52 protein-coding genes and 1 pseudogene are annotated in these 56,999 nt (G+C 72.2%); 33 read left to right on the top strand and 20 right to left on the bottom strand.

The genetic code is table 11. From position 1 onward, the window contains the following. Positions 1-95: 95 nt before the first annotated feature. Complete coding sequence (locus SM450_RS23975) at positions 96-1,148, bottom strand: iron-siderophore ABC transporter substrate-binding protein (RefSeq protein ID WP_474622021.1); 1,053 nt, start codon at positions 1,146-1,148, stop codon at positions 96-98. Positions 1,149-1,232: 84 nt separating this feature from the next. On the opposite strand from SM450_RS23975, the gene SM450_RS23980 reads away from it, so the two are divergent. From SM450_RS23980 to SM450_RS24005, 6 genes are all read left to right on the top strand, one after another. Beyond that, a complete protein-coding gene (locus SM450_RS23980) occupies positions 1,233-2,927 on the top strand; it encodes an ABC transporter ATP-binding protein (protein WP_474622022.1) in 1,695 nt (564 codons plus the stop codon). After that, a complete protein-coding gene (locus SM450_RS23985; RefSeq protein WP_474622023.1) occupies positions 2,924-4,711 on the top strand; it encodes an ABC transporter ATP-binding protein in 1,788 nt (595 codons plus the stop codon). The genes SM450_RS23980 and SM450_RS23985 overlap by 4 nt, the downstream gene beginning before the upstream one ends. A 45-nt stretch (positions 4,712-4,756) precedes the next feature. Further along, entirely contained in the window at positions 4,757-5,488 is a 732-nt protein-coding gene (locus SM450_RS23990) for a DUF2470 domain-containing protein (protein WP_474622024.1), read from the top strand. An 817-nt stretch (positions 5,489-6,305) separates the two neighbouring features. Further along, on the top strand, positions 6,306-7,664 hold the full coding sequence (locus tag SM450_RS23995; RefSeq protein ID WP_474622071.1) for a sensor histidine kinase: 1,359 nt from the start codon (positions 6,306-6,308) through the stop codon (positions 7,662-7,664). After that, complete coding sequence (locus SM450_RS24000; RefSeq protein WP_474622025.1) at positions 7,631-8,299, top strand: response regulator transcription factor; 669 nt, start codon at positions 7,631-7,633, stop codon at positions 8,297-8,299. Before SM450_RS23995 ends, SM450_RS24000 begins: the two co-directional genes overlap by 34 nt. 138 nt (positions 8,300-8,437) lie before the next feature. Next, the gene (locus SM450_RS24005; protein WP_474622026.1) at positions 8,438-9,109 is read left to right on the top strand and encodes a helix-turn-helix transcriptional regulator; all 672 of its coding nucleotides are present in this window, start codon (positions 8,438-8,440) and stop codon (positions 9,107-9,109) included. Positions 9,110-9,192: 83 nt separating this feature from the next. Here SM450_RS24005 and SM450_RS24010 read toward each other — a convergent pair whose 3' ends face one another. The 4 genes from SM450_RS24010 to SM450_RS24025 all read right to left on the bottom strand — a co-directional run bounded on the left by SM450_RS24010 (position 9,193) and on the right by SM450_RS24025 (position 12,283). Continuing rightward, positions 9,193-9,873: a LuxR C-terminal-related transcriptional regulator gene (locus SM450_RS24010; RefSeq protein WP_474622027.1), complete on the bottom strand. Its 681-nt coding sequence runs from the start codon at positions 9,871-9,873 to the stop codon at positions 9,193-9,195. A gap of 99 nt (positions 9,874-9,972) precedes the next feature. Continuing rightward, positions 9,973-10,728, bottom strand: a complete 756-nt coding sequence (locus SM450_RS24015) for a hypothetical protein (RefSeq protein ID WP_474622028.1) — start codon at positions 10,726-10,728, stop codon at positions 9,973-9,975. Further along, entirely contained in the window at positions 10,728-11,462 is a 735-nt protein-coding gene (locus SM450_RS24020) for a sulfotransferase family protein (RefSeq protein ID WP_474622029.1), read from the bottom strand. Before SM450_RS24020 ends, SM450_RS24015 begins: the two co-directional genes overlap by 1 nt. Further along, positions 11,459-12,283, bottom strand: coding sequence for an inositol monophosphatase family protein (locus SM450_RS24025; RefSeq protein ID WP_474622030.1), 825 nt, complete (start codon positions 12,281-12,283; stop codon positions 11,459-11,461). Before SM450_RS24025 ends, SM450_RS24020 begins: the two co-directional genes overlap by 4 nt. A 267-nt stretch (positions 12,284-12,550) precedes the next feature. Here SM450_RS24025 and SM450_RS24030 point away from each other — a divergent pair, with 267 nt between their 5' ends. From SM450_RS24030 to SM450_RS24100, 15 genes are all read left to right on the top strand, one after another. Further along, positions 12,551-13,828 carry an aspartate aminotransferase family protein gene (locus SM450_RS24030; RefSeq protein WP_474622031.1) on the top strand — a complete coding sequence of 426 codons (1,278 nt, stop codon included), beginning with the start codon at positions 12,551-12,553 and terminating at the stop codon, positions 13,826-13,828. Beyond that, positions 13,825-14,859, top strand: a complete 1,035-nt coding sequence (locus SM450_RS24035; protein WP_474622032.1) for a Gfo/Idh/MocA family protein — start codon at positions 13,825-13,827, stop codon at positions 14,857-14,859. Before SM450_RS24030 ends, SM450_RS24035 begins: the two co-directional genes overlap by 4 nt. Beyond that, a complete protein-coding gene (locus SM450_RS24040; protein WP_474622033.1) occupies positions 14,856-16,010 on the top strand; it encodes a hypothetical protein in 1,155 nt (384 codons plus the stop codon). The genes SM450_RS24035 and SM450_RS24040 overlap by 4 nt, the downstream gene beginning before the upstream one ends. A 115-nt stretch (positions 16,011-16,125) precedes the next feature. Beyond that, complete coding sequence (locus SM450_RS24045) at positions 16,126-17,898, top strand: fatty acyl-AMP ligase (protein ID WP_474622034.1); 1,773 nt, start codon at positions 16,126-16,128, stop codon at positions 17,896-17,898. A 1-nt stretch (position 17,899) separates the two neighbouring features. Further along, the gene (locus SM450_RS24050; RefSeq protein ID WP_474622035.1) at positions 17,900-19,621 is read left to right on the top strand and encodes an acyl-CoA dehydrogenase family protein; all 1,722 of its coding nucleotides are present in this window, start codon (positions 17,900-17,902) and stop codon (positions 19,619-19,621) included. Beyond that, entirely contained in the window at positions 19,621-21,327 is a 1,707-nt protein-coding gene (locus SM450_RS24055) for an acyl-CoA dehydrogenase family protein (protein WP_474622036.1), read from the top strand. Before SM450_RS24050 ends, SM450_RS24055 begins: the two co-directional genes overlap by 1 nt. Continuing rightward, a complete protein-coding gene (locus SM450_RS24060) occupies positions 21,324-21,596 on the top strand; it encodes an acyl carrier protein (RefSeq protein ID WP_282285400.1) in 273 nt (90 codons plus the stop codon). The genes SM450_RS24055 and SM450_RS24060 overlap by 4 nt, the downstream gene beginning before the upstream one ends. Beyond that, the gene (locus SM450_RS24065) at positions 21,593-22,522 is read left to right on the top strand and encodes a ketoacyl-ACP synthase III family protein (protein ID WP_474622037.1); all 930 of its coding nucleotides are present in this window, start codon (positions 21,593-21,595) and stop codon (positions 22,520-22,522) included. Before SM450_RS24060 ends, SM450_RS24065 begins: the two co-directional genes overlap by 4 nt. Positions 22,523-22,531: 9 nt before the next feature. Continuing rightward, positions 22,532-23,911 carry a preATP grasp domain-containing protein gene (locus SM450_RS24070; protein ID WP_474622038.1) on the top strand — a complete coding sequence of 460 codons (1,380 nt, stop codon included), beginning with the start codon at positions 22,532-22,534 and terminating at the stop codon, positions 23,909-23,911. Beyond that, complete coding sequence (gene lysA / locus SM450_RS24075; protein ID WP_474622039.1) at positions 23,908-25,164, top strand: diaminopimelate decarboxylase; 1,257 nt, start codon at positions 23,908-23,910, stop codon at positions 25,162-25,164. Before SM450_RS24070 ends, lysA begins: the two co-directional genes overlap by 4 nt. Before the next feature lie 34 nt (positions 25,165-25,198). Beyond that, positions 25,199-25,474, top strand: a complete 276-nt coding sequence (locus SM450_RS24080; protein WP_474622040.1) for an acyl carrier protein — start codon at positions 25,199-25,201, stop codon at positions 25,472-25,474. A gap of 5 nt (positions 25,475-25,479) precedes the next feature. Beyond that, positions 25,480-26,319: a hypothetical protein gene (locus SM450_RS24085; RefSeq protein WP_474622041.1), complete on the top strand. Its 840-nt coding sequence runs from the start codon at positions 25,480-25,482 to the stop codon at positions 26,317-26,319. Beyond that, entirely contained in the window at positions 26,316-26,969 is a 654-nt protein-coding gene (locus tag SM450_RS24090; protein WP_474622042.1) for an acyl-CoA dehydrogenase family protein, read from the top strand. The genes SM450_RS24085 and SM450_RS24090 overlap by 4 nt, the downstream gene beginning before the upstream one ends. Then, positions 26,966-28,123, top strand: a complete 1,158-nt coding sequence (locus tag SM450_RS24095) for an acyl-CoA dehydrogenase family protein (RefSeq protein ID WP_474622043.1) — start codon at positions 26,966-26,968, stop codon at positions 28,121-28,123. The genes SM450_RS24090 and SM450_RS24095 overlap by 4 nt, the downstream gene beginning before the upstream one ends. Further along, on the top strand, positions 28,116-28,799 hold the full coding sequence (locus tag SM450_RS24100; RefSeq protein ID WP_474622044.1) for a 4'-phosphopantetheinyl transferase family protein: 684 nt from the start codon (positions 28,116-28,118) through the stop codon (positions 28,797-28,799). Before SM450_RS24095 ends, SM450_RS24100 begins: the two co-directional genes overlap by 8 nt. A gap of 48 nt (positions 28,800-28,847) precedes the next feature. Here SM450_RS24100 and SM450_RS24105 read toward each other — a convergent pair whose 3' ends face one another. Beyond that, positions 28,848-29,927 (bottom strand): inositol-3-phosphate synthase, encoded by a 1,080-nt coding sequence (locus SM450_RS24105; RefSeq protein ID WP_474622045.1) that lies wholly within the window; start codon positions 29,925-29,927, stop codon positions 28,848-28,850. Between the two features lie 168 nt (positions 29,928-30,095). Here SM450_RS24105 and SM450_RS24110 point away from each other — a divergent pair, with 168 nt between their 5' ends. From SM450_RS24110 to SM450_RS24120, 3 genes are all read left to right on the top strand, one after another. Continuing rightward, complete coding sequence (locus SM450_RS24110) at positions 30,096-31,247, top strand: sensor histidine kinase (RefSeq protein ID WP_474622046.1); 1,152 nt, start codon at positions 30,096-30,098, stop codon at positions 31,245-31,247. Positions 31,248-31,275: 28 nt separating this feature from the next. Next, positions 31,276-31,941 carry a response regulator gene (locus SM450_RS24115; RefSeq protein ID WP_474622047.1) on the top strand — a complete coding sequence of 222 codons (666 nt, stop codon included), beginning with the start codon at positions 31,276-31,278 and terminating at the stop codon, positions 31,939-31,941. Positions 31,942-32,099: 158 nt separating this feature from the next. Next, a complete protein-coding gene (locus SM450_RS24120) occupies positions 32,100-34,160 on the top strand; it encodes an MMPL family transporter (protein WP_474622048.1) in 2,061 nt (686 codons plus the stop codon). Positions 34,161-34,211: 51 nt separating this feature from the next. On the opposite strand, the gene SM450_RS24125 is transcribed toward SM450_RS24120, so the two are convergent. The 5 genes from SM450_RS24125 to SM450_RS24145 all read right to left on the bottom strand — a co-directional run bounded on the left by SM450_RS24125 (position 34,212) and on the right by SM450_RS24145 (position 39,671). Beyond that, on the bottom strand, positions 34,212-35,648 hold the full coding sequence (locus tag SM450_RS24125; protein ID WP_474622049.1) for a condensation domain-containing protein: 1,437 nt from the start codon (positions 35,646-35,648) through the stop codon (positions 34,212-34,214). Continuing rightward, positions 35,636-36,325: a hypothetical protein gene (locus tag SM450_RS24130; RefSeq protein WP_474622050.1), complete on the bottom strand. Its 690-nt coding sequence runs from the start codon at positions 36,323-36,325 to the stop codon at positions 35,636-35,638. The genes SM450_RS24125 and SM450_RS24130 overlap by 13 nt, the downstream gene beginning before the upstream one ends. Continuing rightward, positions 36,300-37,526 (bottom strand): hypothetical protein, encoded by a 1,227-nt coding sequence (locus SM450_RS24135; RefSeq protein ID WP_474622051.1) that lies wholly within the window; start codon positions 37,524-37,526, stop codon positions 36,300-36,302. Before SM450_RS24135 ends, SM450_RS24130 begins: the two co-directional genes overlap by 26 nt. Next, positions 37,523-38,863, bottom strand: a complete 1,341-nt coding sequence (locus SM450_RS24140) for an MATE family efflux transporter (protein WP_474622052.1) — start codon at positions 38,861-38,863, stop codon at positions 37,523-37,525. The genes SM450_RS24135 and SM450_RS24140 overlap by 4 nt, the downstream gene beginning before the upstream one ends. 151 nt (positions 38,864-39,014) lie before the next feature. After that, the gene (locus SM450_RS24145) at positions 39,015-39,671 is read right to left on the bottom strand and encodes a TetR/AcrR family transcriptional regulator (protein WP_474622053.1); all 657 of its coding nucleotides are present in this window, start codon (positions 39,669-39,671) and stop codon (positions 39,015-39,017) included. A 22-nt stretch (positions 39,672-39,693) separates the two neighbouring features. Between SM450_RS24145 and SM450_RS24150 the strand changes: the two genes are divergently transcribed. Next, the gene (locus tag SM450_RS24150; RefSeq protein ID WP_474622054.1) at positions 39,694-41,046 is read left to right on the top strand and encodes an MFS transporter; all 1,353 of its coding nucleotides are present in this window, start codon (positions 39,694-39,696) and stop codon (positions 41,044-41,046) included. Next, positions 41,043-41,468: a hemerythrin domain-containing protein gene (locus SM450_RS24155; RefSeq protein ID WP_474622055.1), complete on the top strand. Its 426-nt coding sequence runs from the start codon at positions 41,043-41,045 to the stop codon at positions 41,466-41,468. Before SM450_RS24150 ends, SM450_RS24155 begins: the two co-directional genes overlap by 4 nt. 17 nt (positions 41,469-41,485) lie before the next feature. Here SM450_RS24155 and SM450_RS24160 read toward each other — a convergent pair whose 3' ends face one another. Then, a complete protein-coding gene (locus SM450_RS24160) occupies positions 41,486-42,085 on the bottom strand; it encodes a DedA family protein (protein WP_474622056.1) in 600 nt (199 codons plus the stop codon). Positions 42,086-42,184: 99 nt separating this feature from the next. Here SM450_RS24160 and SM450_RS24165 point away from each other — a divergent pair, with 99 nt between their 5' ends. Then, a complete protein-coding gene (locus tag SM450_RS24165) occupies positions 42,185-44,272 on the top strand; it encodes a heavy metal translocating P-type ATPase (RefSeq protein ID WP_474622057.1) in 2,088 nt (695 codons plus the stop codon). 38 nt (positions 44,273-44,310) lie between these two features. On the opposite strand, the gene SM450_RS24170 is transcribed toward SM450_RS24165, so the two are convergent. Next, on the bottom strand, positions 44,311-44,547 hold the full coding sequence (locus SM450_RS24170; RefSeq protein WP_357089236.1) for a GntR family transcriptional regulator: 237 nt from the start codon (positions 44,545-44,547) through the stop codon (positions 44,311-44,313). A gap of 324 nt (positions 44,548-44,871) precedes the next feature. On the opposite strand from SM450_RS24170, the gene SM450_RS24175 reads away from it, so the two are divergent. Continuing rightward, positions 44,872-45,072, top strand: a complete 201-nt coding sequence (locus SM450_RS24175; protein WP_474622058.1) for a hypothetical protein — start codon at positions 44,872-44,874, stop codon at positions 45,070-45,072. A 116-nt stretch (positions 45,073-45,188) separates the two neighbouring features. Here the strand turns inward: SM450_RS24175 and SM450_RS24180 are convergent, their stop codons facing one another. The 4 genes and pseudogenes from SM450_RS24180 to SM450_RS24195 form a co-directional block, all read right to left on the bottom strand. Further along, positions 45,189-45,776, bottom strand: a complete 588-nt coding sequence (locus SM450_RS24180) for a D-alanyl-D-alanine carboxypeptidase family protein (RefSeq protein ID WP_474622059.1) — start codon at positions 45,774-45,776, stop codon at positions 45,189-45,191. A gap of 114 nt (positions 45,777-45,890) precedes the next feature. Next, positions 45,891-47,330: an FAD-dependent monooxygenase gene (locus SM450_RS24185; RefSeq protein ID WP_474622060.1), complete on the bottom strand. Its 1,440-nt coding sequence runs from the start codon at positions 47,328-47,330 to the stop codon at positions 45,891-45,893. A 203-nt stretch (positions 47,331-47,533) separates the two neighbouring features. Then, entirely contained in the window at positions 47,534-48,640 is a 1,107-nt protein-coding gene (locus SM450_RS24190) for a sensor histidine kinase (protein WP_474622061.1), read from the bottom strand. After that, positions 48,633-48,968 (bottom strand): annotated as a pseudogene (locus SM450_RS24195) (winged helix-turn-helix domain-containing protein); the annotation flags it as partial. The pseudogene SM450_RS24195 and the gene SM450_RS24190, both read right to left, overlap by 8 nt. Positions 48,969-48,983: 15 nt before the next feature. On the opposite strand from SM450_RS24195, the gene SM450_RS24200 reads away from it, so the two are divergent. Then, positions 48,984-49,160, top strand: a complete 177-nt coding sequence (locus SM450_RS24200) for a hypothetical protein (protein WP_474622062.1) — start codon at positions 48,984-48,986, stop codon at positions 49,158-49,160. A gap of 307 nt (positions 49,161-49,467) precedes the next feature. Here the strand turns inward: SM450_RS24200 and SM450_RS24205 are convergent, their stop codons facing one another. Together SM450_RS24205 and SM450_RS24210 are read right to left on the bottom strand one after the other, a co-directional pair. Next, entirely contained in the window at positions 49,468-51,255 is a 1,788-nt protein-coding gene (locus tag SM450_RS24205; protein ID WP_474622063.1) for a sensor histidine kinase, read from the bottom strand. Continuing rightward, the gene (locus tag SM450_RS24210; RefSeq protein WP_474622064.1) at positions 51,252-51,941 is read right to left on the bottom strand and encodes a response regulator transcription factor; all 690 of its coding nucleotides are present in this window, start codon (positions 51,939-51,941) and stop codon (positions 51,252-51,254) included. The genes SM450_RS24205 and SM450_RS24210 overlap by 4 nt, the downstream gene beginning before the upstream one ends. A gap of 99 nt (positions 51,942-52,040) precedes the next feature. Here SM450_RS24210 and SM450_RS24215 point away from each other — a divergent pair, with 99 nt between their 5' ends. Genes SM450_RS24215 through SM450_RS24225 form a run of 3 tightly spaced genes read left to right on the top strand, consistent with a single transcriptional unit; the run spans position 52,041 to position 55,113 of the window. Beyond that, positions 52,041-53,240: an efflux RND transporter periplasmic adaptor subunit gene (locus SM450_RS24215; protein ID WP_474622065.1), complete on the top strand. Its 1,200-nt coding sequence runs from the start codon at positions 52,041-52,043 to the stop codon at positions 53,238-53,240. Between the two features lie 29 nt (positions 53,241-53,269). Beyond that, positions 53,270-53,917 (top strand): ABC transporter ATP-binding protein, encoded by a 648-nt coding sequence (locus SM450_RS24220; protein ID WP_474622072.1) that lies wholly within the window; start codon positions 53,270-53,272, stop codon positions 53,915-53,917. Then, complete coding sequence (locus tag SM450_RS24225) at positions 53,914-55,113, top strand: ABC transporter permease (protein WP_474622066.1); 1,200 nt, start codon at positions 53,914-53,916, stop codon at positions 55,111-55,113. Before SM450_RS24220 ends, SM450_RS24225 begins: the two co-directional genes overlap by 4 nt. Before the next feature lie 61 nt (positions 55,114-55,174). Here the strand turns inward: SM450_RS24225 and SM450_RS24230 are convergent, their stop codons facing one another. Further along, positions 55,175-55,720, bottom strand: a complete 546-nt coding sequence (locus tag SM450_RS24230) for a hypothetical protein (RefSeq protein WP_474622067.1) — start codon at positions 55,718-55,720, stop codon at positions 55,175-55,177. A 413-nt stretch (positions 55,721-56,133) separates the two neighbouring features. On the opposite strand from SM450_RS24230, the gene SM450_RS24235 reads away from it, so the two are divergent. After that, positions 56,134-56,999: non-reducing end alpha-L-arabinofuranosidase family hydrolase (locus SM450_RS24235; RefSeq protein ID WP_474622068.1), on the top strand; the 866-nt coding region annotated here is incomplete at its 3' end.

Here is a 56,999-nt window from a genome sequence, read left to right on the forward strand (position 1 = left end):
CCCCCCGCGCGCCCCCCCCGGCCCCGGGGCCCGGCCCCCGGGGGCGGGCCGCCCCCCCGGCCCCCCCCCCGGCCCGGATGTCGGTTCGCGGGTCATCAGAGCTTGTCGGCGGCTTTGCCGAGCAGGTCGACGTAGTCCTTGAGGACGAACGAGACCGCGAGGGGCGTCGGGTTGGCGGCGGTGGCCACCGGGGTGCTGCCGGGCAGGGACACGAAGGAGCCGCGGCTGATCGCCGGGATCTTGGAGAGCAGCGGGTCCTTCTGCAGGGTGGCCAGGGTGGTGCCCTCGGCGTCACCGTAGGTCACGATGATGTCCACGTCGCTGAGGTTCTGCACCTGCTCCGCGCTCTGCGTGAGGCTGAACTCCTTGGTCGCCGCGGATGCCTTCGCGATGCTCTGCGGATGCGTCATACCGAGGTCGGTGAAGAACTGGGCCCGGGTGTCGTGCGTGGTATAGAAGCTGATCTTGCTGAGGTCCGTCGGATCCAGGTGGGTCAGGAACATCACCGACTTGCCCGCCAGCTTCGGATAGCGTGCGGCCTCGTCCTTCATCTGCTTCTCGATCTTCGCGATCAGCGCGTCGCCCTCGGCGGCCAGGCCGAGGGCCTGGCTCTCCAGCTTGATGCTGTCGCGCCACGACGTGGCCCAGGGCGCCTGCGGGTACGCGACGACCGGCGCGATCTTCGTCAGGGTGTCGTAGTCCTGCCGGGTCAGGCCGGAGTAGGCGGCGAGGATGACGTCCGGCTTGGTGTTCGCCACCGCCTCGAAGTCGATGCCGTCGGTCTCGTCGAAGAGCACAGGTGTCGACGCGCCGAGTTCCTTGAGCTTGGCGGCGTCCCAGGGCAGCAGGCCGTCGCCGTCCTCGTCGCCGAAGTTGGCCTTGGCGTAGCCGACCGGGACGACCCCCAGGGCGAGGGGCACCTCGTGGTTGGCCCAGTTGACGGTGGCGACCCGCTCGGGCTTCTTCTCGATCGTGGTGGTGCCCAGGGCGTGGGTGATCGTCAGGGGGAACGTCGTCGTCGCGTTTCCGGACGTGGCGGGCGTCTCGTCGGTGTCGGACGATCCGCCGCACGCGGCGAGCGCGAGCATGGCGGTGACCGTGACGAGTCCGGTGAGCAACCGGGAGAGGCGCATGGTGGGGTACTCCAACTCGCGTCGTAAGGTAAGGCTTCCCTAACCAGATGCGTAAAGTACTTCACGTTTCTGGTGCCTGTCGCAAGGGGGTACGAGTAAGTGAGCAGGTCAAGTCCCGGAACCGCCGTCCTGCGCAGGGCGGTCGCCCGCAACGGGCGACGTCTCTGGAGCGGCACGGCGTTGGCCGGCGTGTACCAGCTCTGCGCGGCGCTGGTGCCGGTTCTCATCGGTGTCGTCGTGGACCGGGCCGTCGCCACCGGCGACGTGAACGCGCTGCTCGTCTGGATCACGGCGCTGGCGCTCGTCTATCTCGTCCTGGTGGTGACGTACCGCTTCGGCGCGCGGCACCTGCAACGGGCCATCGCCGAGGAAGGACACCGGCTACGGGTGGAGGTGGCGGCGAGGATCCTGGACCCGCGTGTGCTCCGGACCGACCGGCACACCGGCGACCTGCTCGCGATCTCCACCACGGACGCCGAGTACACCTCCTACCTGCTCGACCACATCCCGCGGATCACAAGCGCGCTCGTCGCGGTCACGGTCAGCGCGGTCACGCTGCTGCTGATCTCGGCGCCGCTCGGGCTGACCGTGCTTGTCGCGATCCCGCTCGTGCTGGCGGTCCTCAACCTCACCGCGCCGGTGATCGCCAGGCGCGTCAAGGACCAGCAGGACCAGGCCGGTAGGGCCACCGCGCTCGCCACGGACCTGGTGACCGGGCTGCGTCCGCTGCGTGGCATCGGCGCCCAGGACGCCGGCGCCGAGCGCTACCGCCAGGTGAGCCGCCGCTCCCTGGCGGCCACCCTGCGCGCCTCCCGGACCCAGAACGCGTACCTGAGCGCCTCCACGACACTCAGCGCCCTGCTGTCCGGCGGCATCGCGATCATGGCGGGCTGGTTCGCGCTCACCGGTCGCATCACGGTCGGCCAGTTCATCACCGTGATCGGCTCGGCGCAGTTCCTCATCGAGCCGTTCGGCGTCCTCGCGGTCGTGCCCAGCTGGACCGCCGCGGCACGGGCGGCGGCGGACCGGGTGGCCGCCGTCACCCAGGCCGGGGTGACGCTTCCGCCGGGCGCCGCCGCGCCCGGCGGCACCGGGTGCGAGCTGCGCCTGACCGATGTGACGTACGGCCCGCTTGTCGGTCTCGACCTGCACGTCCGCGCCGGCGAGTTCGTCGGCGTCGTGGCTGACCGGCCGGCGGACGCCGAGGCGCTGGCGCGCGTGCTCGCGGTACCCGACTCCTACCAGGGCGACATCCTGCTCGGCGGAGCACGGCTGGAGACCGTGGACCGTGGCCTGGCGCGCCGCCTGCTGCACAGCGAACCGCACCGCACCGATCTGTTCACCGGCACCCTCGCCTCGAACGTCGCAGTCCACGACGACCACGGCGGACGGCTCGCCGAAGCCCTCCGCGCCGCTGCCGCGGACGAGGTGGCCCACCTGCATCCGGAGGGCCCGCACATGCCTGTCACCGAACGCGGCGCGAACCTGTCCGGCGGCCAGCGCCAGCGCGTCGCCCTCGCCCGCGCCCTGCTCGCCAGGCCGCCGCTGCTGGTCCTGCACGACCCGACCACCGCCGTCGACGCGGTCACCGAGCAGGCCATGGCCGACGGCATCCGTACGCTGCGGCACGGACCGGACGCCTGCTACGGCACCGTCGTCATCACCGGCAGCCCGACGTTGCTCGCCGCCGCCGACCGGGTCGTGTTCATCGAGGGCGGCACCGTCACCGCCGAGGGTCCACACGCCGACCTCCTCACCCACGACGACAGATACCGTCGCGCGGTGCTGCGATGACGAACCCGATCCTGCCCGTGGCCAGCCCGCGCGAGAGCAGAGCGTGGCTCGGCGCGGAACTGCGGGCCCGCAAGCGGTCCACCGGCGTCACGCTTGTCGTCGGGCTGCTCGCCGCCGGCGCCTCGGTCGTTCCCGCGTACGCCCTCGGCCTGCTTGTCGACCGGGTCCGGGCCGGCGGCGGCACCGCGGCGCTCGTTCCGGTCGCCGTGGTCATCGTGCTCGCCGCCGTCGTCGGCGGCCTGGCGACCGGCGCCGGCGCCCACCTGATCCGCCGGTTGGGCGCACGGATTCTCGCCAACCTGCGCGAACCCACCGTGGACGCCGCGTTGCGCCTGCCCGTGGCGGTGCTCGACCGGGCGGGCCGGGGCGACCTGGTCTCGCGGGTCAGCGCGGACATCAGCGCTATCGACAGGGCCGTCTCCGAGGTGCTTCCCACCATGATCTCGGCACTTCTCCTGGCCGCGATCAGCCTCGCCGCGATCATCGGCATCGACTGGCGGCTCGGGCTGGCCGGCGCGGTCGCCGTCCCGCTCTACGTGCTGGGGGCACGGTGGTACCTCCCGCGGGCCGCTCCGGCCTACGCGGCGGAGCGGGTCGCCATCGCGCACCGGTCGCAGCGGTTCGTCGAGAGTGTGCAGGGCATCCGCACGGTGCACGCCTACCGGTTGGAGGATCGACACCTCGCCGGCATCGCGGGTGCCTCCGCACGCGCCCGCGACATCTCGGTGAGCGTGTTCGCCCTCTACACGCGCTTCGTGGGACGCGTCAACGGGGCGGAGCTGGCCGGGCTCGGCTCGGTGCTGGTGGTGGGATTCCTGCTCGTACGCCAGGACGCCGTCACCCTCGGCGAGGTCTCGGCGGCGGCGCTGCTTCTGCACCGTCTGTTCGGTCCGATCCTCCTGCTGATGGTCACCTTCGACAAGGCCCAGGACGCCGGGGCCAGCCTCGCCCGTCTCGTCGGCGTGCTCCGGATGGACTCCGAACGCCGCGACGGCGTCACCACCGCGCCGGCGCACGACCTCGTCCTGAGCGGCGTCAGTTTCAGCTACGACGGGGTCACGCCTGTCCTGCGCGACGTCTCCCTGCGGGTCGAGCCGGGTCGCCAGGTCGCGCTTGTCGGCTCCACCGGCGCCGGGAAGACCACTGTCGCGTCGCTCGCCGCCGGGGTCCTGCGGCCCGGTGCGGGCAGCGTCACTCTCGGCGGTGTTCCCATCACCGAGCTGCCCGCCCGCACGATTGCCATGGTCACCCAGGAGACCCATGTGTTCGCCGGTCCGCTCGGCGAGGATCTGCTGCTGGCCCGCCCTCAGGCCGCGCCTGACGAACTCACCGCGGCGCTGGCCCGCGTCGGCGCCCTGGGGTGGGCGCTCGACCTGCCCGATGGTCTGGACACCGTGGTCGGCGACGGCGGCCACCCCCTGACCGCGGCGCAGGCGCAGCAGTTGGCGCTGGCCCGGGTGGTGCTGCTCGACCCGGCGGTCGTGGTGCTGGACGAGGCGACCGCCGAGGCCGGCAGCGCGGGCGCGCGCGACCTCGAACAGGCGGCTGCCTCGGCACTGAAGGGGCGAACCGCGCTTGTCGTCGCCCACCGCCTCACCCAGGCCGTGTCCGCGGACCACGTCATCGTGATGGAACAGGGCGAGATCGTGGAGAGCGGTCCGCACGTCGACCTGATCGAGGCGGGCGGAAGCTATGCGCGCCTGTGGGCGGCGTGGACGGCCCGAGCCACGGACGGCGGGAAGCCGGCGCTGGTTTCCGTCGACGACCGCGGTCCAATGGTCTAGCCTGCCAGTTAGGTAAGGCTAACCTTTCTTGAGGAGGTCGGGACCATGCGCCCCAGCCCGGCGGAAATCGTGCGTACCCTCGTCGCGGGCCGGCTGCCCGCCCTTGTCCACCTGGCCCGACACGCCGGGCCGCACCAGGTCCGGCACGCCACCGACCCGGACGGCCGGGCGCTGCTGCTGGTGCCGGTCGTCAGTGATCTCGCCGCGGCGCTGTCGCCGCCGGACGGGGGCGCCGACGTCGCCACGGTCCTCGACGTGCTCGACCTGCCGCCCGCCGCCGGCGCCCCCTCCCTCGGCCGGGCCTGGATCTCCGGCTGGGCGAAGCGGCTGGACGGGGACGAGGAGCGCCGGGCCGCGGTGGACTTCGCCACCACCCAGCCGACCGGGGACCTGCTCGACGTGGGCCGCCGGTTCCGCCTGCACCGGTTCGAGGTGGCCGAGGTCCGTTGGGAACGCGCCGGCGTCGTTCGCCGGATCGACCCGGCGGCGTACGCGGAGGCGGAGCCCGACCCGCTGCACGCGGTCGAGTCGGAGTTGCTTGCCGACCTCGCCGACCACCACGCCGAGCAGGTCGCCGGCCACCTGCGCCAGCGGCTGAAGCTGCCCGGCGCCGAATCGCCCCGGGTGGTCCGCATCGACAGGTACGGGCTGCTCGTCGCGTACGGCCGGCCCGGCGCGACCCGGCGGATCCGGGTCGGCTTCGAGCGGCCCGTCGCCGGCGTCGCCGAACTGTCCCGGCTGTTGCACCCGATGGTCTGCGCGCGGGCCGTCGCGTGACCCCACCGGCCAGGGGCGAAGGAGGGCGATGTCACTCACCGATCAAGGGTGGGGACGGAGGCCGGCGCCGCGCACAAGCCCATTTCGGTCGTACCGTCTCTGGGTCGGCGCCGATGACTCCATGCGGAGATCACGTCAGTCGTACCTCTATTGTTCGGGACCCTTGGCGAGTAGCTGCCGGCGGTATGGGCGAACCGGTTTCCTGGGCATGGTCAACGATTATCCTGATTGCCGGAATGCGGGGGCTCGCCCTCTCCTGGGCGGCTTTATCGGGCCGGCTGCCCGATTGATTGGCCAGCGGCCTGGCCGGCGGTCGGCTCGACCGGGCCGGGGCTAGAAGACGCCCACGTGCAGGAGGAATTCGATGGCGTATGGATGGAGTGGAGCGGATTAGGCGGTATGCCGCACCGCTGGTCCGAATGGGAGGCCATATTCCACCAGACTAGTAGGTGATATCGGTTAGCGGCCCAGCGGGCTGTCCGGTTCGAGCGCTTGGGGCCGCTACGGCGGCTGTGGGTGAGTAATGCCCGCTTTTGCGGAAACTCTTATGCAATTTACGGGCCCCCGATTAATCGACGATGCGATAGTATTGACGTCGATCGCGGAGACCCGATCCAAGCGGATTGATCATCTTCAGGGATCGCGTCGCGACCGCCGAGCGAACGCTCGTCGGTTTCGCCACCCTCCAGTGGTCGGCTCCCATCGGCTACCGACCGCGGAGGGACGATTGGTCCGGCTTCCGATGCCCGCCAGGGTCAGCCGAGTCGACGCGGGGCCAGCGTTGCGGGGCGCGGCCGTCGCAATGCTTGTCTGTGTGATGCTGGGCGGGAGCCTGGTCGCCACGGTCCGGGCGATCCAGTCCGGCGACCCGGAGACCACGCTCTTCGTCGCGACCGCTCTGGCGCTCGTCTGTTCCTACGGCACCGCCGGGATGATCCTGATCGGGTCGACCGCCAACCCGTTGACCGGCATGCTGTTCTTCGCCGTCGCGATGGTCTGGTTGGCCCGTAGCACCGGGCCGCTGCAAGGCGTGTCGGGCACCGGCATGGCCGCCGTCGCGCACTCGCTGGTCTGGACCCTCCTGGTGGCCATCCTGGTCACCCAGCCACGCAGCCGTACGCTCACCCGGCCCGACCGCATCCTGCTGGTGGCCGCGCTCGGCGGGCTGCCGCTGCTGATCGTCGACAGCCGTGCCGCGCCGGCCAGCCCGATCGACCCGTGCCTGGCCTGCCTGCCCGCGCCGGGCTGGGCCGCCGAGCCGTACCAGCCGGTGGCCGCGCGGCTGGTGATCTCGGTGGTGGCGATCTGGCTCGCCGTCCACCTGATCCGGCGGTGGCAGGGCGCGCAGCGGATCGTCGTGCTTCCGGGCGTGCTCATCTGCCTGCAGGTGAGCGCCGCGGCGGTGGTGCCCGTGTTGACCACTCCGTCGCACGTGGCCTGGCTGGTGGGGAATGCGGCAGGTGTGGTGCTGCAGATCCTGATACCGCCGTTGGTCCTGCTCGCCAACGCTCGCGGTTGGCAGGCCGACGCCGTGCACTGGGAACGCCGGTACGAGCAGGAGGCGCGGAACGGCCGGCACCGGGCGCGCAGCGAGATCGAACGAGACCTGCACGACGGCGCGCAACTGCGGCTGGTCAACGCGACACTGCTGTTGCAGATGGCGCGCAGGACCATCCGGGACACCGCCGAGGCGGACGCCCACCTGGATACGGCGGTCACGGAGCTGACCATGGCGCTCACCGAGTTGCGGCTGCTGAGCCGGGGGCTGCGCCCGCCCGCCCTGGACCGGCGTGAGTTGCACGAGGCGCTTGCCGCGTTGACCGTCAACACCCCGGTCACGGTGCGGATCGAAGGGCGGCCCCGCCTGGTGCCACGTGAGGTGGCGGAGACCGCCTACTTCGTCGCGGCGGAGGCGTTGACAAACGCGGTGCGGCACGGAGGCGCCTCGACGGTGGTGATCCGGATGCACATGGAGGAGAACTGCCTGCACCTGGAGGTGTGCGACGACGGCTCCGGCTCGACCCGGACCCTTGACGACGAAGACTGCCTGAGGCACCTCAGCCGCCGCGCCGAAGCGCTCGGTGGCCGGCTGGAGATGGAGAGCCGACCCGGGGTCGGCACGACGCTGCGGACGGTGATCCCGTGCGTATCGTCATCGCAGACGACGCGGTGCTGATCCGGGAGGGCTTGTCAGCCCTCCTCCGGCAGGCCGGGATGACCGTGCTCGCGGCGGTGAAGGACGCGCACGAACTGCTGGACGTGGTGGCCGCGCAGCGTCCGGACGCGGCGATCGTCGACATTCGGATGCCACCGACCTACACGACCGAGGGCCTGGCCGTCGCCGAGCGGATCCGGCGGGACTACCCCGGCATCGCGGTGCTCGTCCTCTCCATGCACATCGAGACGGAGTACGCGCTGGCGATCGTCAACTCGGGCGAGGGGGGCGTCGGATACCTGCTCAAGGAGCGCATCCTCGACGTCGAGCAGGTGGTCACCGCGTTGCGTGAGCTGACGAACGGCGGCGCGGTCATCGATCCGGCCCTGGTCGAGGAGTTGATGGCCCGGCACCGCACGGGTGGCCGGATCGACCGCCTGACCGTCCGGGAGCAGGAGGTGCTCGCGCTGATGGCGCAGGGGCTCACCAACCGGGCGATCGCCGACCGCCTGCGTCTGAGCAGCAAGACCATCGAGTCGTACGTGACGAGCATCCTGGAGCGGCTGCAGATCGACGCGGCGGAGGGTGTGCACCGGCGGGTGCGGGCGGTGCTGATGTACCTCCGGTCCAACAGTTCCGCCGGTTGGGGACCGTAGGGCGGGTGAGCCGGTGGAAATCCGACTCGCGGGGCAGGGATTTCCCGGTACCCGCGACGTTCGCCGATCGCTACGTTTCAATCACTGTCCGCTTGGCGCATGCAGGGGTGCGTGCGACGGCAACTCGGGGGAGAGATGATGCAGAACGTAGCCACGGAACCGGAGCCGAAGGCCATCGAGGCCGAGGGGGCGGGCTGGCGCCTGGCGACGCGGGTGATCAGGGCCGCGCGCGACGAGGTGCTGGCGCTGATTCCGGCCAACTGTGCGCTGTTGTCCGATCAGGAGCCGAGCCGGGGCTGGCCGACCCGGGTCGGATGGTCAGGTGCCGCCCGGGTGCGGGCGGTGGTGGCAGGGGAGACCCTGCTGGACCGGGGCGCCCGGCTCAAGGCCCTGCTGGGCGTCCGGGCCGACGTGCGGAGCGGTAAGCACTCGCCGACCCTGATGGTCGTGCTGGACCGCAACCTGGCGATCGTGTCGCGGGGTGGGGCCGCGTCACCGCTCGCCGTTCGCTCGCCCACCGCGGTGCAGGCGTTGGTGACGATCTTCCAGCACCACTGGTCCGACGCTCGGGCGGACGAGCACGACCTGCACGGCAGGCTCAACCCGCTGCAGCGTGACGTGCTGCGGCGGTTGGCCGGCGGGGCCACCGACGACGTGGTCGCGCGGGCGCTCGCGGTGTCCACCCGTACCGTCCAGCGGCAGGTCACGCAGATCATGCAGATGGTAGGTGCCCGGAGCCGACTCGAACTCGGCATCAAGCTGGCCGCGCACGGCCTCTACGAGCGGCCCCCGCTACCACAGGCGGTCTGAGGGAATCGCGAAAGGTGGCGGCGCCGGGGGGCGTCGCCACCTTTGTGGTTTCCGGGCGCCGGCACGGTGGCCCGGCGCCCGCCCTACGCGCACTCCACCAGGCCGGAGCGGATGGCGGTGACCACCGCCGACGTTCGATTGGTGCAGCCCAGCTTGAGCAGCACCCCGGCTACCAGCCGCTTCGCGCCGTGGTCGGAGATCTTGAGGCGTCGCGCGATCTGCTTGTTGCTCAACCCCTCGACCAGCAGCAGCAGCGTCTCGTGCTCGCGCGGCGTCAGCTTGATGGGCGCCATCGACGAGGGCGTACGGCGAATGCCCGCCCGGGCCAGCAGTTGCTGCGCCAGGACCGCGGGCATCGGCACCTCACCGGTCATGATTGCGCGTAGCGCGTTCTCCAGGGTGCGACCGGACAGGTCCTGCTGGAGCAGGAAGCCGTCCACCACCACGCCGTCGGCAAGCACCGCCTCGGCGGCACGGGCGTCGTGGATGAGCATGACGATCTTGCTGTCCGGGGCGATGAGCGCGGCGGCGGCGATGCCCGCGACGCCGTCGGCCGCGTTGACGACGAGGACTTCCGGTCGTTTGTCGACGGCCTCGGTCAGCAGCTCGGGCATCGAGCGGTAGGTGCGGACGGAAGTGGTCATGGCAAGACCGCGGAGTGCCACGCTGAGGCCGTCCCGCAGGATGTCGTTGATCATTACCAGCCCGATGCGCAGGCTTGCCGACTCGCGGTGCGGATGGTGCTCGACGATCGTCGCGGTCATGACCGCGCTCCTCTCACTCGGAGTCACACGAATCATCGAAACCGACGACGGCACGCCCCATCCAGGACCGTGTCTCGTTCCGGACATGCTCCGGAGGGGTCATCCGCCGTGACAGGTCTCCAGCAGACTGCCGAGCACCTTGCCGAACTCCGGTGAGGCCAGATAGTTGCGCGCGCCGCGCAGCCGGGGGTCGCAGTCGAGTGACACCCGTCCGGTGACGCCGGCCGGACCGGTCCCGGCCGCCAGGATCAGCGTGTCCTGCACGTCGGTGAGGTCCACCCAGGTGGCCGGTCCGGGCGTCTGCGGTCCCGCGGCCGGGGGATGCGGCGCGCCGAGGGTGATCAACGCCGGAGCGGCGGCACCGGCACCGGCGTCGGCCAGGGCCAGCGCCGCCGCCACCCCGCCCAGGCAGTGGCCGATCACGATCTCGGTGTCCGGGGCGAGCGCCGCGCGTACGTCGTCGATCGCCTGCCCGGCCGCCGGGCCGGTGGCGAATGCCCGCACCTGACGCAGGGTTGCGGTCAACTCCTCGGCGGTCAGGCCGCAGAAGTATCGGGACCAGGCCAGGCGGGCGGCCAACGCGTCCTCGCCGACGGGCTCCGCACCGGCTTCGGTGTCGAAGGTGGCGGCCCGCCAGCAGCGCCGCAGCAGCGCACCCTCGGCGGCCGGGTCACTGTCGCCGAGGGCCGGCACGCGGTCCGGGGCATCGAGGTTGACCAGTGCGGCATCCGGCGCCACCGGCGGATAGCCGGCAAGCGCGAGACCGTCCTCGATGGAGCTGATCCACTCCCGGCGGACCGATTCGTCGGAGCGCCGTGGTCCGCCGGTGCCGTGCACGATGAGCAACCGGGACATCAGTTCTCTCCTCTCAGCCGGTAGCCGTGCTGTTCGACCCGTTCGGCGAGGTCGACGAGGTCGTCGTCGGCCCCCGGGCCCTGCCGCCAGGCATCCAGGTACCTGGTGTTCGCGCCCCGGTCCAGGTCGCCGACGTCGAAGGTGGGCGGGATGCCGGCGAAGGCCGCGATTGCCGCGAGCGTCCGGTCCGGGTCGTCCATCAGGTCCTCGTAGCGGACGGTGAGCATCGCGTCGAGGTGCGGGGCGTCGGCCCGGACCAGCTCATGGGCGTGCAGCCAGTGTTCGACGAGCTGCCGTACGGTGAGCGCCGGCGTCCACTTCCTGGTGCTCATCGCCACCCCCACCGGATGCCTGGTGACGAGCACGAACCGGGAGTCCGGGAAGAGCCGCTGGAAGAACCGGAACCGCAACAAGTTGGGCGGCGACTTCTCCAGCAGGACCGGGCGGACCGGATCGAGATAACGGCCCCACTGCTCACGCAGCAGGCGGGCGGTGGCCGGGGTGGCCAACTCGTGGTGCTCGGTCATGTGCGCCCCGGGCGCGTACGCGAACCGCCCCGGACCGCCGTGCTGCTCGTCGTAGGGGCAGACGGTCTGCAGGTACTGACCCTCGTCCATCGGCGCGCCGGTCTGCCGGAACCCGGCCACCTGCGGATTGGTGCCGACAAGCGCGGCAAGCAGGGTGGTGCCGCTGCGGTGCATGCCGCCCATGAACAGAAAGCGCCTGTGTGTCACACGGTCTCCGCGAGGCTGTCGGTGTGCAGGGCCTCGCCGACCGCGCGCCCGAGGGTCTCGTACGCCGGGGCCCACGCGACGAAGCTGCCCCGCCGCCGGGTCGGCAGCGGATCGGGGTGGCTCAGGTAACCGCCACCGGTCGCCGTGACGAGCGCCCGCCCGGCCGCGGTGTCCCAGTCGTAGACGTCCGCGTTGGCGGCCAGGTCGGCGCGGCCGGCCGCGACGTACGCCAGCGCCAGCGCGGACGAACCGAGGCGCCGCACGTCCGCGGCGGCGGTGAGCAGCGCGGCCAGCAGGTCGGTCTCGGTGGTGGCCGGCGGCCCGCCGGCGTTCGGAATGTCGCACAGCACAAGCGGTGGCGCCGACGGCGTGGACGTACGCACGGGCAGCCGCGCGCCGTTCAGCCACGCGCTGCCGTCCGCCGCGGTGAACAACTCCTCGCGCATCGGGTCGTAGACGCAACCGCCCACGGTACGACCCGCGATCCGCAGGCCGATCGACACGCAGAAGAACGGGATGCCCCGGACGAAGTTGTAGGTGCCGTCGATCGGGTCGACGAGCCACACCGGGTCATCCGCCCCGTTCGTGGCGCCGTACTGCCGGCCGCCTTCCTCGCCCACCACGGTCGAGCGTGCGGCGGCACCGCGTAACGCGGCGCGGATCAACTCCTCGGCGGCCAGGTCGACCTCGGTCACGACGTCGTGCGCCGCCTCCTTCGTGGACGCTTCCATCGGGGCGCCGAACCGCTGCCGGATCAGGCGGCCGGCGTCGACGGCGGACTGCGCCGCCGCGCCGATGAGGTCCTGCACGGTGCTGGTCACGGCGCCACGCTAACCGCGGCACCCGCGGTGCCGTGCTGCCCGGACGTGTCAGCCGTCCGGGCATGCCCATTCGTCGTGGCCGATCGAGGCTCCCGGGCTCGCCGCCGGATCCCGAGCATGGGCGGAAGCGGCCCGCGGTCGGCGTGACCGGTGCATCGGCCGCACCCGAGAGGCGGAGCGATGGCAGAAAGTTCAGGCGACGGCCGACGTTTCGGGCGTTCTCCCGACCGGCCGCGTGGTGCTCAGCACTGGGCCGCTGAGCAGGAGGTGATCGGACCCGGCCTCCAGGCCGTCATGCTCTGGGCACAGTTGTGCGTCGAGTCCGCCGCCGGCGCGGTCCTGGTCGACACGGACGGCAACGAGATCATCGACTTTCAGGGTGCCGGCGGGGTCAACTCCATCGGCCACGCCAACCCGCGCCTGATCGCCGCCCTCACCGCCGAGCTGGCCACCGCGCCGGCCGGGGCGTTCGGGTCGGCCGGCCGCCGGGCGATGGCCGAGTCGTTGCGCGAGTTCCTGCCGGCGCCGCTGGACCGGATCCAGCTCTACAGCGGCGGCACCGAGGCGGTGGAAGCGGCGCTGCGGCTGGCCAAGTCGGTCACCGGCAAGCACGAGTTCCTGTCGTTCTGGGGTGGCTTCCACGGCAAGACACTCGGCAGCCTGGCGCTCACCGCCGGGGCGCGGGCCGGTCTCGGCCCGCTGCCCTCCGGCTATTTCAGCGCGCCGTACGCCAACTGCTACCACTGCCCGCTCAAGATGACGTTCCCGAGCTGTGGGTTCGCCTGCGTGGAGACCGTGCGGGACACCATCAAGGAGAACTCCACGGGCGCGCTTGCCGCCCTCGTCGTCGAGCCGGTGCAGGGCCGGTCGGGAAACGTGGTGCCGCCGCCGGGCTACCTGAACGCGCTGGCCTCGGTCGCCGACGAGTTCGACGCGCTGCTGATCGTCGACGAGATGATGACCGGTTTCGGCCGTACCGGTGAGTCGTTCGCCTTCCTGCGTGACGAGGTGGCGCCGGACATCGTCACGGTCGGCAAGGGGATGGGCGCCGGATACCCGGTCACCGGGGTGATCTCCACCGCGGAGCTGATGGCCGCCAGCCCGTTCTCCGACCCGAGCGCGAGCTCGTCCAGCTTCGGCGCGTTCCCGCTGGCCTGCCGGGCGGTCGCCACCACCACCGACGTGCTTGTCGACGAGGACCTGCCGAGCCGGGTGGGCAAGCTCGGCGCCGAGATGCTCGCCGCGCTCGAACCGCTCGTCGACGAGTCCCCGCTCGTCGGCGACGTCCGGGGCGCCGGGTTCGCGATCGGCATCGAGCTGGTCGCCGACAAACGGTCCCGCCGGCCGCTGGACAAGGGCACCTTCCGGGAGACGTTCCTGGCGTTGCTCGACGCCGGGGTGCTGGTGATGACCGGGGGCACCACCCTGCGGCTCTACCCACCGCTGAACGTGGACGCGGAACTGGCCGAGCAGGCCGTCGAGATCATTCGCCGCGTGCTGATCGACGGCGCGGCGCCCCAGCACCTCGAGGAGGGACCGGCATGAGGATCGCCGTCATCGGCTTCGGCACCGCGGGGGAAGGACGACTGCACGCATACCGTACGGTCACCGCCGGCCGGGTCGTCGCGGTGCTCGACCCGTCGCCGGAGCGGCGGGCCCGGGCCCTGCGAATCGAGCCTGGCCTGGCCACCTACGCGACGCTTGCCGAGTTGCTCGCCGCCCAGCCGGTGGACGCGGTCGACATCTGCACCCCACCGAACCACCACGTCGAGCTGGAACGCGAAGCGCTCGCCGCCGGTCTGCACGTGATCTGCGAGAAGCCTGTCGCGGTGCGCACCGAAGAGGCACTGGACCTGGTCGACCTGGCCCGGGACCGGGGCCGGCTGCTCTACCCCGCGCACAACTACGGGTTCTCGCCGATGATGCGGGTGCTCACCGGCGCGGTCGCCGGTGGGCGGCTCGGCGGTCCGTTGCGGGCCCGGTTCCGGATCGCCCGTGACTCGCACGCCCGTGGGGTGCCCGGATGGCAGCCGGACTGGCGTCGGGACATCTCGGTGGCCCGGGGTGGGATCATGCTCGACCACGGGACGCACTGCGCGTACATGGCCACCCAGATCTTCGGCGAGGCCCCGCGTACGGTCTCCTGCGTCGCGCAGTGGGCGGACGGCGACGCCGCCGGCGGGATGGACGTGGCCGCCCGGCTGGACCTGGAGTTCGGCGACGGCGGGACCTGCGAGATCGACCTGAGCTGGGTCAGTGACACCAGGTCGAACCGCTACCTGGTCAGCGGCCCGGACGGCACGGCCGACGTGCACGACGGGGTGGCCGAGGTACGTACGGCGGGCGGGGTGGAGCGCACCGATCTGGCGCCGCCGAACCGGGACCAGACCCACCAGGAGTGGTTCGGCGGCATGTTCGCCGACTTCGCCGGCCTGGTCGCCACGGGCACCGGCTGGGACCGGCCGATGCGGGAGGTCGTCACCACGACGGCGCTTATCGAGGCTGCCTACCAGTCGGCCGGCCGCGGTGGGGAGCCGGTCGTCCCGGCCGGCCTCTCGGCCGCGGAAGCACGGTGACGGCCACCGAGATCCGGCTCAGCGTGGCGATCATGCACCACCCGCGCCGACGGGAGCGCATCCCACCGCTGGTGCGCGACTGCGCCCCGCTGACCGCCCGGGTGGTGACCGATCCGGAACCGGACGGGGTGCCGAGCCCGTTGCGTACCGCGAAGGTGGCCTGGCGTTCCGTCGCCGACGGCGCCACCCACCACCTGGTGTTGCAGGACGACATCCGGCTGATCCGGGGCTTCGCCACCCAGGTGCACCGGGCGATCTCGGCCCGTCCGGAGCACGGGATCTCGCTCTACTCGCACTGGGACAGCCCGCAGAACTCGTACCTGGTCCGCCGCGCGGTGATCGCGGGCTGGCCGTTCGCGCCGCTGTCACGGTTCGAGTGGACCCCCACCCAGGGGTTCGTCCTGCCGGTGACGTTGGCCCGGGAGCTGGCCGACTACCTGGCCGGCATTCCGGACGACGTCAAGGACGACGACGAGATGGTGGTGATGTTCTGCCGGGAGGCCGGCATCCCTGTGGTCGGGACCGTGCCGCACCTGGTCGACCACCGGTTCGATCCGACGATCGTCGGGCATCCGGGCCGGTTCCACGCCACCGTGTTCCTGCCGGCCCCGGCGCTGTCGCCGGCCTACTGGCAGTTCAGCGCGAGCGCCGAGGACGCCCTGGGCCGGCGGTGCCGCTCCGACGAGAAGTTGCCCTACACCGTGCAGCTTCATCGCAACCGCTGCCTGCTGCGACCGCTGCGGCCGGGCACCGGGGAACCTGTCGAACACGGTTTCGGCTGGTACTGGGCTGATCACTGCGGCCTGGTCGGGGTGACCGTCAGCCAGGTGGTGGACGGGTTCGACCGCCTGCTCGAGGTCACCGGCCTGCCGTCGGGCCTGCACTGGCGACTCGCCCTGGAGGTGTGGGCGGCCGGTTACCTGCTCGGCGCCGACGCGGTGACGGTCCGCCGCAAGGAGGCGGACGGGGTATGGCCCCCGGCGGCCGTCGGGGCCGGGCTCGCCCAGGCCGCGATGACCAGTTGGATCACCTCCGGCCTGGCGGAGCCGGACGCCACAGGTCTGACCGACGAACAACGGACGGCTCTGGTCGCGGTCGGCCTGGCCGGGGTGTCGCAGGGCTGGCTCGGCGGCTGGCAGGAGACGCCGTGACCGCCTGGCATACCTGTTCGGCTACCCCATCCGCCCGCTCGATCGAGCCTTCTGCACATGCCGGATCCGGCGGGACGCTGGTCCGGCACGTCACCGACCCGCGGGGGAGCGCCTGATGCCCGACCACGAAACCTTCGTCGACCTGCTGCAGGAGCGTGCCGCCGCCCACCCGGAGCGACAGGCGTTGATCTTCGACGCCGACCCCGGACCGGGCGACGCCGGGGTGCGTACGGTGTCGTGGGCCGACCTGGCCGCCCGGGCCCGGCAGATCGCCACGCTGCTCGCCGGCACCGTCCGCCCCGGCGACCGGGTGCTCGTGCTGAACGAGCCCGGCACCGCCTTCGCCGAGAACTTCCTCGGCGTCCAGCACGCCGGGGCGATCCCGGTCCCGGCCCCGCTGCCGGACGGATACCGCCGGCAACGGGACCGGCTGGCCGGCATCGCCCACAACGCCCAGGTGGCCGCCGTGGTCACCGACGCCGCGGCGCTCGACACGGTCCGCGAGTGGGCGGCCGAGTGCGGGCTGTCCGACGTGCCGTGCCTGGCCTTCGACGACGTTCCCGCGGAGCGGACGACGCAGTGGCGGCGGCCCGCCATCGACGGGTCGACCATCGCCTTCCTGCAGTACACCTCCGGCTCCACGAGCGACCCCAAGGGCGTCGTCGTGGACCACGCGAACCTGGTGCCCAACCTGCGCGCGTTCAACGAGATCCTGGGTGGCGGCGAGGGCGTACGGGTCGGCGGCTGGCTGCCCATGTACCACGACTTCGGCCTGATCGGGCAGTTGCTGGCCCCCCTCTCGCGGGGTGGTTGCAGCGTCGGGATGTCGGCCACGACGTTCCTCAAGCGCCCCGTCACCTGGCTCCGGCTGATCGAGCGGCACGGCATCGAGATCTCCCCGGCGCCGAACTTCGCGTACGACCTGTGCACCCGGCGGATCACCGACGAGCAGATCGCCGGCCTCGACCTGTCCCGGTGGAAGCGCGCGGTCAACGGCTCGGAACCGGTGCAGGCGGCCACCCTGGCCGCGTTCGGCAGCCGATTCGCCGCCGCCGGGCTGCGACCGGAGGCCATCTGCCCCGGGTACGGCCTGGCCGAGATCACGCTCAGCGTCAGCGGCGCCACCATCGGTCGCCCGCCGGTGGTGCTCACGGTCGACGCCGAGGAGCTGGAACGGCACATCGTGACACCTGTCGAAGCCGGCCACCCGGAGCCGGTGCGCGACCTGGTCAGCAGCGGCGAGTCCACCCCGGAGTTCGACATCAGGATCGTCGATCCCGCCACCCGGCTGCCGCAACCGCCCGACCGGATCGGCGAGATCTGGCTGCGCGGCGCCAGCGTGGCCCGGGGCTACTGGGCCAACCCGGCGGCCACCCGGGAGGTGTTCGACAACGAGCTGGCCGACGGCGAGGGCGGCTTCCTGCGTACCGGGGACCTGGGCCTGCTGCGCGACGGCCAGCTCTTCGTGACCGGCCGGATCAAGGAACTGCTGATCGTCAACGGCCGCAACCTGTACCCGCACGACGTCGAGGTGGCGGTGCGCGCCGTGGACGAGAGCCTGTCCCGGGGTGTCGGCGCCGCCTTCACCGTGGAGGTGCCGCACGAGGAACTGGTCGTGGTGCAGGAGTGCCGGGCCCGTTCCCTCGATCCGGCGGCTCGCGCCGCGGTGGTCACCGCGATCCGCCACGTGCTGTCGCGGGAGTTCGGGACCGGCGCGGTGAGCGTGGTGCTGGTCCGTCCCGGCACGGTGCCCCGCACCACAAGTGGCAAGATCCAGCGTGGCCTGGCCCGGATGCTCTTCCTGACCGGCGCCCTCGGCGCCGAGCACGAGCAGCTCACCGACGGCGTGCGGGCCGCGCGCCGGGCCGGCGACCGGGTGCGGGCCTGAGATGGCCGCGCCCACCCTGCCCCTGGCCGCGACAGTGGCCCGGCAGCTCGACGAGCGGCTCGGCGACCCGGACGACGCCGATGTCGTCTTCAACCACGCCCGGGTCGCCGCCGCGGACGAGATCGAGGCGTTCCCGGCGGAGATCTGCGCGCACCTGGACCGGCTCGGCCTGCCGGCGCACTACGTGCCGGCGGCGTACGGCGGCGAGCTGCGCGGCTTCGACACCCTGGTCCAGGTCCTGCGGGTGATCGCGCGCCGGGATCTGACCACGGCCATCGGGCACGGCAAGACGTTCCTGGGCGCGGCCTCGGTCTGGGCCCGGTCGCCCCGGGACGAGGCGGACCTGGCGCAGGCACGTGCGCTCGCCGGCACGGTCCTGGCCGGGGTGCCCGTCTGCTGGGCGCTCACCGAGCCGGGCCACGGCAGCGACCTGCTCGCCGGTGAGGTCTCGGCGGTCCGGCACGACGACGGGTACCGGCTGACCGGGACGAAATGGCTGATCAACAACGCCACCCGGGCCGGTGTGGTGTGCCTGCTGGCGCGGACCGACCCGGCCGGCGGGCCCCGTGGGTTCACGGTGCTGCTCGCCGACAAGCGGGACCTTCCCGCGCACGCCTACCGGTGCCTGCCCCGGGAGCCGACCCACGGCATCCGGGGCGCCGACATCAGCGGGATCGTCCTCGACGACGCGGCGGTGCCGGCGACTGCCCTGGTCGGCGCGCCCGGCGCCGGATTGGAGACGGTGCTGCGCGCGTTGCAGCTCACGCGCACCACGTGTGCCGCGTTGTCGCTCGGGGCGGCCGACCACGCGCTCGCGCTGGTCCGGCGATACCTGACCGACCGCCGCCTCTACGGCCGGCGGCTGGCCGACGTGCCGTACCTGCGGCGCGGAGTGGGCCGGCTGCACACCATGCTGTTCCTGGCTGAAGCGGTGACCGCCCTGGTCAGCCGGGCGGTGACGGCGGAGACCGAGGAACTTGGCGTGCTCGCCCCGGTGCTCAAGGCATTCGTGCCGGAACTCACCGACGAACTGATCGGGGGGTGCGGCGAGCAGCTCGGCGCCCGCGCGTTCCTCACCGGCATCCCTGATTACGGACGCTTCCAGAAGGTGGAGCGGGACCACCGGATCGTCGGGATCTTCGACGGCAGCACCCCGGTCAACCGCAACGCGCTGATCAACCAGTTCCCGCAGCTGGCGCGCGGCTGGTCCGGTGACCCGGCGGACGTGTCCCGCCTCCGGTCGCTTGCCGACCTGCGGATACCGGTGCCGGAGCTGGACCCGGCCCGGATCTCGCTGGCCGCCGGCCGTGGGTGCCTGCCGTTGCGCGGGCTGGCCCCGGCGGTGGCGGTCGTCCGCGCGGCCGGCGGCCCGGCGGCCCGGGCCGAGGCGCTTCTGGCCGCGACCGAGCTGCTGCACACCGAACTCGCCCGGTACCGCCCACGGCCGCACGACGTGGAACCCGCCGCCTACGACCTGGCCCACAGGTACGAGCTGTGTGTGGCCGGCGCGAGCGCGGTGCACCTGTGGCTGCACAACCACGAGCGCGCCGGCGCCGACCCGCTGTGGGCGGACGGCCGGTGGCTCGACGCGGCGTTGACCTGGGTGCTGCACCGCCTCGGCGCGGCGCCCGACCATCCCGAGAGCTACGACCGGGTGTACGCGTCGCTCGTCCCGGGCCGTCGCCCCTCCGTGCTCGATCTCGACGGCACCGAGGAGGCGTGATGACCACCGTGCGGGAGCTGGAGAGCCGCTTCGGTGATCCGTGGGACCCGGCGAACCCACTCGGGAACCGGGCCGTGCTGGCGGCCGACGAGCGGCAGGAGATGTTCGCCGACGGCGAGCACATGCTCGACGACTTCGGGCTCAACGCCGAGTTCGTGCCGGTCGCCCGGGGCGGCCGGATGGCCGGCCTGGACCGGCTGATCCGGATGATGCGCGCGGTGTTCCGGCGGGACCCCTGCCTGGGCCTCGGTTACGGCGCCAGCTCGTTCATCGCCTCCGTCAACGTGTGGGCCGGCGGCGACGAGGCCCAGCAGCGGCGGCTGGCGGAGCTGCTGCTCTCCGGCCGGCGGGTGGCGTCCGTCTACCACGAGCTGGCGCACGGCAACGACTTCGCCCGGGTGGACTTCCGGGCCGACCCGGGCCGGCCGGGCGAGCTGCTGCTCACCGGCCGCAAGGAGGTGGTCACCAACGCGCAGCGGTGCAGCGCGATGGTGATCTTCAGCCGTACCTCGGACGCGACAGGTGGCCGCAGCCACACCCAGCTGTTCGTGGAGAAGGACGCGCTGCCCCCGGGCGAGCTGCGGTACCTGCCGCGGTTCCCCAGCAGCGGGATGCGCGGGGTGCAGCTCGGCGGGATCGAGCTGGACCGGTGCCCGGTCGACGCGGGCGTGGCGCTCGGGCCGCTCGGCTCGGCCATGGAGGTCGCGCTGCGGTCGTTCCAGTTGACCCGGACCGGGCTGCCGGCGATGACGCTCGGCGTGCTGGACACCGGCCTGCGTACGGTGCTGCGGTTCGGTGAGGACCGGCGGCTGCGCGGCCGGCCGGTGGGCGCGATGCCCGTGGTCCGCACCGCCCTGGCCGAGGCGTTCGTGGACCTGCTGATCGCCGACTGCCTGTCCACCACCGTCGCCCGCGCCGTGCACCTGCTGCCCGAGGACACCAACGCCTACGCCTCGGCCGTCAAGTACGTCGTGTCCGGCCGGTCCATCCGCGCGATGAACCGGCTCGGTGAACTGCTCGGCGCGCAGAGTTACCTGCGCGCCGGCGAGTACGGCATCTTCCAGAAGTTGCGGCGCGACCTGGCTCCGGCAGGATTCGGGCACGCCGCCCGGATCGCCTGCCTGGCCACCGTCCTCCCGCAGCTCCCCCGGCTGGCCCGGCGCTCCTGGGCGACCGGCCAGGAGCCACCGCCCGCCCTGTACGACCTGGACGCCGGCCTCCCGGCGCTGCCCTTCGACAGGCTCCGGATCGCCTCGACGGCCGACCCGATCACCGCGCAGCTACTCACCGCCGCCGAGGCGATGCCGGCCGGCGACGACCGGCTGCGCGGCCTGGTCCGGCGGTTCACCGGCGAGCTGGCCCGGCTGCGTACGGCGGCGCTCGGCCTGCGTCCGGTCGACCTGGCGATCGGCGGGGACCCGGCGGCGCTCGACCTGACCGCCCGCTACACCACGGTGCTGACCGCCGCGACCTGCCTGAACCTCTGGCTGGCCGAGCAGCGCCGCCCCGGAACCTTCCTGGCCGACCCGGCCTGGGTGACCGCGGCCCTGCTGCGGCTGGCCGGCGAGCTGGACGGCACCTCCGCGTCGCTGCCGGACGCGCTGGCCGGCCCGATCCACGCGGAGCTGGCCCGCCGGTACGCCGCCGGCCGGGCCTTCGACCTGTCCGACAGCGTGCTGCCCGACCTTCCAAGGAGCCGGAATTGACCATCTTGCCGAACCACCGGGCCGCCGGACAGCTCCGTCCGTGGCTACAGGACCGCGTCGCCGACTTCACCGACCGGGACCCGGCCACCATCGACACCGCCGCGCCCCTGTCCGACCTGGGCCTCGACTCGGTGTACGCGCTCGCGCTCTGCGGCGAGATCGAGGACCACCTCGGGGTGCCCCTGGAACCGACGATCGTGTGGGACCACCCGAGCATCGACGCGCTCACCGAATACCTGTCCGGCCTGCCGCTGGACGCCGGGACATGACCGCCCTCGAAGCGGTCTCCGCCTACCTGCCGCCGGAGCGGGTGCCGATCGACTCGCTCGCCGGCGAACTGGGACTGTCCGACACGCAGATCCGGATGTTCCACCGCTACTACGGGCTGGCCGAGGTGCTGCGGGAACCGACCGGCACGATCACCGACCTGATGCTCAACGCCGCGGCGAAACTGTCCGAGCTGCGGGGCCGCGAATCCCAGGTGCGGTACGTGGTGCAGGCCCGGACCCTCCAGGCGATCGCGCCGTACCCGGAGGATCCGCTGCACGACGTGGTGGGGGCCCTCGGCCTGCGGCACGCCCAGGCGTTCACGGTCACCCAGCACGCCTGCGCCTCGGGCCTGCTCGCCGTCGAGATGGCCGGTCGGCTCCTCGCCGAGGACGGCGAGCCGGACGCGCTGGCCCTGGTCTTCGTCGGGGAGAAGGCGTTCACCCCGTCGGCCCGGATGATCCCTGGCACCGCCCTGATGGGGGAGGGTTGCGCCGCCGTCCTGGTCGGCACCGGCCGGCGCGACCGGATGCTGTCGTACGCCTCGGCCATGCACGGCGAGTTCAACGCCGGGCTGTCCCTGACCGCGGAGATGTCCCTGGAGTTCCAGCAACGCTATCCGGACGCGCTCGCCGAGGTGATCCTCGCGGCGGTGGCGCGGGCCGGGATCACCGTCGCCGACCTGGACCTGGTGCTGCCGCACAACGTGAACCGGGTGTCCTGGGTGCGGGTGGCGCGCAAGGTCGGTATCCCGGTGGAACGCCTGTTCCTGGACAACATGCCGGTCACCGGCCACTGCTTCTGCGCCGACTCCTTCCTCAACTACGTGGCGGCCCGCGACCTGGGCCGGTTGCGGCCCGGCGACCGCTACCTGATGGCCGCGGTCGGGCTGGGCTCGACCTTCGCCGCCGCGGTCTTCGAGCACTGATAGGACGCTATGACGACGACACAGGAACCTTTCGTCAGACGGCTGCGGACGGCGCTGCTGGGCACCGACCGGACCCCCCTGGTGTTCCTCGGCAACTTCGAGGTCGAGCAGCGGTGGGGCGGTGGCGAGCCGGGCCTGCCCCGCGTCGCGCTCACCGCGGGCGACGCGATGGTGAACCGGATGGACGAGTTCGCCCTGCTGCTGGCCGGCCCGGACGACTACGTCGTGCTCAAGGACCAGCCGGACCCGGAGCACCTGGCCTACCTGGAGACGCTCGGCACGGCCCTGCCGCATCTTCTGGTCACCGACCGGCAGGACCCGCACCACACGGTGACCCAGGACGCGCTTGACAGCCCGGTCCTGCTGGCCCGGTTGTCCGCCCTGGCCGGGGTGGCCGCGATCGTCCCGCACGGGGTCTCCGCGGACGAGGAGGCGCTCGCCGCGCGTACCGGGGTGGCGCTGGCCGGGTCGCCGGCGGCCATCTGCAAGGCCGTCAACGGCAAGATCTACAGCCGGCGGATCGCCACCGAGCTGGGGCTGCGCCAGTCCGTGGGCTGGACCTGCGAGACCATCGAGGAACTGGGCGAGGCGGTGGAACACGCGCGGGCTCTGCTCGCGGCCGGGCGGCAGGTGGTGCTCAAGGACTCGTACGGGGTGTCCGGCAAGGGCCTGCTGCTGATCCGGGACGAGGCGCGCCTGGACCAGATCCACCGGACACTGCGTCGCCGGGCCGACCGGTCCGGCGACCACCGGCTGGCGCTGCTTGTCGAGGAGTGGGTCGCCAAGACCACCGACCTCAACTACCAGTTCACCGTGGCTCGCGACGGCGGGGTGCACTTCGACTTCGTCAAGGAGGCGGTCACCGCCGACGGCGTACACAAGGGCCACCGGATGCCGGTGGGGCTGACCGCGCGGCAGCTCGCGACCGTGACGCACAGCGCCGCGGTGCTCGGGGCCCGGCTCGCCCGCGACGGCTACCACGGCGTGGTCGGGGTGGACGCGATGCTCGACCCGGAGGGCGGCGTCTACCCGGTGGTGGAGATCAACGCGCGGCACAACATGTCGACCTATCAGGTGGGCCTCCAGGAACACCTGGTGCCGGCCGGCTGGTACGCGCTGGCCCGGCAGTACCCGCTGCGCCTGGCTCGGCCGCTCCGCTTCGGCGAGGTCCGCGACGGGCTCGGGCCGTGGCTGCTGAGCGGCGCCGGCCAGTCCGGGATGGTGGTGCAGAACTTCTCGACGGTGAACGCGCTGGTGCGGGACGGCGCGACGGCCGCCGACGGCCGTCTGTACGGCTTCCTGACCGCGCCGACGGCCGGCGAGTTGATGGCGATGGACGGGGAGATCGCGGGCCGCCTGGCGGCCGTGGCGGAAGGAACACGACGGTGACCGGAGAAGTGGCGATCCAGGGCGTCTCGATGTCCGAACTGGCCGAGGAGTTCGGCACGCCCCTCTACGTGTACGACGGGGACAGCCTGCGCGGGCAGTACCTGGGGCTGCGCGAGCGGCTGCACCCGGCGATGGAGATCTTCTACTCGCTCAAGGCCAACCCGAACGTGGCCGTCTGCGCCCTGCTCGGTGCGCAGGGCGCCCGGGCGGAGGTGTCGTCCATGGTGGAGCTGCGCACCGCGCTCGCCGCCGGGGTGGCGCCTGGCGACATCATCTTCCTGGGCCCCGGCAAGAGCCGCGCCGAACTTGAGGCGTGCCTGTCCGAGGGCGTCTTCGCGCTTGTCTGCGAGTCGTTCGGGGAACTGGCGGTGATCGACGAGTTGGCCCGGGAGCGGGGCGTCATCGCCCCGGTGATGCTGCGGGTCAACCCGAGCTTCGCGGTCAAGGGCTCCGGCCTGACCATGGGCGGCAAGCCGCGCCAGTTCGGGATCGACGAGCAGCAGCTCTTCGACGAGACCGACCTGGTCAAGAACCATCCCGGGGTACGCGTCGTGGGTGTGCACGCCTACCTGGGCACCCGCATCCTCGATCCCGAGGTGGTCGCCGAGAACGCCCGGCGGATCATCGACCTGGCCGAGCGGCTCGCCGAGCGGCTCGACTTCGTCCTGGAGGCGGTCGACGTCGGCGGCGGCCTCGGGGTGGCCTACTTCCCCGGTGAACCGGATCTCGACCCGGCCGCGGTCGCCGGCCTGCTCAACCCGGTGGTCGAGGCGTTCCACGCCGCGCACCCCGGGGCCCGGCTGCTGCTGGAACTCGGCCGCTACCTGACCGCGCCGTGCGGCACGTACGTCACCCGGGTGCGATACGTGAAGAGTTCGATGCAGGAGCGTTTCGCGGTCACCGACGGCGGCACCAACCACCACATGGCGGCCGTCGGCATCGGCTCCTACGTCAAGCGCAACTTCCCGATGCGGCTGCTCAACCGGGCCGGCACGGACGCCGGCCCGTGGAACGTCACAGGCCCGCTGTGCACGCCGAACGACACCGTCGGCCGCAACGTGGAACTGCCCGAGCTGCGGCCGGGCGACCTGGTCGGCGTGCTGCGCTCCGGCGCGTACGGCCCGAGCGCCTCACCGGTGCTCTTCCTCAGCCACGGCCACCCGGCCGAGGTGCTTGTGGACGGCGGCCGAGCCCGCCTGGTCCGCCGCCGCGACACCGTCGAGGACCTGCTCGCACCGCAGATCCTCGACTGACAACCCACCCCCACCGGCACACAGGAGGACCGCCATGACCATGGCTTCGGAAGCCACCGTCGACCGCGCCGCGGTCGTCGACCACGTGATCGACGCCGTTGTCGCGGTGCTGAACCGCGACTCGGTCCAGGTGACCGAGCAGACCCGGCTGATGGACGAGCTGGGCCTGGACTCCACGAACGTTCTCGAACTGCTCATGCACATCGAGGACCGGCTGGACGTCGTGATCGACTCGGACACGCTTGAGCAGCACCACTTCGAGTCGGTCGGCACCCTCGCCGACTACGTCCTCGAGCAGGGCCTGGCCTGACGCCGATGTTCCTGTCCATCGCCCCGGCACCGTCGACCCGTACGGGCCGGCTCAGGCCGACTCAGGTGATCGCCCGCCGGTTCGGCCCCGATCCGGAGCCGTACCGGGACGATCCGTTGCTCGAGGAATACCTCTCGGACATGACCGAGCTGTACGGCCGCCGGTTCGATCGGGACCGGCACGCGGCGGCCGGCCGGAACTCGTTCACCGACATGGCGGACCGCCTGGTGCGCGATCTCGATCTGGCGGTGCCGGTGGATCTGATCGCCATCGCCCACTCCACCCCGGACGCCGACCCGCGCCGGGTCACCGCCTGCTATCTCAACGAGCTGGTGCACGGCGATCCCCTCGCCTTCGCGGTGTCCGACCAGGGGCCGGTGGCGGCGTTCACCGCCCTGCGGCTGCTCGGGACCTACTCCGGCGACTTTCCGGGCTGCCGGGCGTTGCTGCTGGTGCTGGAGCAGACGACGATGTCGTACGAGGTGGTCGGGGCCCGCTATCCGGCGCCCGGACACGACGTCGGGGTTGCGGTGCTGCTCGAACCGGCCGGCTCGGACGGGGCGACCGTGCACCAGCGCCCGGACGTCGCGCCCACGGCGGTCGGGACGCTGCTCGACGAGCTGGTGCCGGCGGACGCCGTCCTGATCGCCGGGCCCGGCCTGACCGCCGGCCCGGGCCGTCCGGTGGTCCGGGCGCCGGATCTGGGTGCGGCAGGTGTCTGGGCCGAGTTCGCCAGGCATCGGGCGGGCACCGCCGGGCCGATCGCGGTGGCGGACCACGATCCGGTGTCGGGCACCCTCTGCGCGGCGGTCTTCGCCGGCTCGGACCCGGAGGCGTTGTCGTGATCGCCGACGAGGCCCGCCGCGCGGCTCGGGCCGGTGGGCTCACCGCCACGCTCACCACGATGCACGACACGCTTGCGGACCGGGTCCTGCCGTGCGGCCCGACCGGGTGCTGCGTGCTGCCCGAGCCGGCGCTGCGCGACGCCGGCCGGGTCTGGACCGGGGACACGGTCGCCGTCCTGGATCCGGCCGGCGTGCAGCGGCTCGGCCCGGTCGAGACACCTGACGGCCGGTTGGCGGCTGTCCAATACCGGGGCGCCACCGGTCCGGCAAGTGCGCCGGCGCCCTGGCCGGAGTGGTTGGCCGCGCTGGCCGGGCTCCGGCTCGGGTTGTCCGAGGCGCTTCTCGACCTCACGGTCGCCCACCTCGGCGACCGCCGCGCCGGCGACACCCCGCTGTTGCTGCAACAGATGATCAAGGGTGCGCTGGCGGACGTCGTCACCGAGCAGATCGAGATCAAGGTCCGGCTGACCGGTACGCCGCCACCTGCCGAATCCCTGGCCGCCCTGCATCGGCAGATCACCACGGCCGACCGGATGCTGCTGCGCCTGCTCGGAGCAAGCGGATTCGTCGCCGACGGACCGGGCCTGATGGTCAACGCGTCGGAGTTGCTTGCCGACGGGTGGATCGGTGGAGAGGGGTGGACGCCGTGATCGAACTGGACGACCGGCTCGGCACCGCCCGGGCGCACGCCCGGGACTGGGCGCGCGACCTGCGCTCGACGGCGTTGGAGCTCGACCGTGACCCGGACACCGTGTACCGGTGCCTGGACCACCCGGCCGTACGGCACCTGTCGACCATGCTCATTCCGGCGCCGTGGCTGCCGGACCGGACGCTCATCGGTGGGCACCGGTTCGACGGCATGACCGCCATGGAGCGGGCGGTGTTCGCCGAGGAGATCGCCGCCGGTGACGCCGGCATGATGCTCGCGTCCCCCGGCGCCTCGCTGTCCGGGGTGCTTATCGACCTGCTCGCCGACCAGGAGCAGAAGGAGTGGTTCTACGGCCGGCTGCTGGCTGCGCCGACCTGGACCTTCTTCGCGCTCACCGAACCTGACCACGGATCGGACGCGGCGGCGATGGGTACGACGCTTGACCCGGACGGCGAGGGGGGCCTGCTCCTGCGCGGCGCCAAGCGCTACATCGGCAACGGCGCCCGCGCCCAGGTCGGCGTCGTCTTCGCCCGGGACCGGCCCGGCCCGCTCGGTGCCACCGCGGTCCTGGTCGAGACCGGCGCGCCCGGCTTCAAGGCCGAGCCGATCCCGACGATCGGCCTGCGCGGCGCCCAGCTCAGCGCGATCACCCTGGACGGCGTGCCGGTCCCGGCCGGTCGGGTGCTCGGGCATCACCTCAGTCCCACCCGACGCGGGGTGTGGAGCGGCGTGCAGATGTTCAACCGGCTCCGACCGGGCGTGGCGGCGATCGCCCTTGGCATCGCCCGGTCCGCGCACGACTACGTCATCGAGCAGCGTGGTTCGCTGTCCAAGGCCGACCGGCTGCGCTGGGAACGGACCGGGCGGCGGATCGACGGCGTACGACAGCTCATCTGGCAGGCGGCCTCGATCGTGGACGCCCAGCCCGCGAACGGCCATCTGGCGTCGGCGGCGAAGGCCCGGGCGGCCCGACTGGCCGAGGAGGTGACGCTTGAGGCGCTCGAATACTTCGGTCCGGGCGCACGGCTGACGCAGCCGATGTTGGACAAGCTGATCCGCGACGCCCGCGGGGTGGAATTCATGGAAGGCACCGGCAACATCCAGCGACTCAACACCTTCCAGGGCCTCGTGCAGGGCAAACTCGGCCGTGACTGAGCCGGGCGGCGTCGACGTCTGGACCGTCCACCTGGACCGGGACGTCGACGCCGCCCGCTGGCTCAACGCGGACGAGCTGCGGCGGGCCGCCGCCATCGGCGATCCGGACGGGCGGCGCCGCTTCGTCGTGGCGCACGCCGCGGTGAACGCGATCCTCGCCGGCCGGCTGGACCTGCGGCCCACCGCGCTGCCGCTGCGCCGCAACCCGCGCGGGCGGCCGTACCTGCCGGGCCTGTCGCTGCACTTCAGCCTGGCGCACGCCGGGGAGCTGGCGTTGATCGCGGTCGCCGGCCGGGAGGTCGGCGTGGACCTGGACCATCCCCGGCCCGGGCTGGACCCGCGGCGGATGGCGGCACGCTTCTTCACCCCCGCGGAGGCCGCCCGGGTGGCGGCGGCGGGCACCGGGGCCTACGCCGCGTACCTGCGGTTGTGGACCCGCAAGGAGGCGTGCGTCAAGGCCGCCGGCGCGCGGCTGGCGCTCGGGCTGCGGCTGCCGGTCCCCGGCGCGGCGGGCGGGGCGGTGGTCCGCGATCCGTCCGGCCGGCTGCCCGGCGCCTATTTCCTCCGGGACCTGCCCGACCAGGGCGCCTTCCGCGGTGCGGTGGCGCTGGCCGGAGCGGATTCCGCCCGCTGCCGCCACCGCGAGTTCCACCGCGATCTGCGGCGGGGACCGTGACGGACGGCGACGGGGGAGCCGGACTCCGGCTCCCCCGTCATCTGTCGGTCAGCGTTCGACCTCGCCGCGGATGAAACGCTCGACGGCGTCCCGGGCGGTGGCGTCGTCGTACTGCTCGGGCGGCGACTTCATGAAGTACGAGGAGGACGAGAGGATCGGCCCGCCGACCCCCCGGTCCATGGCGATCTTGGTGGCCCGGACGGCGTCGATGATCACGCCGGCGGAGTTGGGGGAGTCCCAGACCTCGAGCTTGTACTCCAGTTGCAGGGGCACGTCGCCGAACGCCCGCCCCTCCAGGCGCACAAGCGCGTACTTGCGGTCCTCCAGGAACGGCACGTAGTCGCTGGGGCCGATGTGCACGTCGCTGGCGGCCATCTCGCGGGGCACCTGCGAGGTGACGGCCCGGGTCTTGGACAGCTTCTTCGACGCCAGGCGCTTACGCTCCAGCATATTCATGAAGTCCATGTTGCCGCCGAAGTTGAGCTGGTAGGTGCGCTCCAGCCGGACCCCGCGGTCCTCGAAGAGCTTCGCCAACACCCGGTGGGTGATGGTGGCGCCCACCTGCGACTTGATGTCGTCGCCGATGATCGGCACGCCGGCGTCGGTGAATCGGGCCGCCCACACCGGGTCCGAGGCGATGAACACCGGCAGCGCGTTGACGAACCCCACCCCCGCCTCCAGCGCACACTGCGCGTAGAACCGGTCGGCGTCCTCCGATCCCACCGGCAGGTATGACACGAGGACATCGGCCCCGGACTCGCGCAGGGCGCGCACCACGTCGACGGCCTGCTCGTCGGACTCCGCGATCATCTCCCGGTAGTACTCACCGAGACCGTCGAACGTCGGGCCGCGCCGCACGACGACCCCCGACGGCGGGACGTCGCAGATCTTGATGGTGTTGTTTCCGCTCGCGACGATGGCCTCGGAGAGATCCCGGCCCACCTTCTTGGCGTCCACGTCGAAGGCCGCGACGAACTCGATGTCGCCGACGTGGTAGTCGCCGAAGGCGACGTGCATGAGGCCGGGAACGGTGTCGGTGACCCTCGCGTCCCGGTAGTACTCAACGCCTTGCACCAGCGACGCGGCACAGTTGCCGACCCCGGCGATGGCGACGCGGACTGCGCCCACGTGGTGCCTCCTTCTCTCTTCGACTGAACTCCATTCAATCGATCCGCTCGTTCCGGTCTCCACCTCGATGTCCTGAACAGGACATCGACGGCGGCGCGCGTCGGGTGGTCCTGGCCGGACGGTTCCGGAGCCGCATACTGGGGACCGCCGTGCGTTGAGGAGCCGACCGTGCCGTTGTCCATGTCCCTTCCGGTCACCGTCCGATCGCGGGCCTGGCCCGCGCGGCTGCCCCGCAACGCCACGCTCTGGCTGGACGGGTTGATCGCGGTGGCGGTGTTCGTCGGCACCGCCCTGCCGGTGACGTTCTCCCAGGACGGGAAGGCCTGGCACATCCTGGTGGCCGCCGGCGCTTCCCTGCCGCTGGTGTGGCGTCGGCGGGCTCCGCTGCTCACCACGGTGACCGTGGGCCTGGCGATCAGCGTCCTCGGGCTGTCGCACCAACTGCCTCCGCTGCCCTTTGGGCCGCTCGTCGCGACGTACACGTTCGCCCTGCTGAGCCCGTCGCCGTGGCGGCAGATCGCGATCGGGGTGCAGGCCGTGGCCGTGGTCGTCTCGCTCGTGGTCCCGGGCGAGAACGCCGCCACCTTCGGATACGTGGGGATGGCGTACGTGGCGGCGTACAGCATGGGGATCGCCTCCCGGGGTCGCGGCGACCGGATCGCGATGCTCGAGGAACGGGCGGCCCGCCAGGAGGAGGAACGAGCCACCGCCGCCGCGCGCGACCGCAACCGGATCGCCCGCGAGGTGCACGACATCGTGGCGCACACGGTCGCGATCATGGTGGTCCAGGCGGAGGCCGGGCCGGTGGTGGCCCGCACCGATCCGGCCCGGGTCGAGAAGACCTTCGAGGTGATCGCCGAGAGCGGCCGGTCCGCGATCGCCCAGCTCCGGCGGTCGTTGGCCGCGTTGCGCTCGGCCGAGGGCGAGGAGCCGCCGGCCCCGGTGCTCGGGGTGGGTGACGTGCCGCAACTGCTCGGTGAGGCGCGTCGGGGCGGCCTGGAGGCGGCGTTGCGCTGGCGCGGGCAGCAGCGGTCACTGCCCGCCGACGTGGACGCCACGGTCTTCCGGGTGGTGCAGGAGGCACTGACGAACACCATCCGGCACGCGCGGGCGTCGATGGTGGACGTGCTCATCGAGTTCAGCCCGCGCGACATCCGGGTCACGGTCACCGATGACGGCGTCGGCGCGGTGGACGTCGGTGGCGGATACGGAATGATGGGCATGCGGGAGCGGGTCACCGCCTGTGGTGGTGAGCTGTCCATCGGAGCGGGTCCCGATGGCGGCGGCTTCAGCGTGAGCGCCGTCCTGCCCGCCGAGTGAGTTGCTACCTATCGAGGAGTGCCGCCCCATGGTGCGCATCGTGGTCGTCGACGACCAGGACCTGGTTCGGGGCGGCTTCGCCATGATCCTTGACGCGGAGCCGGATCTGACGGTGGTGGGCGAGGCGGCGGACGGCCTGGAGGCCCTGCGGGTGGTGGCCGAGATGAAGCCGGACGTGGTGGTCATGGACATCCGGATGGAGGGCCCGATCGACGGCATCGAGGCCACCCGCCGGATCTGCGCCACCACGGACGCCCGGGTGCTCATCCTCACCACGTTCGACGTCGACGAGCACGTGCACGACGCGCTGCGGGCCGGCGCGAACGGCTTCCTGCTCAAGACCATGCGCCGGGCCGAGCTGGTCGAGGCGGTCCGGGTGATCGCCAAGGGGGAGGCGCTGCTCGCCCCGACGGTGACCCGGCGGGTGATCGCCGACCTGCTGCGTCGGCCCCGGGGCGCGATCCGCCCGCCGGCCCTGCTGGACGAGCTGACCGGCCGGGAGCGGGAGACCCTGTCCCTGGTCGCCCGCGGGCTCTCCAACGCCGAGATCGCCGCCCGGCTGACGGTGAGCGACCACACCGTCAAGACCCACGTCAGCAACGTGTTGGCCAAGCTCGGCCTCCGCGACCGGGTGCAGGCGGTGGTCTTCTCGTACGAGGCCGGCCTGATCAGTCCCGGTGAGGAACTGGATTGATCGCTCTCCCCCGCACGGGTGAGACCACATTTCGCTCTCGTCGGCGATTCGCCGGGGAGCCCGCTTCACCAGGATGAGATCACAACGGTCTTTCCGTCCTGAGGAGCTTTGTGATGATCCGTGTCGTTACGCGATTCGCTCGCCGGCGCCCTGCCGTCGTGCTCGTCATCTGGCTGGTGATCGCCGCGGCCGGGTTCACGGTCGGCAACGGCGTCTTCGCCCGGATGACGACCTCGGTGGGCGCCATCGCCGGCAGCGAGTCGCAGCAGGGCGCGAAGGCGCTCGGTGACGCCAAGCTCGCGCCACCCGTGATCAACGCGGTCATCTCCGGGGGCTCGGCCACCGACCCCGCCTTCCGCACCAAGGTCTCCACCGCGCTCACCGAGCTGCGCGCCACCGACGGCGTGCTGGCGGTGAACGACCCGTTCGGCCCCGGGGCCCCGGTCGCCACCGACGGCGCGGCGGTCGTGGTGAACGTGGAGCTGGCGCACCAGGGCGACCTGCTTGCCGACAAGGTGCGGAACCAGTTGACCGGGATCGACGGGACGACCGCGGTGGTCGCCGGCGGGCCGCTCACCGACCGCGAGTTCAACGACCAGGCCACCTCGGACACCCGGCGAGCCGAGATCATCTCCGCGCCGTTGCTGCTGCTCCTGCTGCTGTTGGTCTTCATGTCGCTGATCGCCGCCGGGCTGCCGCTGCTGATCGCGCTGGTAGGCGTCGGCGGAACCTTCACCACGCTCCTGGTGATGAGCTTCTTCACCGATGTGTCGATCTACTCGATCCAGGTCACCACGATGCTCGCCATCGGTCTGGGCGTCGACTACGCGCTGCTGATGGTCAGCCGGTTCCGGGAGGAACGGGCGCTTACCGAGGACGCGGCGGAGGCGCTCGTACGGGCCTCCGAACGTGCCGGCCGGACCATCGTCTTCTCCGGTCTGACCATCGCGGTCAGCCTGGCCAGCCTGGTGGTCTTCGCCGATCCGTTCCTGCGGTCGATCGGCGTGGCCGGCGCCGCCGTGGTGCTTATCGACATGCTCGCCGCGATAACCCTGCTTCCCGCGCTGCTCCAGATGCTGCGCAACAAGATCAAGCCGGTCCGTTCGCGGAAGGAGCGCGGCCGGTCCTTCGCCGCGGTCGCCCGTGGTGTGCAGAAGATGCCGGTGCTGACCCTGCTTGTCGTGCTCGCCGGCCTGATCGTGGCCGGCCTGTCGGTGACCAACCTGCGGCTGGACACCAGCAACCCCAAGTCGCTGCCGGCCGACAGCGCCACCCGCCAGCTCACCGAGGACCTGCGCGAACACTTCCCGGCACTTGCCGGCCCGAGCGCGATCACGATCGTCGCCCGGACCTCGGCCGACGACCCCGACCTGGCCGCGTTCCGGCAGCGGGTCGCCGCGGTACCAGGCGTGTCAGTGGTGAACCCGGGGCGCAGCGGCGGCGGGCTGGCCGTCCTGCAGGCCACCCCGAAGAACCCGACGAGCGACCCGGACACCATCCAGGCGGTACGCGACATCCGCGACCTGGACGCCCCCTTCACGGTGCAGGTCACCGGGGACGCGGCCCGTCTCACCGACTACCAGCAGGAGCTGCGTGACCGCCTCCCGATCGCCGGCGGCATCGTGTTGCTTGCCACCTTCGTCCTGCTGCTCGCCTTCACCCGGTCGGTGCTGATCCCGCTGAAGGCCGTGCTCACCAACCTGCTCAGCCTGTTCGCCGCGCTCGGTGTGGTGGTCTGGGTGTTCCAGGAGGGGCACCTGGTCGGCCTGCTCGGCGGTGAGCGGCTCGACGGCATCGACCTGACCGTGCCGGTGGTGGTCGGGGCGATCGCGTTCGGTCTCTCCACCGACTACGAGGTCTTCGTCCTGTCCCGGATCCGTGAGCGCCGGTTCGCCGGCGCGGCCCCGGACCAGGCCGTCCGGGAGGGTCTGCAACGCAGCGGCGGCATCGTGACCGCGGCTGCCCTGCTCCTCGCGGTCACCTTCGCCGGGTTCATGACCGGGGGCTTCGCCCCGATCAAGGAGGTCGGCCTGGGCCTGGTGCTTGCCGTCCTGATCGACGCGGTGATCGTCCGGATGCTGCTGGTCCCGGCGACGATGGCGATTCTCGGACGCGCCGCGTGGTGGGCGCCCCGCTTCCTGGGGGGCCGGCCGCCGGTCCCCTCCGCTCCGGTCGCCGACGAGGCGCAGCCGGAGCTGACGGCCACCGCCCAGGGCTGAGAGACCGGGGCGGGGCAGCCCCTGCTGCCCCGCCCCGGTTGATCGGGTTGTTCAGTGCGGGGCCACCACGCCGCGATACAGACCGGCGGCCTCGCCGACCTCGGAGAGGAGCAGATCGGTGTCGAGCAGTCGCAGCAGCGTCCGGTCCACTCCGACCAGGACCGAACGGATGAGGTCCGGGGGCAGCAGGGTGGTATCCCCGAGCAGCGTCCAGCGCAACTGGCCCGGAGCGTCGAGCACGTCGCCGACCTCCATGAAGAACGAGGAACCTGCCGGCCGGCGCTCGGTCCACCGGAAGTTCGGCTCGGCCAGGGCCCGCTGCACCTCGTCGGGGTCGAGCGACACGGCGGCGGGCGGCGTCTCCGGCGCGCCGCGCATGTCGTTGAAGAAGCATCGGATCTCCGGCTCGGCGCCGCGTTCCCGGCTCACCTCAGCCAGCGCCGCCCACCCGTCGACCGGGTCGAACCGGCCGTGCCGGAAGGACCGTACGGCCGTGATCCAACAGTGCCGGACCAGGTCGGAGAAGGCCGGCCCGGCCAGGTCGACGACGGTCGGCATGTGCTGGGTAAGCGTGCCGACCGAGGCCCGCAGCGGTGCGGTGGTGCGGTTGCCGGTGACCAGCAGCAGCCCGCACCTGTCGGTCTCGGCGACCACACCCAGCAGGGCAGCGGTCACCGCGAGCGCGACCGTGGCGGTGCTGGTGCGGTATCGCTCGGCGAGCACCCCAAGCATCGGCGCCGAGACCGACGAGTCCAGGACACCACGCCAGAACCGGGGCTCGGCCGGGGCCATCGGCCGGACCCCGGCGAAGTTGTCGAGCGGGACCGCGTTCAGTTGCCGGCGCAGGTGGGCCACGGCGGCGGCGCTCACCTTCCGGCCCCGGGGGGACCGCTCGAAGGCGGCGAGGTCGGCCGGATGAACGAGTTCCGGAGTCGCCGGATCCGGGCGTCCCGCCGCCCGGCAGGCAAGCATCTCCGCAAGCACCCGTGCCGCCAACCGGCTGCTCTGCAGGTCGGCCGCCAGGTGGGCGATGCAGAGCACCAGAGCCCGGGGCACGCCCCGGTGCACGTAGACCAGGACGCGCATCGGCAGGTCCCGATCGTGGTCGAACGGTGTCGCCTCGAGTTGCTCGTCCAGGTCCCGGGCGGTCGCCGCGAACTGCTCGGCCGTACCGGCGCCGGCGAAGACCCCGACCGGGATGCTGCCGCTGTCGAGCACCTCCTGGACCAGCCGGCCGTCCCGTCGCGGGAACCGCGTGCGCAGTGCCTCGAAGCGGCCGGCGAGCGCGCCCACCGCGCCACACACCGCGTCCAGATCCACTCCCTCCGGGATCAGCACCGGCACCGTGACGTTGTAGGCGGTGCCCGGCGGCATCCGCCGGATGTCGCGTTCCACGAGCACCTGCCCCCAGGTCAGGTGCTCGGTGACCGCACGGGAGCCGGTGAAGTGCGCGGGCTGCCAGCGCACGTCGGCGGTCAGGCTGGACACGATGCGTAGCCGTCAAGCGTCTGGACCGCCGCGTCCCGACGGTTCTCCAGGTAGCGCTCGTTCCACCGGCCCAGCGCCACGTCGGACGCGTGCGGGCCGAGGAACCGGGCGGTGACCGAGGCGCGGTACGCGGCCCAGGTGGTCGCCGGGCTGACCAGCCGACTGGCGGCCGGCACGGTCCGCGCCGGCTGGACCGGCAGGTCGTTGCCGGCGGCCACGGCATCGGCCCAGCTCTCCTGCTCGTCGAGGGCGGCCAGCACGGCGTCGAACGGCAGGCCACGCAGTTCGGTGACCGCCACCGCGCGGCTGCGGAAGCCGGTCGCCGACGCCGGGCCGAACCGCTCGATAGCGATCGCCACCGGCAGCATCGCCCGGGGCGCGAACCACTCGCAGCCGAGCACGGCAAGCGTGGGCAGGCCACCGGTGTCGGGGTCGTCCGCCGTGACGATCCGCCACTCCGCGAAGGGCAGTGCGATGCCCGCGGACCGGAACGTGGCCGCGTCGGCGCCGCAGTCCGGGCAGGACATCACCCGGACCGCCATCGGGGGTGCCGGCGGGCGGATCACCCCGGGCGGCTGATCGGCCGGAATGAGGAAGTGCGCCGCCACCTCGCGGCGCGCCATCCGTTCGACGATGGTGCTCAGGGCCGGGTCAGGAATCGTGGCAAGCGTGGTCATGTCGGGTGTCCTCTCCACGGGCGCCGGCCGGCACGCCGGCCGTGACGAAGGTGCCGGGGCTCCGGCCGTGCAGGCCGAGGGCGACCGCCGCCGCGCCGAGGTCGATGAGCGCCGTCCGGCCGGCGGCGCCCAGGGCCGTACCGTCGGGGGCGGTCAGGCCGGAGTCCACCCAGGACGACACAGCCGCGCGGATCCGGGAGGGGTGGGCGGGGTCGAGCGGAGCGGGCAGGGCACGGCGTACCGCCGCGGCCTCCAGACCGAGCAGGTATCCGGCGGCCCAGATCTCCAGGGCGGCCCGCGCCGACGGCTGCGGTAGCGGCCGGTGGTCGAGGTACGCGGCAAGCGCGGTCGTCACCTCGTCCGCGCTGACCCCGATCAGGTCGCACCAGTCCTCCCAGTACCAGCAGAACTCGTTGCCGGCGGGCTCACCCGTGTGCGGGCGGAGCAGCCGGATCAGGCAGCGGGAGTCCTTGACCTGCACGACGTACTCGTCATGGGACCGGTAGCGGGACCCCAGGGCCAGGGCCGTGTCGATCCGGGGGTCGAGGTCCCAGTGCGTGGCGGACGACACCGGTGGCGCCCAGACGGTGGCATGGTGCCGGCCACCGTGCCCGGCGATCAGAGTCGGCAGCCCTCGGTTGTCGACCAGGTGGGGCACGGTCGTCAGCAGCGGCACGCCGCGTTCCCGGCAGTATCGGGCGATCATCTGGTCGTCGTCGGTGACCTCGTCCGGGATCGGCCGCAGATAGTCGGCCAGGTCCGCAGCCACGCCGGCCGGCAGCAGGAACGCGAGCGCCGGGGTCCACTCCATCGGGGACAGCGGCGCCCACGGCGATCCGGCGACCGCGGCCAGTCGGGACAGGAAGCTGTTCTGCGGGCTGCTCCAGTCGGTGTACAGGGCGATGCCGTGTGCCGGGCGGTGCGCGATCGCGGCGACCACGTGCGTGGCGAAGTCGTCGCAGACCCGGGCGTCGTCCTGGAGCACCAGGTGGTGCGTGGCGCCCTCGGCGATCGACGCCCAGGCGACCTTCGCGGTCCGCAACGGGCTGCGCGCGGCGTCGGGGTCCGGGTCCGGCACGATGCGCGCGGACAGCGGGCGGCACGCCTCGACGAGGGTGTCCAGGACGACGTCCCGAGCCGGGTGGTGCATGATCGTCACGCTGAGGCGTACGTCCCGCGCCCGCCACTCGGGACGGCTCACCGGGCGTCCGCCCGGCTGATCCGTCGGACGTGTCGCCACGTCAACAGCGGGACGACGAACATGCCGCAGGCGTTGAGCACCGCGATCGTCCAGTAGAGGGCCGATGGATCCTGCTGGGTCCGGGCCAGCGCGCTGCCGACCACCACCATGCCCCCGAAGTAGGGCACGTTCAGCAGCAACGCGATCAGGCCCCCGCCGACCTGCTCCAGAAGAAGCAGCGTCATCACGTTCAAACCCAGGCCGAAGTAGGTCAGGCCGACGATCGCCAGGTACCGTCCGGTCTCCGACGCCACCGTCGGGTCACCGGCAAGCACCGCGGCCAGGGGCTCCCGGCACAACCAGATCGCGGCGGCAAGCACCGCGTACACCGCGGCGGTCAGGCGCAGCCCGGCGCCGAGCGTGGCCAGCCCCTCCCCGGTCCGCCCCGCGCCCCGCAGTTGGTTGAGCACGATCGCGGTCGCCGAACCGAGCGCCGAGGCGGGCACGATGAGCAGGTTCTGCAGCGCGCCGGCCGCCGAGTATCCGGACACCACGTCCGGCCCGAACGGGCTGAGCGCCCACAGCAGGCCCGCGTTCGCGACGGCCATCACCACGAACGACGCCGTGACCGGCAACCCGGTGCCGGTCAGCCGCCCGATTGCCTCCGGACGCCAGGTCAGCGGCCCGCTCGCCGTCCAGAGGCCGCAGCGGTACACCTGCACCATGCCGACGGTGAGCGCGGCCACGCCGCCGACCGCGATCGCGACCGGAAGCGCGTACACCCCGAGGTCGGTGCCGAAGCCCAGAACCGCGACGCCGCCCACCTCCAGGACCGCGCCGGTCAGCACCACGGACGCCGCGGAGCCCGGACGGCCGTAGCCGCGCAGGCTCGACGAGAGCAACACGGTCGGGAAGAAGATCAGGTTGGCGAGGCAGGCCCAGCGGGTGAAGGCGACGAATTCCCCCACGGACGCGTCCGGGACGTTCAGCAGCGCCGCCAGCCACGGCGCCGCCACGATCAGCGCGAGGCTGACGGTGCCCCAGACGGCCGCGCCGACGCGGGCCATGCTGGCGGCGACCGGGAGGACGTCCCCCGGTCGGCCCGCGCCCCGGCTCACCGACGCGGCGACCTGGTTGCTCACGTCGAAACCCACCTGGAGGGCGGCGAAGAGCAACGCCAGCGGTACGTAGAGGGAGCGCACGTACATCGCCTCGACGCTGATCCGGGCCATCAGCGCGATCACCATCACCGGCACCAGCACGCCGGCCGTCTCGCCGAGCGCGATCGTGGCGGCGAGGCTGCGGATCCGGGCCGGGCCGTTCAGGACGACCGGGGTCGGTGCCTCAGTGGTGCTCACGACTGCGCCACCGCCGATTCACCGGCAGTCGGACGTACGGGCATGAGACCCACCCCCATTTTGGGCTCGCGGCTCGCGGTGACGCACCGAACATAGGTTCGGACGAATCAGGCCCACAAGCTGCCCAAAGGGCTATGCCCATGGGAGATGGTCACTCGAGCCGGTGTGTGCTGACGAAGCCGGTGACTATCGCGCGCAGCCCTTTGTCGAAGGTGTCGCGGGCGGTCAGTTCCTCCCAACGCCCGCTCAGCGCGGCGAGTCTGGGCAGCGTCGACGGGTCGAGGTCGGCGAATATCCGGCTTCGGTGGGTCGGCCGATCCTCCTCGCGCCGGCGTCCGGACGCGTTTCTGGCGCTGATCTCACCGGCGGTGTAGTGCCAGATGGTCCGATACCCGTCGACGGCGTCCTCCGGGGTCAGTCCGGCGCGCACGAAGCCGTCGATGATCGCCTCGGGGTACGGGAGCGCGTGGATCGACAGGAGGTCGTCCGCGCGCAGCGCTTCCACGGCCCACGGGCGGTCGAGCAGCGCCAGCCGGATGGAGGTGGCCGCCGCCACGACCTGTTCGGTGGGACTGTCCCGTCGCGGGTCGAGCACGGGTAGGTCGGTCGCGTACTGGTCGAGGAGGAGTTGCAGCAGTTCCTCCTTGTCCCCGACGTGGTGGTAGAGCGCCATGGCCGTCGCGCCCACCTCGCGGGCGACGCGACGCATGGTCAACGCCTCGATCCCCTCCGCCTCGAGGATGCGGTGCGCGGCGGAGACGACGTCGGCCTTGGAGATCTTCGGCGGCCGGCCTGGACGTGTGGGCATTCGGCCATGCTACTTTCTATACATGTATAAAAACTCGTCCTCGGCGGTCCTCTGCGCCCTCGCGTACGCCGTCGTGGTCGGCACGCTGCAAATGACCGCGGTCGTGCCCCTGCTGCCCGTGCTGCAACGGGAGTTCGACGCCTCGTTGCCCGCCGTCTCCTGGGTGCTTACCGCCTCGCTGCTCGCCGGCGCGGTGAGCCTTCCGTTGCTCTCCCGCCTGGGCGATCTCTACGGCCGCCGCACGGTGGCACTGGCGGCGCTGGCCCTGCTTGTGGTCGGGGCCGTGATCTCCGCCGCCGCCTCGGCTCTTCCGCTGCTGATTGCCGGCCGCGTGCTGCAGGGCGTCACGGCGCCGCTGCTCCCGCTGGCGATCGGCATCGCGCGGGACACCGTTTCAGCGGAGCGACTTCCCCGGTCCATCGGCCTGCTGAGCGCGATGATGGGCGTCGGCAGCGGCGGCGGCATGATCATGGCGGGCCTGCTCGGCGGCGCGTACCGCGGGCTCTTCTGGATGCTGGCGGCCCTGGGCGCGGTGGGATTCGTGGCGCTGGCGCTGGTCGTCCGGGAGCCGCGCCGCGCACGCGCGGAGGACCGACGGCCGGACCTCGCCGGCGCCGCCCTGATCGCGGCCTGGCTGGTCTGTCTCCTGGTGGCGATCAGCAAGGGCTCGGCGTGGGGCTGGACGTCGCCGCCCACCCTGGGACTGCTGGGCCTCGCGATCGCCCTGGCCGCGTTGTGGGTGGTGACGGCGCGCCGTACCGCCTCGCCGCTGATCGAGATCCCGATGCTCACCCACCGCGGCACGATCGCTGCCACGACAGCGTCGGCGCTTCTCGGCTTCGCCCTGTTCGGCACGATCACCACGATCTCCGCCGTGGCGCAGGGCGAACTGGGCGCGTCGGTGCTCCAGGTCGGCTTCTACCTTCTGCCCACTGCCGCGACGATGCTCGTGGTGTCGCTGCTCGCCGGCTCCCTCATGCGTCGCTTCCGCCTGGCGTCCCTGGTCGGCGCCGGATCGCTCCTCGTCACCGTCTCCGCTGCGTGCCTGGCCGTTCAACACGACGCCCCGTCCCGTCTGTACGCGGCCACGACGATCCTCGGCGTCGGGATCGGCCTCGGCTACGCCGCCGTCGGCACCATGGCGGTGCAGCACGTACGGCCCGCCGAGACCGCGGTCGCCGGAGGGATCAACGCGCTGGTCCGCATCGTCGGCAGCAGCCTCGCGGGCGCCGTGGCCGCCCCTCTGATCGCCGCCGGCGAGACCTCGGCCAGCTTCGCCGTCGCCGCCGTCGCGGCCCTCCTCTCGGCCCTCGCGGCCTTCGCGCACCGCGCACCCGTTCCTGTCCACAGCGCATTGATCAGGGAGCCCGCATGACCACACCCGACAACCGCGTCATCGCCTGGGGCGACGAGTTGGTCAAACTGCACGACCGCTTCCGCGCGGACCTCGCCGAACTCCGCCGCGGCGGAGAACCCGGCCCGACTCTGCGCGAACACTGCCTGACCTTCTGTGAGGCGCTGCACGCTCACCACACCGGCGAGGACCACGTCCTCTTCCCCCACCTGGGCGGCCGTCATCCAGAACTCGCGCGCGTGCTGGAACGGCTGGCAGCCGAACACCGGACCGTGGCGCGCCTGCTGGACGAGTTGCGGACCGCGGTCGCCGGCGGCGATCACGCGACTGTCCGCGCCGAGATCGAACACCTCGCGAACGAACTCGAAGCGCATCTCGACTATGAAGAGGAACAGCTCGTGCCCGTGCTCAACGCGATGAAGGACATGCCAGAGGATCTGTGACGAACACGTCTGTCGCGTCAGGAATGTCGACGGGTCAGCCGCCATCCGGTGTAGGCGAGCGCGATCGCGATCGCGGCGGCGACCAGGTACCACTCGAACCGGTGCAGGTCCACGACGAGGGCGCGCAGGTGGTCGCCGGCCAGGTACCCGGCGGTCGCCCACAACCCCACCCAGGCGGCGGCGCCGAGGGCGTTGTAGGCCACGAAGCGCCGCAAGGGCATGCCTGTGGTGCCGGCGAGGACGCCGTTGAACTGCCGGAGGCCGTCGACGAAGCGGGCGGCGGCGACGAGTTTCGGCCCGTGGCGGCTCATCATCGCCTCCAGGCGGGCGAACCGGTCGGGACCGAGGCGCAGGCGGCGGCCGTGGCGCAGGACGAGCCGGCGGCCCCCGTAACGGCCGATCAGGTAGCCGATGCTGTCCCCGGACACGGCGGCCAGGAACGCCGTGGCCGCCACACCTACGACGTTCAGCCGGCCGTGTGCCGCGTACCCGGCGGCGAGCACGATCGCCGTCTGCCCGGGGGCCGGAACGCCGAAGCCTTCCACGCCGACGAGCAGGGCAAGGCCCGGGTAGCCGTAGTGGCTCACCAGGTCGGTGAGGACGCGGAACGAACTCACCCGCCGGCATTCCCGTGCCGAGCGCGGGTAGTCCACAAGCGGCGTACCGTTGCCTCTATACCCCCAGGGGGTATAAGGTGGGCTGTGGAGGTGGACCTCGTGACACGTCACCACACCGGCCACGACGCGGATCCGCGCACACACGCCCACACACCGGCCGCCGGAGCGTCGCCGGCGACGCACGACAAGCACGCCGGGCACGACCCGGAGCAGTTCCGGCGCAGGTTCTGGCTGAGCCTGGCGCTTACCGTGCCGATCGTGGCCACCAGCCACATGGTGATGGACTGGTTCGGCTACCGGTGGGACCTCCCCGGCATGACCTGGGTCGGGCCGGTCCTCGGGACGGTGGTGTTCGCGTACGGCGGCTGGCCGTTCCTCGTCGGCGGTGTGCGCGAGATCCGCGACCGGGCGCCCGGCATGATGCTGCTGATCTCGATGGCGATCACCGTCGCCTACGTCGCGTCCCTGGCGACCAGCCTCGGCGGGTTCAACCTCGACTTCTGGTGGGAACTGGCGGCGCTTGTGACCATCATGCTGCTGGGCCACTGGCAGGAGATGAAGGCCATCGGTCAGGCCCAGGGCGCGCTGGCCGCTCTCGCCGCGCTGCTGCCCGACGACGCCGAACGCCTCGACGACTCCGGCCGCGCCCACCCGACGCCTGTCGGTGACCTGCGGGTCGGCGACGTGGTGCTTGTGCGTTCCGGTGGCCGGGTGCCGGCCGACGGGCGGATCGTCGACGGCGCGGCCGAGCTGGACGAGTCGATGATCACCGGAGAATCCCGTCCGGTGCCGCGCGCCGCCGGGGACCGGGTAATCGCGGGCACCGTGGCCACCGACTCCACCCTGCGGGTACGCGTCGACGCCGTCGGCGAGGACACCGCCCTCGCCGGTATCGGCCGGCTCGTCGCCCAGGCGCAGAACTCCGCCGGCCGGGCGCAGGTGCTCGCCGACCGCTTCGCCGCCTGGCTGTTCTACCTCGCCACCGCCGCCGCGCTGATCACCTTCGGCACCTGGTGGAGCCTCGGCGACCTCGGCGAAGCCGTGGTCCGCACCGTGACCGTCCTGGTCATCGCCTGCCCGCACGCCCTCGGGCTGGCCATCCCGCTGGTGATCGCGCTGTCGACGGCCGTCTCGGCCAGAGCCGGCATCCTCGTCAAGGACCGGCTCGCCCTCGAACGCATGCGGGGCGTGGACGCGGTGCTGTTCGACAAGACCGGCACCCTCACCAGGGGCACCCACACCCTCACCGCCGTGGCCGCCACCGCCGGGCGCGCCGAGGACGACGTGCTGCGGATTGCCGGCGCCGTCGAGGCCGACAGCGAGCACCCACTGGCCCGGGCGCTGACCACCGCCGCCCGCGACCGCGGTCCGACGCCCGCGGCCCGCGACTTCCGCTCTCTCACCGGGCGGGGCGTGCGGGCCGTCGTCGACGGCACCGCGTACGCCGTCGGCGGCCCGGCCCTGCTGCGGGAACTCGACGCCACCGTGCCCGCCGACCTCGACGCCGCCAGCTCACACTGGTCGGCCCGGGGCGCCGCGGTCCTGCACCTCGTGCGGCTCCCCGCCGACGGCCACCCGGAGCCGATCGGCGCGTTCGCGCTCGAGGACGAGGTGCGCCCGGAGGCACGCCAGGCCATCACGGAACTGCGCGCGCAGGGCATCAGGAAGATCGCCATGATCACCGGCGACGCCCGGCCGGTCGCCGAGGCCGTCGCCGCCGACCTGGGCTTCCGACCGGGAGTGGACGAGGTGTTCGCCGAGGTCCTGCCCGCCGACAAGGACCACGCCGTGGCCGAGCTGCGGGCGCAGGGGCTGAGGGTGGCCATGGTCGGCGACGGGGTCAACGACGCTCCCGCCCTGGCCCGCGCCGACGTCGGCATCGCCATCGGCGCCGGCACCGACGTGGCCATCGAGTCCGCAGGCGTGGTCCTGGCCTCCTCCGATCCGCGCAGCGTCACCGGCGTGATCCGGCTCTCCCGCGCCTCCTACCGCAAGATGGTGCAGAACCTCGCCTGGGCCGCGGGCTACAACGTCGTGGCCATCCCCTTGGCCGCGGGCGTGCTGGCGTGGGCGGGGATCGCGCTGAGCCCCGCCGTCGGGGCCGTGCTGATGTCCGCGTCCACCATCGTGGTGGCGCTCAACGCCCAACTGCTGCGCCGCGTACGCCTCACGCCCGCGTCCGACTGACCGCATCCACCAGGCGCTCGGCCATCGCCGCGCCGGGGCTAGCGGGCCTTCTCGGCGACGTAGGTCCCTCGGGCCGGCAGCGTTACGACCAGGCCCCGCTCCCTCAGCAGCCGCACCGCCGCGCGGACCGTCCCGCGAGCCACGCCGTACTCCTGCTGAAGGTGGGCCTCGCTGGGGAGTGGCTGGCGCGGCTTCAGCTTGCCCTCCTCAATCTGCTTGGCGAGGAGGTCTGCGAGCTGGATGTAGAGCGCCACCGGGGACATCTCATCAACCATGACCGGAACCTTATGGACGGGTAGGAGGGATAACCCGTCGGGTATGTGCTAGACGTATCAGACGGGTTGTACGAGTTGGACGAGATGGACTACCTTGAGAAGGCGTCCGTAAACGCGCTGCCAGGAGGGGATCTTCATGAAGCTCTGGCCGTTCAAGCCCTGTGCCTCTTGACCAGACCGGCCCAGCCACCGCATACCCGAACCGCTCCGGAGCGCTCGGCCCCGGGGCCGTCACCGAGGCCCAGGCTCGCCGCAATGCCGGGCGGTCCTGGACCGGGGAGCGAGTTCTCGGCCGGGGTCAACGCTCTCCGAAGGGTGGGTGTCGTGGGTGAGGTGATCTACCGCGTTCCGTTCCCCGTCGTCCTCGCCTCGTACTGCGTCGCGTACCACGACCGGAACCTGTGCTCGCGGTGCACGCCCGAGTGGTGCCCTCGCCTCGCCGACGCAGCCCTCACTCTCGACAAGTTCCGTGCGGAGCGGCTGGAGCGGTACCGGCTGCATAACGGATCCACCCGGCTGGACTGAGCCTTCGGATGCAGTGGTAGTTCGTGTTGAGGCTGCCCGATGCGGCCGTGGCGGTGACATGGCGTCCGACGGGTCGACGGTGAGGAAACGCACCAGGTCGGGCGGGTCCGCCTAGGTCACCATGGCCACGCCGACTGCGCCGGGAGCCTCCACGGACGAGCGTCGCCGTGAATCGCGGTCGGCTCACCCGGGTGAGCACGACGGCGCGGCGGGGCCCCGGGGTGGTACTCGAAGTGCCACCACTCGTTGTCATACACGCGATGCAGATCGAAGAGCCGGCCGTGTCGCTCGAGCCACCGCGCACCCTCGGTGGGCCGGACGTCCAGTGCCATTCCCGCGACATGCTGTGACTCGTGCGGGGGTAGCACCCACATCCGCGCGAGGTCCGGCGACCGAGTGCGACGAACCGCCTCAGCGAACAAGCGGGCCTGCTCGTGCGCCTCTCGATAGCCGGACGTGAGCCCGATCAGCTCTCCGTCCCGCCACAGCGCCTGCGTACGCGCCGCCCGGAAGGCGGCGCGCGTCGCCGGAGTCAGACCGGTGAGGTCCTCGGCCGGGAAGCGCGCCGCCAGCGCCCACTGACAGGCCACCTGCCGGGCCCGGCGCGGAGCGACCAGGAACGCGACCGGCAGCAGCAGCACCGCGAGCACCCGGACAACCACCCGATAAACGTGGTCGCGGCGCCGGGCCGGCTGCGTCTCCACGCTTCCGAGAGAGGGCATGCCCAGCAGGATCTCCCGATCGACGCGCCGTGGCCTGAGTTCCGGTACTCACCCTCGATAGGTACGGGGGCCCGGATCCCGTGACGGGGACGGGTGTCAGGTGGGTTCGCCGAACCAGCGGGAGAGGTGACCGTCCAGGTCCTGCTGATCGTCGCCGATCCACGCGACGTGGCCGTCCGGGCGGAGCAGGACGGCCGGCACGTCGAGCGTCGCGGTGGGATCCGGGAGAAGGTCGACCCGGTCCGACCAGCCGCCGACGGTCAGGCGTTCGGTGCGGTCCAGCAGCAGGCCACGGCCGCGGTGCGTCAGGTCGTAGAGGCGGCCCGTTTTCACGTCGATGTCCCGCAGCCGGCGGCCCAGCAGGTCGGGGCCGTCGCCGAAGTCGTATCGGACGGTGATGCCGACGATCTTCTCGGTCAGAAGGCGGTTCACCTCGTCGAGGTCCATCAGTTCGGTGAGCAGCCGGCGTAGGGCCTGCGGGCCGGGTTCGGTGGACGACAGTTCCGTCTGGGCGCGGATGTTGTCCAGCACGGCGGCGGCGACCGGATGGCGTTCGGCGTGGTAGGTGTCCAGCAGCGCCGCCGGCGCCCAGCCGCGGACCTGCGCGGCAAGCTTCCAGCCGAGGTTCACCGCGTCCTGCACGCCCAGGTTGAGGCCCTGGCCGCCGATGGGTGGGTGGATGTGTGCGGCGTCGCCGGCCAGCAGCACCCGCCCGACCCGATACCGTTCGGCCAGCCGGGTGGCGTCACCGAAGCGGGACAGCCAGCGCGGGGAGTGCACGCCGAAGTCGGTTCCGGCAATGGCGCGCAGTTGCTCGGTGAAGTCCTCCAGCACGGGGGGCTGAGCACGATCGCTCACGCCTGCCGCGGGGACCACGACGGTGTAGACCCCATCGCCCACCGGCCTGAGCCAGAAGTGCCGATGGGTCCTGCCCAGGTCGGCCATCCTGGCGGCGATCTCCTCCGGCGGCACGCCCACCCGCATCTCGCCCATCAGCGTGTCCTTCCGCGAGGGCTCGCCGGGGAAGCCGACGCCGAGCCGTTTGCGCACCGTGCTGCGGCTCCCGTCGCAGCCGACGAGATAGCGCGTACGCAGTTGCTCCCCGCCGGCCAGCTCGACGGTCACCCCGTCGTCGTCCTGCGCGAGACCGGTCACCGCACAACCACGCCGGACCTGCGCGCCCAGGGCGATCGCGTGTTCTTCGAGCAGGCGGACGATGACCGGCTGCGGGATGCCCAGCAGATAGGCGTGTGCGGTGTCCAGTCTGGGCGCTGGTTTGTCGATGGCGGCGAAGAAGCCGCCGGCCGGACGCTGCCGTGCGTGTGCGCGAATGCGCTCCAGGAGCCCACGCATCGCCATCAGTTCGATACTGCGCACGTGCAGGCCGACGATGCGGGCGAACGACACCGGCTCGGTTTCCGGATCCAGGACGAGAACCCGCACGTCGTGCAGCCGGAGTTCGGCGGCCAGCATCGCGCCGGTCGGTCCGCATCCGGCGATGACCACATCGAACGCGGAGGACTTCAGAGGGTGCATGGTGTTGCCTTTCGGGAGAGCCCTGCGGGCGGGGCGCTCCCGGCGACACCTACGTCAGTCGCCGGACCGTGACGACAGGGGGGAGCACCCACTTCGATACGACGTTCATGGGTCTCACCTCCTCGGCCGGGCACGGTCAGCCACAAGCTACAAGCCGGCGAACATCCCGTCCAACCATTTCGACAGCAGCGTCCGGGTGAGTCCTACCGCGGCCCGGAAAGCCGGACCGTGACGGAGAGACCGCCGGCCGGGCCTGGCGCGAGGTCCAGGGTGCCGTGGTGGGCCCGGACGACGCTCTGCACGATGGCCAGGCCGAGGCCGACACCGTCGTGGTCGTCGGCGCGTACCCGGTCCGCTCCCCGCCGGAAGGGTTCGGTGAGGGTCGGCACCACCTCCGGTGGGAGCCGGCGTCCGGTGTTCTCCACCCGCAGCACGCCTGTGCCTCCGTGCGTCCCGGTCCGGACCGTCACGGTGCCGCCGGCGGGCAGGTTGTGCACGATCGCGTTCTGGACGAGGTTCGCCACCATCCGCGACAGCAGTTCGGCGGAGCCGGTGACCGGGGCCGGCCCGCCGGTGACGTCGAGCGTGATCCGCCGCTCCTCGGCCAGGGGCAGCAGCGTTTCGACGGCCTCCTCGGCGAGCAGGGACAGGTCGACGCGCTCCTGGGCGACGTTTCCGCGGTCGCCGCGGCTGAGCAGCAGGAGCGCTTCGGTGAGGTCGATCGCCCGCTGGTTGACCGCGTGCAGGCGTTCGACGAGTTCATCCCGGTCCCGGGTGGGGTCGGAGCGGGCCACGTCGAGGAGCGTCCGCGAGATCGCCAGCGGGGTACGCAGCTCGTGGGAGGCGTTCGCCGCGAACCTCCGCTGCTCGGCGACGTGGGATTCGAGCCGGTCGAGCATGGTGTCGAACGCGTCGGACAGCTCCCGGAACTCGTCCTGTCGGCCCGGCATGCGGATGCGGTGCGAGAGCGATCCGGTCCCGGCCGTCCGGGTGGCGTCCGCGATCCGGTTCAGTGGCGCGAGCATCCGACCGGCGAGGATCCACCCTCCGACGAGACCGAACGCCAGCAGGAACGCAAGCGTCCCGGCCGCCCTCGGGGCGAAGACGCGCAGGAGGTTGGACCGGACCGGAAAGACGCCGGGGGTGAGGGTGTCGACGGAATCGGGGACGATGAGCATCGCCCGGTCGGGGACGTAGCGCAGGAGGAACACCCACACCGCCGCGAGCAGCAGCACGCCGGCGAGCACGAGGAACCCTGCGTAGCTGAGGGTGAGCTTGACGCGGACGCTCAGCCCCGGCGCCCTATCCATGTTCGTCCCCGGCCGGCGGAGTCCCGATGCGGTAGCCGACGCCGGGCACGGTGGCGATGAGCCACGGCTCGCCGAGCCGTTTCCGCAGTGCGGACACGGTGATGCGGACGGCGTTGGTGAACGGGTCGGCGTGGACATCCCAGGCCCGTTCCAGCAGTTCCTCGGCGCTCACCACCCCGCCCTCGGCGGCGACGAGGACCTCCAGCACGGCGAACTGCTTGCGGGTGAGCGCGACGTAGCGCCCGTCGCGGAAGACCTCCCGGCGGAACGGGTCGAGCCGCAGGCCCGCGATCTGACGCACCGGCGGCCGGGCGTGCCCGCGCCGGCGCCCGGGCCGGGCATCATGGTCAGCCACACGAACGGCACCGTCCCGTACACCAGGCCCACCTCGGCCAGCGACATCCGCCACGCCGGGGCGGCCCCGACGGCCCGCCGCCCCAGCGCCAGCGCCGCCGCCACAAGCGTGGCCAGTGGCAGCCCGACCACCATCATGAGCAGGATGCCGTTCTCCGTGTCGTAGCAGCCGTGCCAGCGCCCCGCCAGGCACGCCGGAGCGGCCATCAGGAGCGGTCGCCGCACGGCGAACGCGGCGCCCGCCAGGCCGAGGACCGCCAGAACGAGGAGCACGATTCCGCGCGTACGGCCGGCAGCAGGCGCCGTATCCGGTTCGATGCTCACGGTCTTCTTCCGGTCGAGATTCCGCGCGGACGGTGACGCGCCGGTCGGTCGTCAAGTGAAGACGCCGGGCCGTCGCGGCGCCGTATGCGTTTCTCGATACGACTGCGATACACCATGAGAATAGGAAACCGACGACGTGGTCGGCCCGGTCACTGCGGAACGGGTGCGACGATCGGCAGCCGGATGGTGAAGGTGCTGCCCTGACCGAGGACGCTCGTCACCGAGATCGTGCCCTCGTGGGCCTCGGCGAGCTTGCGGGCGATCGACAGGCCGAGCCCGCTCCCGCCGGTGCTGCGCGTCCGCGAGTCGTCGGCCCGCCAGAAACGGTCGAAGACCTTCGCCGTGTCGGCGGGCGCGATGCCGGTGCCGGTGTCGGAGACGGCGATGCTGAGCTGGTCGTCCACCACCGCGCAGCGGACGGTGACCGACCCGCCGGCGGGGGTGTGCCGGATCGCGTTGGCGACCACGTTGCCGACGAGCTGCCGCAGCCGGGCGCCGTCGACGGCCGTCTCCGGGTCGGCGACCACCTCGGTGGTGAGCCGCACGCCGGCGGCCTCGGCGGCGCCCCGATGCGCCTCGACGACCTGCTCCAGCAGGTCGGCGACGAAGTGCGGTTCGCGGTGGATGCGCAGGTCACCGGCGTCGGCGGCGGCCAGGTCCCGCAGGTCGTCGATGATGTGCTGGAGCAGCAGCGCCTCGTCGAGCAGCAGGTTGAGCAGTTGCGCGTCGGGCTGGGCGAGCCCGTCCTGGGCGGCCTCCAGCCAACTGCGGATGTTGCTGAGCGGCGTCCGCAACTCGTGCGCCACGTCGCTGACCATGCTCTTGCGCAACGCCTCGGTCTGTTCCCGCCGGGCGGCGAGGTCGTTGAGGGCGGTGGCCAGCAGGCCGATCTCGTCGCGGGTGGTCACCGGCACCCGGGCCTGCTCGTCCGCCGGCAGCCGGGTGGCGTCGGTGAGCGCCCGCAGCGGTCGCACCAGCCGCCGCCCGACAAGCACGGTGACAAGCACGGTGGCGGCCAGCACCGCGCCTGTCACCTCGACGATGCGGATCAGGTTCGCCCGGGACAGGTTGAACACGGGCTCGGTGGTGCCCTGGGCCTCGTCGGTCACGAAGAGCAGGGCCGGCGGCGCGACGTACGGCCGCAACTGGGCGAGCTGTGCCTTCTGGAGGCAGGCGTCGACCTGCTTGTCGAACTCGGCGTCGCCGCTCGGGATCGCCGTACGGTCGAGCCGGATCGCGACCCGTTCCGGCGCTCCCGCCCGGCCCATGCAGGACCTCGTCGCGGTCTCCAACTGCTCGATCGGCTCGGCCTCGCTCCCCAACGGTCTGGTCAGCTCGGCCGGCTCGCAGGTGCCGACGATGTCGCGTGGATCCGTGCCGGTCACCTGGAGCGACGCCCGGCCGGCCGGACCCACCACGACCTTCGCGCCCAGCTTGGAGTCGTGGCGGATGCAGTCGAGCCACTGTCCGGCAAGTGTCCGGGTGAAGGCGCTCTCCCGCTTGGTCAGCACGTACGGCCCGACCACCCGCGGGTCGATCCGCGCGGTCCCACCGGTCAGGCCCAGGTCCACCTGCAACGGGTCGACGGTCGCCGAGGGGCGGGCCGCCCGCAGCGACGGGCCGTCCGGCGCGGAGTCGGCGATCACCTGCCGCTCCGGGGTCATCAGCGTGATCCGGCGTTCGAGCGTGCCAGCGCGTTCGGCGAGCACGGCGGTCACCCCCGACCAGTCCCGGTGGGAGGCGGCGTAGCCCACCAGGGTGTCGTAGATGTCCTTGTCGTCGGCGAGGGAACGGCCTTGTGCCTGCTGGATCGCCTGCGTCGTCGACTGCACGGCGAGCCACGTCGTCGCCAGGATCGCGCAGACCGCCACCAGCAGGGAGGTGGCAAGCAGCCGCACCACCAGGCTGCGGTGCGGTGGCACCCGCTGGCGTCTCACGGCGCCCCGGCGGTCAGCTTGTAGCCGACGCCGTACACGGTCAGCAACTGCCGGGGGCGGCGGGGGTTCGCCTCGATCTTCCGGCGCAGGTTCATCACGTGCACGTCGATGGTGCGCCCGGTCGACTCCCGGTCGATGCCCCGGGTGTGTTCCAGCAGTTGGCCGCGGGTGAACACCCGGCCGGGATGACGGGTCATCGCCGCGAGGATCGCGAACTCGCCTGCGGTGCAGTCGACCGGAACACCGCCGGCGGTCACCGTGTGCCGGGCCTCGTCCACGGCGAGGCGCCCGACCCGGTGCACCGGCGCCTGCTGGGTGGTCGCGGGCACCCGGCGCAGCAGCGTGCGGACCCGGGCCACAAGTTCCCGGGGACTGAACGGCTTGGTCATGTAGTCGTCGGCGCCGAGGTCCAGCCCGCGCAGGAGGTCGTCCTCACCCGACCGTGCGGTGAGCATCAGCATCAGCACGTCCGACTCCTGCCGGAGGATCCGGCAGACCTCCATGCCGTCCAGCTTCGGCAGCATCACGTCGAGCAGCAGCAGGTCGAACGCCTGCTGCCGGGCCTGTCGCAGCGCCGCCTCGCCGTCGTGCACGATCGTCGCCTCGTGACCCTCCGCGGCGAGGTAGCGGCGCAACGCCTCGGCCTGCCGCTTGTCGTCCTCGGCGAGCATCACCCGTGCGCACATGGTGGGGACTATAGGTCAGGCACAAGGCTTCCAATCCGGTGAAAAAGACCATGCTCCGGTCTGACAGGTTCCTGATATTCCCGCGCCACCATCGGCGCCATGCCACTGACCCGAACGGTGCCGCAGTCGGACACCGAAACCCAGGTCATCCCCCGCGTCGACGCGCGACCGGCGCCGCGCCGCCGATATCTGAGGGTGCTGATCCCCGCGGTAGTCCTCGTCGGAGTGACCGCCGCGGCAGCCGTCGTCTGGACCGGCCGGGACGCTGGCCCGGCGGCGACCGCCGACGAACCGACAGGCGTGCGGAGCGTCGCGGTGGTGAAGCAGGACCTCTCGACGTCGCAGTCGATGCCGGGCACGCTCGGCTTCGGCGCCGCCCGGCTGCTCAAGGGCAGCGGGAGCGGCACGGTGACCTGGCTGCCCGCGCAGGGCGCGTCGGTGCGGCGCGGCCAGCAGCTCTACCGGGTCGACGACCGGCCCGTGCCGCTGTTCTACGGCGGGATGCCGCTGTTCCGCCCGCTGCACGACCTCGACACGGTCGGCCGGGACGTGCGGATCGTCGTCGACAACCTGCGCGCCCTCGGCTACCACGTCGGCGACCAGCCGAAGCCCGGCACCCGGCTGACCCGCGCGCCGTCCACGCCCGCCCCGACGAGCACCGTGGCCAGGGGCGACGGCGTGCTTACCGCCGCGCTGCGGGACGCCGTCAAGCGCTGGCAGAACGACCTCGGGGTGCCGGCGACCGGTGCGATCGAGCCGGGGGACGTGGTGGTGCTCGTCGGCGCGGTCCGGGTCGACTCCGTCGCCGCCCAGCCGGGGGACGGCGCGGACGCCACGCTGATGTCTGTCACCCAGACCTCGAAGGTGGTCACCGTGCAGGCCGGCATCAGCGACGCGGGCTCCATCGAGCAGGGCGACGCGGTCACCGTGCACCTGCCCGACGAGAGCACGATCAACGGCCGGGTCACCGCCGTCGGCCAGGCGGTGCAGGCGGCGGAGGGCGACGCCGGCGCCGGCGGTGCCCCGCCCACCGTCACCGTCACGGTGGCCGTGAAGAACTCCGCCGCCACCGCCCGGATCAGCCTCGCCGACGTGCGTGTCGACTTCGCCGCCGAGACCCACAAGGACGTCCTCGTCGTCCCGGTCGGCGCGTTGCTCGCGCTGAGCGAGGGCGGCTACGGCGTACAGGTCTCCGGCGGCGGCCTGGTCGCGGTCGAGACCGGGCTCTTCGCCCAGGGACTCGTCGAGGTCGAAGGGGACGGCCTCGACGCCGGCACGATGGTGGTGACCACCTCGTGAGCCCGGTGCTCGCGGCGCGCGACGTCAGCATGCGCTACCCGGGTGGGGTCGAGGCGTTGCGCGACGTCTCCCTCGACATCGCCGAGGGCGAGCTGGTCGCGATCGTCGGGCCGTCCGGCTCGGGCAAGTCGACCCTGCTCAACCTCATGGGCACCCTGGACCGGCCCACGTCCGGCACGATCTCGATCGCCGGGCAGGACGTGGCCGCGCTCTCCGACCGCCGACTCTCCGCCCTCCGGGGCCGCTGGCTCGGTTTCGTCTTCCAACAGTTCCACCTCGCCGACGGCCTCACCGCCGCCGAGAACGTGGCCACCGGCCTGCTCTACGCCGGTGTGCCGCGCCGCCGCCGCCCCGCGCTGGCGCTTGAGGCGCTCGACCGGGTCGGCCTCGCCCACCGCGTCGCCCACCGCCCGGCCCAACTATCCGGCGGTGAGCGTCAACGCGTCGCCATCGCGCGGGCCCTCGTCAACGGCCCCGCGCTCGTCCTGGCCGACGAACCCACAGGCGCCCTGGACACCGGCAACGGGCTCGCCGTGCTCAGCCTGCTGCGCCGGCTCAACGAGGAGGGCACCACCATCGCCATCATCACCCATGACAACGAGATCGCCGCCGGGCTCCCGCGCCGCGTCGAGCTGCGCGACGGCCGGCTGGTACGCGACACGTCGGTGGTCCGGTGACGCGCCGGGTCCGGCTCTCCCCGCTCGACCTGCTCGACGTGGGACTGCTCGGCATCCGCACCCGCAGGGCGAGGGCCGCGTTCTCGGCGTTGGGCATCGCGATCGGCATCGCCACCACGGTCCTCGTCACCGGCGTACCCGCCTCCGGCCAGGCGGCGCTGCTGCGCGAACTCTCCGCCCTCGGCACCGACCACCTCCAGGCGATGGCGCAGCCCAACCGGGACGAGCCGCCGAAGTTCCCGGCGGAGTCCGTGACGATGGTCAAGCGCATCGGGCCGGTCACGGCCGCGAGCGCGGTCGCGAACACCCATGCGCTGGTACGCCGCAACGACCGCGTCGACGCCACCGACGGCTCCGGCCTGACCGTGCTCGCCGCCCGCCCGGACCTGCTGCGGGCGGTCGACGGCAAGGTGCGTTCCGGGCGGTGGCTGGACGCGGTCACGGAGCGGTTCCCGACCGTGGTGCTCGGCTCCGTCGCCGCCACCCGCCTCGGTTTCGCGGATCTGCCCGCCACCGGCGGTCCCGGCCCGTCGGTGTTCATCGGCGACAGGTGGTTCACCGTCGTCGGCATCCTCGCCCGGATGCCGCTCTCGCCGGACCTCGACCGTTCGGTCCTGGTCGGCTGGGAGGCGGCCCGCGACCACCTCCGCTTCGACGGGCGCCCCACGGTCATCTACCTGCGGTGCCGGGAGTCGGCGGTCGAGGCCGTCCGGGAGGTCCTGCCGGCCACCATCTCACCCGTCGAACCCGGGCAGGTGGTGGTGACCCGCCCGTCGGACGCCCTCGCGGCGAAGCGGGCCACCGAGAGCAACTTCTCCACCCTGTTCCTCGGCCTGGCCGCGATCGCGCTGCTTGTGGGCGGCATCGGAGTGGCGAACACGATGGTGGTGTCCGTGCTGGAGCGGCGTACCGAGATCGGCCTGCGTCGCGCGCTTGGCGCGCACCGCGGCCAGATCCGCGCCCAGTTCCTCACCGAGTCGGCCGCGCTCGCCGCGCTCGGTGGTGTCGCCGGGACCCTGATCGGCGTGGCCGTGACCGCCGGTTACGCGATCTGGCAGGGCTGGCCGGTCGTGGTGTCGGTGCCGGCGACGCTCGCGGGGCTCGGTGGCGCGGTCGTGGTCGGCGTGCTCGCCGGTGTCTATCCGTCGATCCGGGCCTCCCGCCTCACGCCGACCCAGGCGCTCGCGTCGCGCTGAGACAAGCCGGAGTACGACCGGAGGCGCCACCCGATTCGGGTGGCGCCTCCGGTGTCGGGGGTCACTTCCGCTTGGCGGTGACCTCACGCTCGCACTCCGGCGAGAGCTCCATCCCCTTCGAGATCGAACGCGCGTCGTTCTGCTTGCCGCCGAACGCCCAGCCCGGACCGTCGGAGTTGACCTCGACGTACCGGACGCCCTTTTTCTTGAGGCACGCGACGACGTCGCGGGCGAAGTCCTTCGCCTCCGGATTGGCCGGGTCGAACTCCCAGGGCGGCAGCGGCATGAAGTTCTCGCAGGCCTTGTTCGCCGCGCCGGCCCGGCCCGTGGTGAGACCTTCGACCCGGCTCCTCTTGGTGTCGAAGCCGTGCTCGGACATGCACTTCTCGTACGGCTCGTAGAGGGCCTTGGTGTCCTCGGGGGTGTCGTCGAGGCGGGCGCGGGGCCGTTCCACCTTCGGTGCCGAGGCCGCGGCGGCGGGTGTCTCGGTGCGGAGCGTGGCCACCTCGGCCTCGCCGGCGTCCGCCCGGTCGTCTCCGCCGGTCGAGCACCCGGCGCCGCCGATGGTGACCGCCACCATGAGCGCGGCCATCGCGTACTTCCTCATCCTGACGCCTTCCTGTCGGGCCCGCGGCGTGGTGCGGGCCTTGCCGATGCCCAGGGTCGCGGCTAGTTGTCAGGAAGCTGTTTGTCGCCGTCCGCGCACGTACCACTCATCGGCCGAGCATGCGCGAGGCTCGATGTTAACGCCATCATGACGTCGATGCGCCGGTGTTCCGGCCCGGCGGGCAGGGGTGATGCCCTCGGAAGCGGGGTTGTCGACCGGGGCCGCTCGATGATTCGGGGAAGTTACGACTTGACGAACGCCATGTTATCGCCGACATTCGATGGTCAAGGACGAGGCTGGAGCTTTCCGGGCAGGTCTGCCTTGTCGAGATCGCACGCGCACCAGGCGTGCACGAGATCTTGTTAGCGCTAACACTCGGACGTGTCGGTCCGGGCAAGCCATCGAGGAGGATCATGTTCGCCTTTGGTAGAACGCCGTCAGACGCCCCGCCGCGTCGGCGCAGATGGGTGCCGCGGGTCGTCGCGGCAGGTGTGACGGCCGTGTTGGCAGGCGTCGGCGCCACGGCGGTGTTGTCGACCCCTGCCGCCGCGGCCTCGGTCGACACCAGCGCCTGGTACGTGCTTGTCAACCGCAACAGCGGCAAGGCCCTGGACGTCTACAACCTGGCCACGAACGACGGCGCGCGGATCGTGCAGTGGGCACGCAACAACGGCAACCAGCAGCAGTGGCAGTTCGTCGACTCGGGCGGCGGCTACTACCGGCTGCGGTCGCGGCTGTCCGGCAAGGTGCTCGACGTCTACAACTTCTCCACCGCCAACGGCGCCAACATCGTCCAGTGGTCCGACGGCAACGGGACCAACCAGCAGTTCCGGCTGGCCGACTCCGACAGCGGCTACGTCCGGCTGATCAACCGCAACAGCAACAAGGTGGTCGAGGTGCAGGGCGCCTCCACCGCCGACGGCGGCAGCATCGTCCAGTACGACGACTGGAACGGCAGCAACCAGCAGTGGCAGCTCGTCCGCGTCGACGGCGGGGGCAGCCCCACCACGCCGCCGCCGACCACGCCGCCGCCGGGTGGCACGTGCAACCTGCCGTCGTCGTACCGCTGGTCCTCGACCGGCGCGCTGGCGCAGCCCAAGTCGGGCTGGGCGTCATTGAAGGACTTCACCGTCGCCCCCTACAACGGTAAGCACCTGGTCTATGCGACCACGCACGACTTCGGCTCGTCGTGGGGCTCGATGAACTTCAGCCCGTTCACCAACTGGTCGGAGATGGCCTCGGCCAGCCAGAACGCCATGAACCAGGGCACCGTCGCGCC

Source organism: Micromonospora marincola, from assembly GCF_056150385.1.

Excerpts from the sequence above, each read along its gene's own strand:
- SM450_RS24170 (WP_357089236.1), bottom strand. The coding sequence starts at position 44,547 with ATGGTTGATGAGATGTCCCCGGTGGCGCTCTACATCCAGCTCGCAGAC.
- SM450_RS24005 (WP_474622026.1), top strand. The coding sequence starts at position 8,438 with ATGCAGAACGTAGCCACGGAACCGGAGCCGAAGGCCATCGAGGCCGAG.
- SM450_RS24155 (WP_474622055.1), top strand. The coding sequence starts at position 41,043 with ATGACCACACCCGACAACCGCGTCATCGCCTGGGGCGACGAGTTGGTC.
- SM450_RS24150 (WP_474622054.1), top strand. The coding sequence starts at position 39,694 with ATGTATAAAAACTCGTCCTCGGCGGTCCTCTGCGCCCTCGCGTACGCC.
- SM450_RS24065 (WP_474622037.1), top strand. The coding sequence starts at position 21,593 with ATGACCGCCCTCGAAGCGGTCTCCGCCTACCTGCCGCCGGAGCGGGTG.
- SM450_RS24045 (WP_474622034.1), top strand. The coding sequence starts at position 16,126 with ATGCCCGACCACGAAACCTTCGTCGACCTGCTGCAGGAGCGTGCCGCC.
- SM450_RS24215 (WP_474622065.1), top strand. The coding sequence starts at position 52,041 with ATGCCACTGACCCGAACGGTGCCGCAGTCGGACACCGAAACCCAGGTC.
- SM450_RS24085 (WP_474622041.1), top strand. The coding sequence starts at position 25,480 with ATGTTCCTGTCCATCGCCCCGGCACCGTCGACCCGTACGGGCCGGCTC.
- SM450_RS24200 (WP_474622062.1), top strand. The coding sequence starts at position 48,984 with ATGGTCAGCCACACGAACGGCACCGTCCCGTACACCAGGCCCACCTCG.
- SM450_RS24010 (WP_474622027.1), bottom strand. The coding sequence starts at position 9,873 with ATGACCGCGACGATCGTCGAGCACCATCCGCACCGCGAGTCGGCAAGC.
- SM450_RS24080 (WP_474622040.1), top strand. The coding sequence starts at position 25,199 with ATGACCATGGCTTCGGAAGCCACCGTCGACCGCGCCGCGGTCGTCGAC.
- SM450_RS24190 (WP_474622061.1), bottom strand. The coding sequence starts at position 48,640 with ATGGATAGGGCGCCGGGGCTGAGCGTCCGCGTCAAGCTCACCCTCAGC.
- SM450_RS23995 (WP_474622071.1), top strand. The coding sequence starts at position 6,306 with ATGCTGGGCGGGAGCCTGGTCGCCACGGTCCGGGCGATCCAGTCCGGC.
- SM450_RS24130 (WP_474622050.1), bottom strand. The coding sequence starts at position 36,325 with ATGACCACGCTTGCCACGATTCCTGACCCGGCCCTGAGCACCATCGTC.
- SM450_RS24070 (WP_474622038.1), top strand. The coding sequence starts at position 22,532 with ATGACGACGACACAGGAACCTTTCGTCAGACGGCTGCGGACGGCGCTG.
- SM450_RS23990 (WP_474622024.1), top strand. The coding sequence starts at position 4,757 with ATGCGCCCCAGCCCGGCGGAAATCGTGCGTACCCTCGTCGCGGGCCGG.
- SM450_RS24035 (WP_474622032.1), top strand. The coding sequence starts at position 13,825 with ATGAGGATCGCCGTCATCGGCTTCGGCACCGCGGGGGAAGGACGACTG.
- SM450_RS24220 (WP_474622072.1), top strand. The coding sequence starts at position 53,270 with ATGCGCTACCCGGGTGGGGTCGAGGCGTTGCGCGACGTCTCCCTCGAC.
- SM450_RS24185 (WP_474622060.1), bottom strand. The coding sequence starts at position 47,330 with ATGCACCCTCTGAAGTCCTCCGCGTTCGATGTGGTCATCGCCGGATGC.
- SM450_RS24230 (WP_474622067.1), bottom strand. The coding sequence starts at position 55,720 with ATGAGGAAGTACGCGATGGCCGCGCTCATGGTGGCGGTCACCATCGGC.
- SM450_RS24145 (WP_474622053.1), bottom strand. The coding sequence starts at position 39,671 with ATGCCCACACGTCCAGGCCGGCCGCCGAAGATCTCCAAGGCCGACGTC.
- SM450_RS24015 (WP_474622028.1), bottom strand. The coding sequence starts at position 10,728 with ATGTCCCGGTTGCTCATCGTGCACGGCACCGGCGGACCACGGCGCTCC.
- SM450_RS24115 (WP_474622047.1), top strand. The coding sequence starts at position 31,276 with ATGGTGCGCATCGTGGTCGTCGACGACCAGGACCTGGTTCGGGGCGGC.
- SM450_RS24050 (WP_474622035.1), top strand. The coding sequence starts at position 17,900 with ATGGCCGCGCCCACCCTGCCCCTGGCCGCGACAGTGGCCCGGCAGCTC.
- SM450_RS24210 (WP_474622064.1), bottom strand. The coding sequence starts at position 51,941 with ATGTGCGCACGGGTGATGCTCGCCGAGGACGACAAGCGGCAGGCCGAG.
- SM450_RS24055 (WP_474622036.1), top strand. The coding sequence starts at position 19,621 with ATGACCACCGTGCGGGAGCTGGAGAGCCGCTTCGGTGATCCGTGGGAC.
- SM450_RS23985 (WP_474622023.1), top strand. The coding sequence starts at position 2,924 with ATGACGAACCCGATCCTGCCCGTGGCCAGCCCGCGCGAGAGCAGAGCG.